Origin of the sequence: Curtobacterium sp. PhB78, from assembly GCF_003751685.1 — a bacterium.
GTDB lineage: Bacteria > Actinomycetota > Actinomycetes > Actinomycetales > Microbacteriaceae > Curtobacterium.
In genome coordinates this window covers 279,023-336,251 of record NZ_RKIA01000001.1, presented here as the reverse complement: position 1 = coordinate 336,251, position 57,229 = coordinate 279,023, and the positions used below count along the sequence as shown (strand labels likewise).

General features: G+C 69.9%; 53 protein-coding genes and 1 pseudogene (2 of these 54 cut by a window edge). 28 read left to right on the top strand and 26 right to left on the bottom strand.

Translation table 11 applies throughout. From position 1 onward, the window contains the following. The 3 genes in view from EDF53_RS01685 to EDF53_RS19120 are tightly spaced (at most 17 nt apart) and all read left to right on the top strand, a layout consistent with a single transcriptional unit that may run on beyond the window. Positions 1–609: the 3' portion of a signal peptidase I gene (locus EDF53_RS01685; RefSeq protein WP_260215166.1), read on the top strand. Its footprint begins 45 nt before the window's first position; the window shows 609 of its 654 coding nt (coding positions 46–654); the start codon falls outside the window, past its left edge; it ends in the stop codon at positions 607–609. 11 nt (positions 610–620) lie between these two features. Then, on the top strand, positions 621–1,148 hold the full coding sequence (locus EDF53_RS01680; protein ID WP_148058247.1) for a hypothetical protein: 528 nt from the start codon (positions 621–623) through the stop codon (positions 1,146–1,148). 17 nt (positions 1,149–1,165) lie between these two features. Further along, entirely contained in the window at positions 1,166–1,306 is a 141-nt protein-coding gene (locus EDF53_RS19120) for a hypothetical protein (protein ID WP_185020900.1), read from the top strand. Here EDF53_RS19120 and EDF53_RS01675 read toward each other — a convergent pair. Continuing rightward, entirely contained in the window at positions 1,300–2,148 is an 849-nt protein-coding gene (locus tag EDF53_RS01675) for an ornithine carbamoyltransferase (protein WP_123291951.1), read from the bottom strand. The genes EDF53_RS19120 and EDF53_RS01675 overlap by 7 nt on opposite strands. Positions 2,149–2,314: 166 nt before the next feature. On the opposite strand from EDF53_RS01675, the gene EDF53_RS01670 reads away from it, so the two are divergent. Next, entirely contained in the window at positions 2,315–2,821 is a 507-nt protein-coding gene (locus tag EDF53_RS01670; RefSeq protein WP_148058246.1) for a hypothetical protein, read from the top strand. Between the two features lie 6 nt (positions 2,822–2,827). Here EDF53_RS01670 and EDF53_RS01665 read toward each other — a convergent pair whose 3' ends face one another. Then, positions 2,828–3,505, bottom strand: a complete 678-nt coding sequence (locus tag EDF53_RS01665; RefSeq protein ID WP_123291949.1) for a DUF402 domain-containing protein — start codon at positions 3,503–3,505, stop codon at positions 2,828–2,830. 76 nt (positions 3,506–3,581) lie between these two features. On the opposite strand from EDF53_RS01665, the pseudogene EDF53_RS19800 reads away from it, so the two are divergent. From EDF53_RS19800 to EDF53_RS01650, 4 genes and pseudogenes are all read left to right on the top strand, one after another. Next, a pseudogene (locus EDF53_RS19800) lies at positions 3,582–3,818 on the top strand (ATP-binding cassette domain-containing protein); the annotation flags it as partial. Between the two features lie 16 nt (positions 3,819–3,834). Then, complete coding sequence (locus EDF53_RS19575) at positions 3,835–4,599, top strand: ATP-binding cassette domain-containing protein (protein ID WP_260215165.1); 765 nt, start codon at positions 3,835–3,837, stop codon at positions 4,597–4,599. Then, the gene (locus tag EDF53_RS01655) at positions 4,589–5,422 is read left to right on the top strand and encodes an ABC-2 family transporter protein (protein WP_123291948.1); all 834 of its coding nucleotides are present in this window, start codon (positions 4,589–4,591) and stop codon (positions 5,420–5,422) included. The genes EDF53_RS19575 and EDF53_RS01655 overlap by 11 nt, the downstream gene beginning before the upstream one ends. After that, entirely contained in the window at positions 5,415–6,263 is an 849-nt protein-coding gene (locus EDF53_RS01650) for an ABC transporter permease (protein ID WP_123291947.1), read from the top strand. The genes EDF53_RS01655 and EDF53_RS01650 overlap by 8 nt, the downstream gene beginning before the upstream one ends. A gap of 56 nt (positions 6,264–6,319) precedes the next feature. Here the strand turns inward: EDF53_RS01650 and EDF53_RS01645 are convergent, their stop codons facing one another. Then, complete coding sequence (locus tag EDF53_RS01645; protein ID WP_131845817.1) at positions 6,320–6,499, bottom strand: hypothetical protein; 180 nt, start codon at positions 6,497–6,499, stop codon at positions 6,320–6,322. A gap of 109 nt (positions 6,500–6,608) precedes the next feature. Beyond that, a complete protein-coding gene (locus EDF53_RS01640; protein WP_185020897.1) occupies positions 6,609–8,657 on the bottom strand; it encodes an acyltransferase family protein in 2,049 nt (682 codons plus the stop codon). A gap of 219 nt (positions 8,658–8,876) precedes the next feature. Between EDF53_RS01640 and EDF53_RS01635 the strand changes: the two genes are divergently transcribed. From EDF53_RS01635 to EDF53_RS01620, 4 genes are read left to right on the top strand one after another with little or no spacing between them, the layout of a single operon-like run. Continuing rightward, complete coding sequence (locus tag EDF53_RS01635) at positions 8,877–9,239, top strand: hypothetical protein (protein WP_123291944.1); 363 nt, start codon at positions 8,877–8,879, stop codon at positions 9,237–9,239. Between the two features lie 38 nt (positions 9,240–9,277). Beyond that, positions 9,278–10,753, top strand: coding sequence for a cryptochrome/photolyase family protein (locus EDF53_RS01630; RefSeq protein ID WP_123291943.1), 1,476 nt, complete (start codon positions 9,278–9,280; stop codon positions 10,751–10,753). A 29-nt stretch (positions 10,754–10,782) separates the two neighbouring features. After that, entirely contained in the window at positions 10,783–12,102 is a 1,320-nt protein-coding gene (locus EDF53_RS01625) for a GNAT family N-acetyltransferase (protein WP_148058245.1), read from the top strand. A 38-nt stretch (positions 12,103–12,140) separates the two neighbouring features. Continuing rightward, positions 12,141–13,118, top strand: coding sequence for a squalene cyclase (locus EDF53_RS01620; protein ID WP_123291941.1), 978 nt, complete (start codon positions 12,141–12,143; stop codon positions 13,116–13,118). A gap of 1 nt (position 13,119) precedes the next feature. Here EDF53_RS01620 and EDF53_RS01615 read toward each other — a convergent pair whose 3' ends face one another. From EDF53_RS01615 to EDF53_RS01565, 11 genes are all read right to left on the bottom strand, one after another. Beyond that, the gene (locus tag EDF53_RS01615; RefSeq protein ID WP_123291940.1) at positions 13,120–14,118 is read right to left on the bottom strand and encodes an ABC transporter permease; all 999 of its coding nucleotides are present in this window, start codon (positions 14,116–14,118) and stop codon (positions 13,120–13,122) included. Next, complete coding sequence (locus tag EDF53_RS01610) at positions 14,115–15,050, bottom strand: ABC transporter permease (protein ID WP_123291939.1); 936 nt, start codon at positions 15,048–15,050, stop codon at positions 14,115–14,117. The genes EDF53_RS01615 and EDF53_RS01610 overlap by 4 nt, the downstream gene beginning before the upstream one ends. Next, on the bottom strand, positions 15,047–16,789 hold the full coding sequence (locus EDF53_RS01605) for an ABC transporter ATP-binding protein (RefSeq protein ID WP_123291938.1): 1,743 nt from the start codon (positions 16,787–16,789) through the stop codon (positions 15,047–15,049). Before EDF53_RS01605 ends, EDF53_RS01610 begins: the two co-directional genes overlap by 4 nt. Then, positions 16,786–18,450, bottom strand: coding sequence for an ABC transporter substrate-binding protein (locus EDF53_RS01600; protein ID WP_185020896.1), 1,665 nt, complete (start codon positions 18,448–18,450; stop codon positions 16,786–16,788). The genes EDF53_RS01605 and EDF53_RS01600 overlap by 4 nt, the downstream gene beginning before the upstream one ends. 217 nt (positions 18,451–18,667) lie before the next feature. Then, positions 18,668–19,579 carry a cation-transporting ATPase gene (locus EDF53_RS01595; RefSeq protein WP_260215162.1) on the bottom strand — a complete coding sequence of 304 codons (912 nt, stop codon included), beginning with the start codon at positions 19,577–19,579 and terminating at the stop codon, positions 18,668–18,670. A gap of 505 nt (positions 19,580–20,084) precedes the next feature. Next, positions 20,085–20,549 carry a DUF2510 domain-containing protein gene (locus EDF53_RS01590; RefSeq protein ID WP_123938488.1) on the bottom strand — a complete coding sequence of 155 codons (465 nt, stop codon included), beginning with the start codon at positions 20,547–20,549 and terminating at the stop codon, positions 20,085–20,087. 88 nt (positions 20,550–20,637) lie between these two features. Then, positions 20,638–21,903 (bottom strand): D-arabinono-1,4-lactone oxidase, encoded by a 1,266-nt coding sequence (locus EDF53_RS01585; protein ID WP_311316828.1) that lies wholly within the window; start codon positions 21,901–21,903, stop codon positions 20,638–20,640. Between the two features lie 26 nt (positions 21,904–21,929). Next, positions 21,930–23,471 (bottom strand): L-arabinose isomerase, encoded by a 1,542-nt coding sequence (gene araA, locus EDF53_RS01580; RefSeq protein WP_123291934.1) that lies wholly within the window; start codon positions 23,469–23,471, stop codon positions 21,930–21,932. After that, on the bottom strand, positions 23,468–24,178 hold the full coding sequence (locus EDF53_RS01575; protein WP_123291933.1) for an L-ribulose-5-phosphate 4-epimerase: 711 nt from the start codon (positions 24,176–24,178) through the stop codon (positions 23,468–23,470). The genes araA and EDF53_RS01575 overlap by 4 nt, the downstream gene beginning before the upstream one ends. Continuing rightward, a complete protein-coding gene (locus tag EDF53_RS01570) occupies positions 24,175–25,863 on the bottom strand; it encodes a xylulokinase (RefSeq protein ID WP_123291932.1) in 1,689 nt (562 codons plus the stop codon). Before EDF53_RS01570 ends, EDF53_RS01575 begins: the two co-directional genes overlap by 4 nt. Before the next feature lie 638 nt (positions 25,864–26,501). Further along, on the bottom strand, positions 26,502–27,515 hold the full coding sequence (locus EDF53_RS01565; protein WP_123291931.1) for a LacI family DNA-binding transcriptional regulator: 1,014 nt from the start codon (positions 27,513–27,515) through the stop codon (positions 26,502–26,504). A 172-nt stretch (positions 27,516–27,687) separates the two neighbouring features. Here EDF53_RS01565 and EDF53_RS01560 point away from each other — a divergent pair, with 172 nt between their 5' ends. From EDF53_RS01560 to EDF53_RS01545, 4 genes are all read left to right on the top strand, one after another. Then, the gene (locus EDF53_RS01560; protein ID WP_123291930.1) at positions 27,688–29,685 is read left to right on the top strand and encodes a glycoside hydrolase family 127 protein; all 1,998 of its coding nucleotides are present in this window, start codon (positions 27,688–27,690) and stop codon (positions 29,683–29,685) included. Between the two features lie 4 nt (positions 29,686–29,689). Further along, positions 29,690–30,997 (top strand): sugar ABC transporter substrate-binding protein, encoded by a 1,308-nt coding sequence (locus EDF53_RS01555; protein WP_123292310.1) that lies wholly within the window; start codon positions 29,690–29,692, stop codon positions 30,995–30,997. A 70-nt stretch (positions 30,998–31,067) separates the two neighbouring features. Then, a complete protein-coding gene (locus tag EDF53_RS01550; RefSeq protein ID WP_123291929.1) occupies positions 31,068–32,045 on the top strand; it encodes a carbohydrate ABC transporter permease in 978 nt (325 codons plus the stop codon). 3 nt (positions 32,046–32,048) lie between these two features. Further along, on the top strand, positions 32,049–33,002 hold the full coding sequence (locus EDF53_RS01545; protein ID WP_123291928.1) for a carbohydrate ABC transporter permease: 954 nt from the start codon (positions 32,049–32,051) through the stop codon (positions 33,000–33,002). A 165-nt stretch (positions 33,003–33,167) separates the two neighbouring features. Here EDF53_RS01545 and EDF53_RS01540 read toward each other — a convergent pair whose 3' ends face one another. Continuing rightward, positions 33,168–34,217, bottom strand: coding sequence for a substrate-binding domain-containing protein (locus EDF53_RS01540; protein WP_123291927.1), 1,050 nt, complete (start codon positions 34,215–34,217; stop codon positions 33,168–33,170). Positions 34,218–34,398: 181 nt separating this feature from the next. Here EDF53_RS01540 and chvE point away from each other — a divergent pair, with 181 nt between their 5' ends. The 3 genes from chvE (at position 34,399) to mmsB (ending at position 38,350) form a co-directional block, all read left to right on the top strand. Beyond that, the gene (gene chvE, locus EDF53_RS01535; RefSeq protein WP_123291926.1) at positions 34,399–35,529 is read left to right on the top strand and encodes a multiple monosaccharide ABC transporter substrate-binding protein; all 1,131 of its coding nucleotides are present in this window, start codon (positions 34,399–34,401) and stop codon (positions 35,527–35,529) included. Positions 35,530–35,631: 102 nt separating this feature from the next. Next, positions 35,632–37,182 carry a multiple monosaccharide ABC transporter ATP-binding protein gene (gene mmsA / locus EDF53_RS01530; protein WP_123291925.1) on the top strand — a complete coding sequence of 517 codons (1,551 nt, stop codon included), beginning with the start codon at positions 35,632–35,634 and terminating at the stop codon, positions 37,180–37,182. Further along, complete coding sequence (gene mmsB, locus EDF53_RS01525) at positions 37,169–38,350, top strand: multiple monosaccharide ABC transporter permease (RefSeq protein WP_111086259.1); 1,182 nt, start codon at positions 37,169–37,171, stop codon at positions 38,348–38,350. Before mmsA ends, mmsB begins: the two co-directional genes overlap by 14 nt. A gap of 78 nt (positions 38,351–38,428) precedes the next feature. Here mmsB and EDF53_RS01520 read toward each other — a convergent pair whose 3' ends face one another. After that, a complete protein-coding gene (locus EDF53_RS01520) occupies positions 38,429–39,766 on the bottom strand; it encodes an alpha-amylase family glycosyl hydrolase (RefSeq protein ID WP_260215158.1) in 1,338 nt (445 codons plus the stop codon). Positions 39,767–39,994: 228 nt separating this feature from the next. Here EDF53_RS01520 and EDF53_RS19570 point away from each other — a divergent pair, with 228 nt between their 5' ends. After that, the gene (locus tag EDF53_RS19570) at positions 39,995–40,246 is read left to right on the top strand and encodes a DUF3253 domain-containing protein (RefSeq protein WP_260215156.1); all 252 of its coding nucleotides are present in this window, start codon (positions 39,995–39,997) and stop codon (positions 40,244–40,246) included. Between the two features lie 11 nt (positions 40,247–40,257). Here EDF53_RS19570 and EDF53_RS01510 read toward each other — a convergent pair whose 3' ends face one another. Together EDF53_RS01510 and EDF53_RS01505 are read right to left on the bottom strand one after the other, a co-directional pair. Further along, positions 40,258–40,656: a hypothetical protein gene (locus tag EDF53_RS01510; protein ID WP_123291923.1), complete on the bottom strand. Its 399-nt coding sequence runs from the start codon at positions 40,654–40,656 to the stop codon at positions 40,258–40,260. Then, a complete protein-coding gene (locus EDF53_RS01505; protein WP_173169219.1) occupies positions 40,656–41,165 on the bottom strand; it encodes a nucleotidyltransferase domain-containing protein in 510 nt (169 codons plus the stop codon). The genes EDF53_RS01510 and EDF53_RS01505 overlap by 1 nt, the downstream gene beginning before the upstream one ends. A gap of 203 nt (positions 41,166–41,368) precedes the next feature. Here EDF53_RS01505 and EDF53_RS01500 point away from each other — a divergent pair, with 203 nt between their 5' ends. Continuing rightward, positions 41,369–42,469, top strand: coding sequence for an SDR family oxidoreductase (locus tag EDF53_RS01500; RefSeq protein ID WP_123291921.1), 1,101 nt, complete (start codon positions 41,369–41,371; stop codon positions 42,467–42,469). Between the two features lie 22 nt (positions 42,470–42,491). Here the strand turns inward: EDF53_RS01500 and EDF53_RS01495 are convergent, their stop codons facing one another. Next, complete coding sequence (locus EDF53_RS01495) at positions 42,492–42,839, bottom strand: DoxX family protein (RefSeq protein ID WP_123291920.1); 348 nt, start codon at positions 42,837–42,839, stop codon at positions 42,492–42,494. 92 nt (positions 42,840–42,931) lie between these two features. Here EDF53_RS01495 and EDF53_RS01490 point away from each other — a divergent pair, with 92 nt between their 5' ends. Genes EDF53_RS01490 through EDF53_RS01480 form a run of 3 tightly spaced genes read left to right on the top strand, consistent with a single transcriptional unit; the run spans position 42,932 to position 44,348 of the window. Further along, entirely contained in the window at positions 42,932–43,570 is a 639-nt protein-coding gene (locus tag EDF53_RS01490) for a TetR/AcrR family transcriptional regulator (RefSeq protein WP_123291919.1), read from the top strand. Positions 43,571–43,587: 17 nt separating this feature from the next. Then, positions 43,588–43,887: a biopolymer transporter Tol gene (locus EDF53_RS01485; RefSeq protein WP_123292308.1), complete on the top strand. Its 300-nt coding sequence runs from the start codon at positions 43,588–43,590 to the stop codon at positions 43,885–43,887. After that, complete coding sequence (locus EDF53_RS01480) at positions 43,884–44,348, top strand: hypothetical protein (protein WP_123291918.1); 465 nt, start codon at positions 43,884–43,886, stop codon at positions 44,346–44,348. The genes EDF53_RS01485 and EDF53_RS01480 overlap by 4 nt, the downstream gene beginning before the upstream one ends. Before the next feature lie 88 nt (positions 44,349–44,436). On the opposite strand, the gene EDF53_RS01475 is transcribed toward EDF53_RS01480, so the two are convergent. The 4 genes from EDF53_RS01475 to EDF53_RS01460 form a co-directional block, all read right to left on the bottom strand. After that, positions 44,437–46,266: a beta-galactosidase family protein gene (locus EDF53_RS01475; RefSeq protein ID WP_123291917.1), complete on the bottom strand. Its 1,830-nt coding sequence runs from the start codon at positions 46,264–46,266 to the stop codon at positions 44,437–44,439. 70 nt (positions 46,267–46,336) lie between these two features. Continuing rightward, positions 46,337–47,671, bottom strand: coding sequence for a sugar ABC transporter substrate-binding protein (locus EDF53_RS01470; protein WP_173169216.1), 1,335 nt, complete (start codon positions 47,669–47,671; stop codon positions 46,337–46,339). Positions 47,672–47,773: 102 nt separating this feature from the next. Next, positions 47,774–48,763, bottom strand: coding sequence for a carbohydrate ABC transporter permease (locus tag EDF53_RS01465; RefSeq protein ID WP_207906668.1), 990 nt, complete (start codon positions 48,761–48,763; stop codon positions 47,774–47,776). Continuing rightward, positions 48,760–49,707, bottom strand: a complete 948-nt coding sequence (locus EDF53_RS01460; RefSeq protein WP_123291915.1) for a carbohydrate ABC transporter permease — start codon at positions 49,705–49,707, stop codon at positions 48,760–48,762. The genes EDF53_RS01465 and EDF53_RS01460 overlap by 4 nt, the downstream gene beginning before the upstream one ends. Before the next feature lie 191 nt (positions 49,708–49,898). Between EDF53_RS01460 and EDF53_RS01455 the strand changes: the two genes are divergently transcribed. Further along, positions 49,899–50,933: a LacI family DNA-binding transcriptional regulator gene (locus EDF53_RS01455; RefSeq protein WP_123292307.1), complete on the top strand. Its 1,035-nt coding sequence runs from the start codon at positions 49,899–49,901 to the stop codon at positions 50,931–50,933. 456 nt (positions 50,934–51,389) lie between these two features. Here EDF53_RS01455 and EDF53_RS01450 read toward each other — a convergent pair whose 3' ends face one another. Continuing rightward, positions 51,390–52,895, bottom strand: coding sequence for an alpha-N-arabinofuranosidase (locus tag EDF53_RS01450; protein WP_123291914.1), 1,506 nt, complete (start codon positions 52,893–52,895; stop codon positions 51,390–51,392). A 308-nt stretch (positions 52,896–53,203) separates the two neighbouring features. On the opposite strand from EDF53_RS01450, the gene EDF53_RS01445 reads away from it, so the two are divergent. The 3 genes from EDF53_RS01445 to EDF53_RS01435 all read left to right on the top strand — a co-directional run bounded on the left by EDF53_RS01445 (position 53,204) and on the right by EDF53_RS01435 (position 56,561). Then, positions 53,204–54,559 (top strand): extracellular solute-binding protein, encoded by a 1,356-nt coding sequence (locus tag EDF53_RS01445; protein WP_111086245.1) that lies wholly within the window; start codon positions 53,204–53,206, stop codon positions 54,557–54,559. Between the two features lie 114 nt (positions 54,560–54,673). Next, positions 54,674–55,645, top strand: a complete 972-nt coding sequence (locus EDF53_RS01440; protein WP_111086244.1) for a carbohydrate ABC transporter permease — start codon at positions 54,674–54,676, stop codon at positions 55,643–55,645. 1 nt (position 55,646) lies between these two features. Further along, the gene (locus tag EDF53_RS01435) at positions 55,647–56,561 is read left to right on the top strand and encodes a carbohydrate ABC transporter permease (RefSeq protein ID WP_123291913.1); all 915 of its coding nucleotides are present in this window, start codon (positions 55,647–55,649) and stop codon (positions 56,559–56,561) included. Positions 56,562–56,738: 177 nt separating this feature from the next. Here the strand turns inward: EDF53_RS01435 and EDF53_RS01430 are convergent, their stop codons facing one another. Further along, on the bottom strand, positions 56,739–57,229 hold the 3' portion of the coding sequence (locus EDF53_RS01430; protein WP_123291912.1) for a siderophore-interacting protein. It continues 349 nt past the right edge of the window; the window shows 491 of its 840 coding nt (coding positions 350–840); its start codon lies off the right edge, out of view — the gene reads right to left on this strand; the stop codon is at positions 56,739–56,741.

Here is a 57,229-nt window from a genome sequence, read left to right as displayed (position 1 = left end):
GGGCGTGCGGTCGTGCACGCCGTCGTCCTCGGTCTCAGCACCGGGCTGCTCCTGCTCGTCGCGGCCCTCGCCGTCGTGCTCATCGTCGTCCCCAAGGCCACCGGGTCGATGCCGCTGACGGTCCTGACCCAGTCGATGGAGCCGACGCTGCCCCCGGGCACCCTGCTCGTCGTCCGCCCGACCGCCGTCGACGACATCGAGGTGGGCGACGTCGTCACCTACCAGATCGTCTCCGGCCAGCCGGCCGTCATCAGCCACCGCGTGACCTCGGTGTCCTCGTCGTCGAACGGCGAACGCACCTTCGTGCTCAAGGGCGACAACAACGCGAAGGCGGACCCGCACCCCGTCACCGCCGCGCAGATCCGGGGCGTCGTCTGGTACAGCATCCCCGAGATCGGAGTCGTCAACCAGCTCGTCAACGGGTCGCGGAGCTGGCTCATCCCGACCGTCGCCGGGGTCCTGCTGGCCTACGGCGGTGTGATGATCACCATCGGGACCGTCACGGCCGCCCGCCGACGACGGTCGACGGCCGAGCACGGGCGACGTGCGACGACCGGTCACGGGCGCCGCAGCGCATCGCACCGGGGCTCGGGGCAGGCCCCGGTCTAGGCTCGGTGGACGTGACCGACGGAGTGCAGCGAGCGCGCAAACTGCTCGACGACGCCGCACGCCGGCTCCGCGCCGCCGGGGTGCCGGACGAAGCGCTCGGCGAGTACGTGCAGCCGAAGGCGGTGCTCGGCATCCGCCGCGAAGCGACCATGCGGCCCCTCGGCCGTGTGTGGCGGGTCGGTGCGCTGCTGATCGGCTCGTCGCTCGAGTCCGGCGGTCGGGTCTGGGCCACCGGGGCGATCACCCGGGTCACCGATCCGGGCCGGGCGCAGTTCCAGTCGGTCTCCGCCGAGGTCCGTCGGGCCTACCGCGCGGCTGCGGCGAAGGGACACTTCACGGCCGGCGACACCGTCAACCACGGCGCCACCGCGATCGCGTTGGACGGGACGCTCGTCGGCTCGACCGGGGTGCTCTTCATCGAGGACGACGTGCCGCTCGTCCGCTGGTCACCGGCCGCGGGTTCCGCCGTCCCGCTCGCCGACTACCTGGCCGATCGCGTCGGATTGCTCGTCGAACCGCCACGGGGTGCGACCGACTGACCCGCTATCGTGACGGCATGGACGGACAGCAGCCGCGCGAACGAAGCAACCCCTGGTGGGCGGTGCTGCTCGTCTTCATGTTCGGGGGCGTGCTGTCGCTGGTCGCCGGCCGGATGCTGCCCTGGCAGGACCAGGATCGCCAGGACCCCGACTACTGACGGCTGGCGGAGCCGCCCGACGGTCCGAGACCGAGGCAGAACGCCATCACTGCTTGCTGCACCGGGAGCAGTGCGGCCTTGAACCCGTGCCCGACGAACGCGGGGTGTTCCACGGCATCGGCGCTGACCTCACGGCCACGCACGAACGGCGGACACGGGTCGAAGCGGGCTCCCGTCGGCGCGAGGTCGAGGAGCGCCGCGGTGATCCGGTACGACTCGAGGGCGTCGGCGTGCGCTCCGGGGCCGTCCGTCAGGATCACGTCCGCCGACCGCACGGCAGTCTCGAGGTCGTCGGTCCATGCAGCGCCCGGCGTTGCGAGGCCGGCCGGGCAGCATTGGACCAGGTCGAGTCGCAGGACTCGAGCAGCTTCCTGCCATGCCCTGGCGATGTTGCCGTCCGCCCCGACGAAGAGGAAGCGGAGCGACGAGATCTCCCCACGCTGCCGCAGTGCGTAGAGGTCGGAGAGGACCTCGCACGGGTGGTTCTCGTCGGTCATGGCGTTCACGACAGGCAGCGCATGCGCGGCAACCAGTCCCTCGATGACGGCGAGGTCACGGTGACGCACCACGATGATGTCGACCCAGTTGACGAGGTACCGGGCGACGTCTGCCAGCGCCTCTGGCTTGTCGAGCGTCGTGTCCGGGAACACGATCGGACCGAGCCCCATCAGCGAAGCACCCTGCTCGAACGTCACCCTGGTTCGCAGACTGGTCGGCGGGAAGAACATGGCTGCCGACCCCGCCGTCACCGGTCCCCGGCCGTGCTGGTACGCGTCAGCAAGCTCGAAGACCGCATGGACGTCGGACGGAGACCAGTCATCGAGCTTGGCGAGAGAACGCATCCCACCACCGTAGGGACTGTCAGAGCGCCTTCCTGGACCGGGACGGCGTCAGCCTCAGACGAACTCGTCGTGAAGGTACGGCTCCGATGCGTCGCACCCCGTCACGAGCACGACGCCAGAACGGGAGGGTGCGGGAGCGGTCGGCGTGCACGACACTGTGATCGACATGATTGCCTCGTCTGTGCACGACCACCTTCGCCGCCGCCGATGGAGCAGCATCATCGGGCTGACGCTCGTGATCGTGGTGTCGCTCACCGCCTGCTCCGGCCGTGCGACGCCGGTTGACGACGTCGAGGTCGCTTCCGCCTGGATGGAGAACGTCCAGGATCGGTGGGCGGACCAGCCCGGCGAACTCGGCGCTGGTGCCGGGACCAACGACGCGTCGAGTCGGCTGTCCCTGGGCGTCGCAGACGGCGGCGAGCGCGCACACGTCCGCGTGTCCGTCGCCTGCCAGGGACACGGAACCATCCGCATGGCCGTCTGGGGCGGTCGCATCGCCGACGGCGCTGACACCGGCAGGGAGCTCGCGGCGCGCTCGGTCCAGTGCGGCCACGACGAAGACCTCTACGTCGTGACCTCGGCCGACTCGATCACCATCGGGCCCACGTCGGGCGACTCGACCGTCAGCTGGTACGCCGCCGCCTACGCCGACCTCGCGGCGCAGACGCACTGAGCGGAGCTAGCGGACGGCATCCCACCCTGCGTGCACCTGCGGGGCAGACCAGTTCGGGTCCGGCACCCACCGCGACCAGTCGGTCTCGAACGGGAACGAACCCGCGTGCACGGCCGCGGTGGCATCCTCGCCGGTGCGTTCGATCATCGCGCGGTCCGCTTCCGTGACCAGGCCCTCGTCCGTGTAGAACGCGAGTTCGTCTTCGTCCTTGTTCCGAATCGACCAGCGGCCCGCATCGTCTCGGGTCGCGATGACGTCGAGGGTCCAGTCCTGGCTGTCGAAGCCGACGGAGGTACGCACCCATGGCAGCTCGAGGTTGACGTACCAGTCCGGCAGCCACTGCGTCCCGTCGTGCCAGCGCCACACCGACCACGCTGCGCCCCTCGGGTGCACGCGGACCACGGTCGCTCCGAACCAGCTGTCCTCGACGTAGGAGCCGTCCCAGTCCGAGGGGAGGACGAGCCGCGCGTTCGGTCCGCTGCCGGTACCGGCCCGGCGACGGACCGCGGACCCGAGCGGACTCGCGACCACCGCGACGTCGTCGTCGTCCACGAGGACTCGACCCGCGACGGCGAAGGCGACGGTCCGACCGTGCGAACCGAGCGTGTGCAGACTGCGGAGGACCACGGATTCACCGGCGCGGAACGGTTCGCTCCGCACGTCGTTCGCAACATCGTCGTGCATCCGGTGATGCTCTCACAGCGGCGTCGGGCGATGTCGGTTCCTCGCCACTGGGGGCTTTCTTCGATACGTTGGACGAATGTCGCTCATCGTCGCCGACAGTCTGGTCAAGGAGTTCTCACGCCCCGTCCGGGTGCAGGGTGCGTTCTCGGGTTTGCGGAACCTGTTCACCACGAAGACGATCACGAACCGGGCCGTTGACGGCGTCTCGCTGTCGATCGAGCCGGGCGAGATCGTGGGCTACCTCGGCCCGAACGGCGCCGGGAAGTCGACGACGATCAAGATGCTGACAGGTGTGCTCGTCCCCACGAGTGGCGAGGTCCGAGGTCCGAGTGAACGGTGTCGTGCCGTGGAAGGACCGTTCGGCGAACGCACGCACCATCGGTGCGGTGTTCGGGCAACGCACGCAGTTGTGGTTCGACCTGCCGCTCCGAGACTCGTTCGACGTCCTCGCGAAGCTCTACGGCGTCGCCCCGTCGGCGTACAGACGCACGCTCGACGAGTTCGTGGACCTGCTCGACCTCGGGTCCTTCATCGACCGGCCGGTCCGGACGCTCTCCCTCGGACAGCGGATGCGTGGGGACCTCGTCGCGGCGATGCTGCACGAGCCGCCGGTGCTGTACCTCGACGAGCCGACCGTCGGGCTCGACGTGGTCGCCAAGGCACGCATCCGCGAATTCGTCCGGGAGCGCAACCGCACCGCTGGCACGACGGTCATGCTGACCACCCACGACATCGGTGACGTGGAGCAGTTGTGCCGTCGTGTGGTGATCATCGACGACGGTCGGATCCTGTTCGACGGTGACATCGACGCGCTCCGCCGGGCGTACCTGCCACACCGAACCCTGCGCGTCGAACTGTCCGGGCCGGAGCCGCGCGATTGGTGGGGTGAGGGCGTCGAGCGAGCAGGGACGCACGAGCACGGTGATGCGCACCTCCTCGACCTCCGGTACGACCCGACCGAGGTGTCCACCTCGACCGCGATCGCCCGGACCACGGCCGCGCTGCCGATCGCGGACCTCACGGTCCACGAGCCGGAACTCGAGGACGTGATCACCGAGATCTACACGGCACGCTCGGTGCGCCGTGTCGGCTGACGTCCTGGAGGCCCGCGACCGGCCCGCCGGCCCGCTCGCGGTCCGCCTCGCGTTGGTCGGGCAAGGGCTGCGCTCCGTCCTTGTCTTCCGCGCCGATGTCCTCGTCGGCACGGTGAGCACGGTGATGCGGGTCGTCCTCGTGATGCTCGTGTGGAACGCGGTCTACGGCGACCGCACCTCGGTGAGCGGCGTCGACCGTGCCGACGCCGTCGGGTACGCGGTCCTCGGCGCCCTGTTCGCCGTCGTGTTCCAGCCGTGGCAGTTCTCGTCGCTGAACCGACGGGTGCGCGACGGCAATGTGGTGTTCGACATCATGCGGCCGGTCGGGCTGATCACGCAGACCGTCGCCGCGCAGCTCGGCAGCTCCCTCGCCAACGTGCCGAAGGCGATCGTCGGGCTCGCCCTGGCGCTGCTGCTCGGAGCGGTTCCCGCTCCGAGCACCTGGTGGCAGACCCTCGTGTTCGTGCTCAGCGCCGTCCTCGGTCTGGTCATCGCGATCCAGTGCAACCTCATCGTCGGGCTGACCGCGTTCTGGACCACCGACGTCGGCGGCGCCTACATGATCTACAGCATGGCGGCGGCGTTCTGCTCAGGCTCGCTCATCCCGCTGTGGTTCATGCCGGACGGCCTCGCCGCGGTGCTCCGTGTGCTGCCGTTCAGTGCGCAGATCTTCACCCCGCTCTCGATCTGGTTCGAGCGGACGCCGGGCTGGAACGTCCTCGGTGAGCTCGCCCTGCAGGCCGGTTGGATCGTCGCGCTCGCGTTCGCCGCCCACCTGGTGTGGTTGCGCGCCCTGCGGAGGACGGTGATCAACGGTGGCTAACATCGGACGCACGGTCGCCCCGGGGACCGCCACCGAGCCTCCCGGCTGGTTCCGCCAGTGGCGGATCCTGCTCGCCGCGGCGTTCCGGCAGTCCCTCATCTACAAGGGCAACCTGATCCTGATGATGGCGGGCAGTGCGGCCCTGCAAGGGACGCAGCTGCTGTTCATCGGCGTCCTGCTCGACCGGTTCGGCGTCATCGCCGGCTGGTCGACGGCGCAGATCGCTTTCCTGTACGGGCTGCGGCTCACTGCACACGGCGTCGGGACGGTGTTCTTCGGACAGCACCTGGCGACCGACATGGTGATCCGCGAGGGCGAGTACGACCGCTTCCTGCTCCGCCCCGTACCACCGCTGATCCAGCTGCTGACCAGGTGGTTCAACCTGGGCACCCTCGGCGACCTGGTGCTCGGGCTCGGGATCCTCGTGGCCGCCATCACGCTCGCGCCGATCGACTGGACGCCCTGGCTGGTCGCACTCACCGTGGCGGCCGCGATCGGTGGCGGTCTGCTCGAGGCCGGGCTGCAGATCGGTCTCGCAGGGCTGTCGTTCCGGCTGGGATCCACCCGTGACCTCAAGGTCAGCGTCGACAACACGCTCACCGACTTCGGGGCCTACCCGCTTCCCGTGTTCGGTCCCGCGGGCGTCTTCGCGCTGACGTTCGCGCTGCCGCTGGCGTTCATCGCGTACCTGCCTGCGACCGTCGTGCTCGGCAAGACCGACGAGCTGCTGGTCCCGACGTGGCTCGCTGACATCGCACCCATGGCCGGGCCGCTGATGCTCGCATTCGGATGGTGGTTCTTCATGCGGCAGTCCCGGCACTACACGAGCCCCGGGGCCTGACGCCCCTTGTAGCCGGGGACGTCCTCCTTCGCTTCGCTCGCTCGCCTGCGAGAGCCTCAGAAGTACATGCGCCCCCGCGCGATGTCGGACTCAGCCTGCCGAAGGGCTTCAGCGACTTCGGGGTCGCTCCCCTCGTACCGCGCCGCCCGAGAGCCGAAGTTGGTGTACCGGTGCATGACGAACCACAGCACGAGGAGCACAGCCAGGACCACGCCGGTTCCGATCCACCACCACATGCGGGCAGCGTAGGTGCGACCGATCGCGGGTGCAACCATTGCGAAGCGCCGTTGACGCTCAGGGGCAAGCCGTCGGCAAGAACGGGGCTTCCTCCGCCGGCGGTTCCGATCAAGATCGCATCGCCGTCAACGCGGCGTCGATCTCGTCGCCGAGGTACGGCGCGAGTGTCGTCGCGAACGTGTTCGTCAGGTGTGTCTGGTCGCGGTAGACGAGTACGCCGCCGATCACGGCGGGGCAGACCGTGTCGGTGCAGTACGAGTCCGTGAGGTCGACGAGACGGGCAGCGCCGTGCACGCGGTCGACGGCCTCCGCGGATCCGTCGAACCGTGCGAGGGCGTCGGCACGCGAAGAGTCGCAGGCTGGGGTGGTCGGTCCCGACATCTGACCGACGCACGCAACGACATCGGGGCGTGCTGCAGGGTTGTCGCGGAGCGCGATGATCGGGATACCGGCTTCGGCGGCGGCGCTCCATCCTGTGACGAGTCCGTCGACGACCGTCTGCTCGTCCGTGCTCCCCTCCGGCACCACGACCGGGCCGTTACCGCTCGAGTGCGTCACGATCACGCCGTCCAGGTCGGGGTGTGACCGGAGGTGGTCCATGGCGTTCTGCTTCCAGCCGGTGCACGCGTTGACCTGGCGTCTGGACCCCGCCTGCTGCTCGGCAGTCGTCAGGTAGCAGCTCTGGTGACCGGCGACGTCGATGCGCCAGTTGCGCTGCTCCGCGATCCGCGCGTAGGCGTCCACCAGCACGTTGTTGTGCGAGTCACCGATCGCGATGAGGTGCTTCGAGTACCCGGTGGTCGGACCGAGGGAACACACTCGGAACGTGCTCGAGTCGTTCGACCAGCAGGCTGATCGGTTGGCGTCGTCGGCGACCGCGTTCGCTGCGGACGGCACGCGGACGTCGGCGAGGGCTGGGTTCACGCACGGGTCGGCCGAAGCGATCTCCGCCGCGGCTCCGAAGCACGCGACGTTGCCGGAGCCGAGGCGCTCCGCCAGCAGCGCTGTCCGGACCTGCTGGACGTGGAGGGCCGTGAGCGAGGTCGCGCCCAGCGCCACCACGACCAGGGTGCTCAGCACCCCGTAGACCGCAACCCGGCGGGGTCGGAGGCGCCGGACGCGCGCGGAGAACCGGAGCGGCTCCTCGACGAGCAGGGTGGTGGCCGCGCCGAGGGTCAGCGCACCGACGACGATCACGACCTTGTCCAGCGTGGTCGCTTCGTGGCGCGTGACGATCGGCAGGAGGACGATCGCGGGCCAGTGCCAGAGGTAGACGGCGTACGAGATCCGACCGGTGAAACGGACAGGGGCGACATGACCGACCAACTCGAGTCCCGAATGCGAACCGAGAAGCACGACCAGCGTCGCGGACACGACCGGCAGCACCGCCGCGATGCCCGGGAACGGCGTCGCAGCGGTGATGGCGAACAGCGAGACGACCAGCCCGCCGGCACCGACCCAGGCAACGATCGCCCGGGTCGTCCGCGTCCCACTCGACCGCGGCACGCCCAGGGGAATCGTCGCGGCGAGTCCGCCGAGTGCGAACTCCCACGCTCGCGTCGCCGTCGAGAAGTAGGCAATCCCGGACGCGGTCCCGGTCTGCACGATGCTCCACGTCAGCGAGAGCACCACGACGACGCCGAGCACGACGCGGGTCACGACGACCGGGTCGGCTTGTGCTCGGCGTGCGCGGTGCGCGAACCACAGGACCCCGAGCAGCAGCAGGGGCAGCGCGATGTAGAACTGCTCCTCGACCGACAGTGACCAGAAATGCTGGAACGGGGACGCGCCGTTGCCCTCGGCGAGGTAGTCCACCGAATCGGCCGCGAGCTGCCAGTTCTGGACGTAGACGGCCGAGGCGATGAGCTCCCGGCCGTACTGCCCCCAGAGCGCGCTCGGCACCCAGAGGAGGACCGCGACCCCAGTGGCGACGAGCGTGAGGAAGGCGCCGGGGAGCAGTCGTTTCGCACGACGAGCCCAGAACCCGGCGAGAGCGATCCGGCCGGTCGCGGAGACCTCGCGGAGCAGGTGCCCGGTGATCAGGAAGCCCGAGATCACGAAGAAGACATCGACACCGATGAAACCGCCGGGAAGCCTCGTCGGCCACAGGTGGTACAGCAGCACGGCGAGGACCGCGAACGCGCGGAGCCCCTGCACGTCCCACCGCGTGCTGTCCGCCGCAATGCCACGGCCTGTACGGCGCCCTCGCCGAGTCCGCGACGCCACGGTGATCCCAGCCATCACGAGGAGTCTACGAGCTCACACCCGCACATCGGGCTCCGCTTGTGGCAGATGCCGCAGAGCGGAACTGTCGCGCGACCGGGCTCGTCCCCATCGCCGACGGAACTGAGCCCCGACAGAACCTAATCTTGTCGGATGCTCTCCCGACGCGACGCCGCCGTTCGACTCGACATCACCCTCGAGATGGCGACCCACCACGGAATCCCCTCGCGTCTCAGCGAAGCCGAACTCGACGCGATCGAACAGGATCCGCCCGCGTGGCTCGTGCAGTCCCGAGCGAACCGCACGGGCGCCAAGAAGGTCTGGGTCCGTCTCGAGTGCGTCGTCTGCGCGTTCGCGGAAGAAGCACGGCCGAAGAAGTGGTGGCCCGAGTGGGACTACCTGATGTGCGACTACCACGAGCCGTACCAGGCGCCGGAACCGACTGCGGGGCTCACCCGGCGTGAGGTCGAGGGCATCGGCAGCCGGTTCATCGCCCTCGTCGACGAACGCCCCTGACTGACAGCTCCACCCCACTCGCTGGGTACGGTCCACCCATGCCCTCCGAACGTCGTCGCCTGGTCCTCCCCGGCCAGTACGGCCCCCTGTTCGACGACGGCGGTCCCGCGCTCGTCGTCGAGGCACGCGAGTTCTTCAACGCTCGCCCCGTCCACCGGGCGAAGGCCCACCTCTGGTTGAGTGCCCTGCGCCACCGCGTCCACGAACTCGGTGACCGTGCCGAGCACGTCCAGGTCGACACCCTCCGCGAGGCGTTGACCGGCCGCGACGACCTCGAGGCGATCGATCCACCGTCCCGTACCCTCCGCGCGCAGATCCGGCACTGGGGCCGGGGCACCGTGATCCTTCCGAGCCGCGGGTTCGTGACCGACGAGGACGAGTTCGCGGAGTGGGCGGCGCAGGGCACGGGTCGGTTCCGCATGGAGGACCACTACGAGCGTGTCCGGCGCCGTGAGGGCTGGCTGCTGCGCGACGGCAAGCCGATCGGTGGGAAGTTCAGCCTCGACGACCAGAACCGTCAGCCGCCGCCGAAGGGCGCGACGATCCTCGGGCTGCCCGAGCCCTGGTGGCCGGACGAGGACGACGTCGACGACCAGGTGCGGCACGACCTGGACCGGTGGGAGCGGGACGGCACCGCCCGGTTCGTCGGCCGGGACGACACCCGGCGGTTCGCGGTGACGGCGGACGAGGCCCAGCGTGCGCTCGACGACTTCGTCGCGGTGCGCCTCGGCGACTTCGGGCCGTTCGAGGACGCCACGTTGACGAACGACTGGACGATGGCGCACTCGCTCCTCAGCGTGCCGATGAACCTCGGGGTGCTCGATCCGCGGCAGGCGATCGACGCCGCCCTCGAAGCGCACCGCACCGAGGCCGCCCCGCTCGCCAGCGTCGAGGGCTTCGTCCGCCAGGTCGCTGGGTGGCGCGACTACGTCTGGCACCTCTACTGGTGGTTCGGCGACGACTACGGCGCATCGGAGAACGCCCTCGGCGCGCACGGACGACTCCCCGACTGGTGGCGGGAACTCGACGCGTCGGAGATCGACGCCGTCTGCGTGCGGACCGCGATCGAGGGCCTGCACGACCACGGCTGGCTGCACCACATCCAGCGCCTCATGGTGCTCGGCAACTGGGCACTGCAGCGCGGCTACGACCCGGTGCACCTGACCGAGTGGTTCACCGACGTGTTCGTCGACGGCACCGACTGGGTGATGCCGGCGAACATCATCGGCATGTCCCAGCACGCCGACGGCGGCATGGTCGCCACGAAGCCGTACACGTCGGGCGGTCGCTACATCGACCGGATGTCGGACCACTGCGGGGGCTGCCGGTTCGACCCGACGAAGCGGGTCGGCGACGACGCGTGCCCGTTCACGGCCGGGTACTGGGCGTTCCTGTCGCGCGTCGAACCGGCGCTCCGCGACAACCACCGGATGGCCCGTCCGCTGCAGCAGATGCGGTCGCTGGCGGACCTCGACGAGGTCGTCGCGCAGGAGGCTCGTCGCACCACGCCGTGACGTCACCCGGTCCCGATAGGGTCGTGAGCGTGAGCAACGAGGCATTCGACGACCGCTACGAGCTGCGCGAGTTCGCGCCCGGGACGGATGACGAGGGGGCACCGAACGCCGAGACCGGATCGTGGATGCAGGCCGTCGGCCTCGGCTTCCACGAAGCCGATCCAGACGCCGAAGGTGCAGCGCGCATGGCGTCCCACTTCATCGCCGACGAGGAGACCTTCCTGGGCGTCTACGTCCGGAAGCCCTTCCCCGGTTCCGTCGACGAGACCTGGCCCGCAGGCACCTTCACGTGGTTCCGCAAGGCGCTGAGCTGGGGCGACGGGTCGTCCGTCGACACGCAGGCCATCTCCGCGGTCACGGTCCGGCCCACCGAGCGTCGCCGCGGCATCCTGCGCCGCATGATGACGCACGCGCTCGAGCGCGGTGTCGCCGAGGGCTACGCCGTGGCGTCGCTGACCGCATCCGAGGGCACGATCTACCGCCGCTTCGGCTTCGGCAGCGCGATCCGCGAGCGCGCGGTGCGCGTGCGTCGCGAACGCGCACTCCCCCTCCTCGCCCCGACGTCGGGCTCGGTGTCCGTCGTCACGCCGCAGTGGCTCGCCGACGGCCCCGGCAAGACGGTCTTCGAGCGCTTCCACACCCGCACGCCCGGCTCGATGGTCCGCAACGCCGGCACCTGGCCGATCGTCTTCGGGCTGCTCGGCAACGACGGCCAGAAGGCGAAGGACGTCCGTGCGGCGGTGCACCGTGCCGACGGCTCCGACGAGGTCGACGGCTACGTCACCTGGCGTGTCAAGGAGGACCGGGGTTCCGACACCGCACTCGAGATCGTCGACCTGGTCTACGCGAACGACCAGGCGTACACGGCGCTGTGGGAGTTCCTGCTGTCGATCGACCTGAACGACGTCGTGAAGTACAACCGCTCGCGGCTCGATGACCCGATCGTCGCGGCCCTCGGCGACAACCGTGCCTACGACGTCGATCACGAAGAGGACCACGTCTGGCTGCGCGTCCTCGACGTGGCCGCGGTGCTCGAGTCGCGGCCGTTCGCCGTCGACGGCTCGCTGACACTCGCGGTCACCGATGCGCTCGGCCACACGACCGGCACGTACCGGCTGGACGTCCAGGAGGCCCGTGGCAGCGTCACCCGCATCGCCGACGACGCCGACGCGGCCGGTTCCGACGTCCAGCTCGACGTGGCAGAGCTCGGTGCCCTGCTCATCGGGTCGGTCTCGCCCGTCACCCTGGCGGCCGCCGGCCTGGTCCGCGCTGCGGACACCGCGTCGATCGAGCTGCTGCGCGCGATGCTCCTGCCCCCTCGGACCCCGCACGGCATCACCTACTTCTGATCCACCGCGCGTGCGCCGCACGGCGTAGCCTCCGCGCCATGAGCGACGACGCGGTGGTCGAGTGGCTGCTCGACTCGGACCCGGCGGTCCGGTGGCAGGTCGAGCGTGACCTGACCGGTGCGCCGCCGTCGGTGTGGCAGCAGACCCGGGCACGGGTCGCGACCGAGGGCCTCGGGGCGGCGATGCTCGCACACCAGGACCCTGACGGGCAGTGGGCCGGCGGCGCGTACTTCCCGGCGGACTTCGACTTCGACGGTCCCGAGGCGGGCGAGCCCGGGCAGCCCTACACGGCGACGACCTGGTCGCTGAACGCCCTGCGCGACTGGGGGCTCGACTCCGCGGTCCTCGGGGACACGGCCGCCCGGCTCGCGACGAACAGCCGCTGGGAGTACGAGGACCTGCCCTACTGGAGCGGCGAGGTCGACTGCTGCATCAACGCCTTCACCCTGGCGAACGGCGCCTGGCTCGGTGCCGACGTCGGGCAGCTGGCGGACTGGTTCCTCGACCACCAGCTCGACGACGGCGGCTGGAACTGCGAGTGGATCGAGGGGTCGACGGTGTCGTCGTTCCACTCGACCCTCAACGTGATCGAGGGGCTCCTGCAGCACGAGCAGCTGACCGGCGGCACCCACCCCCGCGCGGCGGAACTCCGAGCGGCTCGACTCCGCGGCACCGAGTACCTGCTCGAACGACGGCTGCTGTTCCGGAAGCACGACGGCGAGCTCGTCGGGCCGTGGGCGACCCGGTTCGCGTACCCGCTGCGCTGGATCTACTCGGCGCTCCGGGTCACCGACCACCTGCGGGTTGCTGCGCTGCAGGACGGTACCGCGCCGGACGCCCGGGCGGCCGAGGCGATCGAGGTCGTCCGTGCCGCCAGGAACGACGACGGGACGTGGACCCAGGGAACGCGGCCGCCGGGTCGGCAGTGGTTCGAGGTCGACGTCCCCGAGGGCGAGCCGTCGAAGTGGCTCACGCTCCACGGCACCCGCGTGCTGCGCTGGTGGGACGCCACCTGAGCTACGCCCGGCGCCGCACCCGCGGGTCGACGAACGCGTAGACCACGTCGACGATCACGTTCGCCGTGACGATCAACAGCGCCGAGAACAACGTGAAGCCGACGACGACCTGCAGGTCGAGGGTGTGCACGGCGTCGATGAGCAGCGCGCCGAGGCCCTGCATCGAGAACACCTTCTCGGTGATGACCGCACCGCCGAGCAGCGACCCGAGGTCGAGCCCGAACAGCGTCACCACCGGCAGGATCGCGGTGCGCAGTCCGTGCCGCACGACGACCTGGCGCTCGCGCAGGCCCTTGGCCCGAGCGGTCCGGACGAAGTCCTGCGACATCGACTCGAGCATCTCGCCACGGGTCAGGCGCGCGTAGATCGCGGCGCTGATGAACGCGAGCACGCACCACGGCAGGATCAGGTGGGTGAACCACCCGACCGGGTCGTCGGTGAACGCGACGTACCCGCTCGTCGGCAGGACCCCGAGCACGAACCCGAACAGCAGGATGCCGAGCAACCCGATCAGGTACGCCGGCGACGAGACCCCGGCGACCGCGACGGTCATCACGGCCCGGTCGACGAACGTGCCGCGACGGAGCGCCGAGACCGCTCCGCCGAACACCCCGGCGACGAGCCACAGCACGGCGGCGCCGACGGCGATCGACGCGGTGACGGGCAGCCGGGACAGGATCAGGTCGGTGACGCTCTCGTGCAGCTGGAACGAGTACCCGAAGCACGGTGCGGCGCAGGTGATCACGGATGCGCCGCTGCCGAACGTGCGGCCGGTGAAGATCCCCGCCAGGTAGGCGCCGAACTGCGCCAGCCACGGCTTGTCGGTGCCCAGGAACGCCTGCACCTCACGCAGCCGGTCCGGCGTGCAGGGCTTGTCGCAGATCGCCCGCGCGGGGTTCGTCGGCAGCAGCATGAACAGTGCGTAGGTGATCGCGGCGACGACGAGCAGCACGACGGCTGCACCGAGGACTCGGATCGCGATGAAGCGGAAGGTGCTCATCGGCGTGCTCCTCTCGGGTCGAGGGCGTCACGCAGGGCGTCGCCGAGCACGTTGAACGCGAGGGTGATGAGGAACAGTGCCACTCCGGGGAACACGAGGTACATCGGGTCGGTCTGCACCCAACCGACGGCGTCGCCGATGCTGCGGCCCCACGAGGGCGTCGGCGGGGTCACGCCGACCGCCAGGAACGACAGCGCGGCTTCGGCGCCGATCATCGACGGGATCGAGATCGTCGCGTAGACGGTGATCGTCGCCGCCAGGTTCGGCAGCAGCTGGGTGCGGATGACGTGCCACCGGCCAGCGCCCATCGCCGTGGAGGCGACGACGTAGTTCCGACTGACGAGCGACAGTGTCTGGCCGCGGACCACGCGGGCGACGGACGGCCAGCCGAAGAACCCGATGACGAGCACGACCAGGACGGGCTTCGGGAACGACGTCGGCACGATCGCGGTCAGGGCGATCATGAAGACGAGCGACGGGAAGCCGAAGATCACGTCGACCACCCGGGAGAGCACGCGGTCGTACCAGCCGCCGAAGAAGCCGGTGGTGACGCCGACGAGCACCCCGATGACGATCGACAGGAAGGTCGCGGCGAGTCCGATGCCGAGCGACGTCCGGGCACCGTACGTCACGATCGCGAACAGGTCGCGACCCGTCAGCGGCTCGACGCCGAACCAGTGCTCGGCGCTGATCCCCCCGCCGAAGCCCTTCGGCGCCCCGAACGAGTTGAGCGCGTCGATGTCGTACCCGTACGGGTCCTGCCCGGTGACGGCACTGATGAGCGGCGCCGCGACGGCGACCACGAGGAACACGACGATGACGACGGCCGAGGTCACGGCCCATCGGTCCTGCCGGATGCGGCGCACCACGGCGCGGAAGCCGGTGGTGCGTCCGGACGAGGCCACGGGGCGCTCGACGACGTTGGCGGTCACGAGGCCACTCCTTCCCAGGCGCGCCAGGCTTCGCGGCGGGCCGCCTGTCGCACGGGATCGGCGACGGGCGCCGCTGCGAGCAGCATGCGCGTGTAGTCCTGCTGCGGGTCGTCGAGCACGGCGTCCGTGGTCCCTCGCTCGACCACGCGACCGTGGTGCAGGACGACGACCTCGTCAGCGAGCTGCCGGACGACCGCGAGGTCGTGGCTGATGAGGAGCATGCCGAACCCGAACTCGTCCTGCAGCTGCGCGAGCAGGTCGAGCACGGCCGCCTGCACGGTCACGTCGAGTGCCGATGTGGGCTCGTCGGCGATGACGAGCGCCGGACGGAGCGCCAAGGCCCGCGCGACGGCGACGCGCTGGCGCTGCCCGCCGGAGAGCTGGTGCGGGAACCGCTCGGCCCACGACGGGTCGAGCTGCACGGCGGTCAGCAGTTCACGGACGCGTTCCGCACGATCGGCCGCCGAGGCCGTCCCGTGCACGAGCAACGGCTCGGCGGTGCTCCAGCCGATGGTCTGCCGCGGGTTGAGCGACGACGCCGGGTCCTGGAAGACGATGCCGACGCGGCTGCGGAGCTCGCGGAGCCGTCGGCCCCTGGCGGTCCGCAGGTCGCTGCCGTCGACCTCGACCGAGCCCTCGACGACGGGCACCAGGCCCGCCAGCGCACGTCCGATGGTCGACTTGCCGGACCCGGACTCCCCGACCAGCCCGACGGTCTCGCCGGCGCGCAGGTCCAGGTCGATGCCCGACACGGTCGGTCCGCCGCGGCGCGAGTACCGCACGGCGACGTCGCGCAGCTGCGCGACCGGCATCCGGGAGGCGCGACTCGCCTCCGCGAGACTCGCTTCGGTCGGACCGAAACTCGCGTTCGACGACACGGCGTGCGTCCCGGGGGCCGCGTCCTGTCGTCCAGGCCGAGTCTCGGGGTCCGCAGCCGGCGTGGCGGAAGCGGGACGGGCCTCCAGGGATGGCACGGCGGCGAGGAGCTCGCGCGTGTAGTCGGCGGACGGGTGCGCGAAGACCTCGGCGACCGTGCCGTGCTCGACGGGGTCGCCGCGGCGCATCACCAGGAGTTCGTCCGCGACGTCCGCCACCACACCCATGTCGTGCGTGATGAGCAGGACGGCCAAGGAGCGCTCGCGACCGAGTCGGCGGAGCAGGTCGAGGATCCCGGCCTGCACCGTGACGTCCAGCGCGGTCGTCGGCTCGTCGGCGATCAGCGCGACCGGGTCCCCGGCCAGGGCCATCGCGATCATGGCGCGCTGCAACTGCCCGCCGGACAGTTCGTGCGGGTAGGCCTTGCGGATCCGCTCGGGGTCGGTGAGGCCTGCGGCACGCAGCAGCTCGTCGACGCGCGCGGAGACCGCTGCACGGTCGAGGTCCGTCGGGTGCGCCCGGATCGCCTCGGCGACCTGCGTGCCGATGGACAGCACCGGCGTGAACGAGTTCATCGGTTCCTGGAACACGACGCCGATGCCGGCGCCGCGAACGGCACGGAGCGTGTCGTCGGAGGCGCCGACGAGCTCCTCGCCACGGAACCGGACGCTGCCGGAGACCCGCGCCTCGGGCGGCAGCAGGCCGAGCACGCTCATGGCGCTGACGGACTTGCCGGAGCCGGACTCCCCCACGAGGGCGAGCACACGACCGGGGGTCAGGGTGAAGGAGACGTCACGGACGACGGGCTCCGCGTCGCCGAACGCGACGTGGAGCCCCTCGACCTCGAGCAGCGGCGAACTCACTTCGCGAGCGAGACCTTGAGGTAGTTCGGGTACGCCGGGAAGTCCGCGATCTGGAAGTTCTGCACGTTCGAACCGGCCAGGAACGACTGCTTCGCGTAGGTCAGCGGGACGATCGGCGCGTCGGCCATGATCTTCTTGTCCGCTTCGACCCACAGCTTCTGCGCGTCCTGCTGGTCGACGGTGGCGCTGGCCTTCTTGATCAGCGCGTCGACCTCGGGGTTGCTGTACTTCGAGACGTTGTAGCCGCCGCCACCGATCTGCGACGAGTCGTAGAGCGGCTGGATGTTGGCGTTCGCGCTCGGGAAGTCCGGCTGCCAGCTGAACAGCGCCAGGTCGAAGTCGGTGCCGTCGGTCGTCGCGGTGTAGAACGAGTCCGCGTCGAGCGGCTTCAGCGTGACGGTGATGCCGGCGCGCTTGAGGCCGGACTGCAGCGCCTGCGCCTGGGCGAGGTAGGTCGGGTCGTTCTGGGTCGCCAGGGTCAGCTTGAGGTCGGACACGCCCGCGTCCTTGAGGAGCTGCTTCGCCTTCGCGACGTCACCGTTCGCGCCGGGCTTGTACAGGTCGTGGTCCTCGCGGCCCGCGATGCCCGGGGTGATGAGGGTCGTGGCGTACGAACCGGCGAGCGCGCCGCCCGCAGCGATCCGGTACGACTTCTTGTCGACGGCGTACTGCAGGGCCTGACGGACCTTGAGGTCCTTGAGCGATCCCTTCTGGGTGTTGATCGCCATGTAGTTGATCGGGCCGGCCTTCGACGTGGCGAGGCGGTCCTGGGCGGCGGGGTTGCTCCGCACCTGGTTCAGCTCGGCTGCGCCGAGGTAGCTCGCGCCGAAGGAGTCCTTCGCGTCACCGTTGTCGGCGATCAGCGTCTGCGTGACGGTCGACGGATCCTGGCTCTCCTTGAACACGACCTTCGACGGGCCGGCGGTGCGGACGTCGTCGGTCTTCGCGCTCCACTCCTTGTTCCGGACGAGGGTGATCTGCGAGCCCTGGGTGTTCGACTGCACCTGGTACGGCCCGGACGCGACCGGCTTGCTGTCGTACGCACCCGTGTCCGTGCCGTCGCCGTCGGGAACCGGAGCGAACGCCGGCATCGACACGAGCCACGGCCAGTCGCCGTACGCGGCGTTGAGCTTGAAGACGATGGTCGAGTCGTCAGGCGTCTCGATACTGTCGAGGGTCTTGCCGTCGAACGGGCCCTTGTAGTCCTCGCCACCGACCAGGAGCGACTTGTGGTAGCTCAGGCCACCGGTCAGGGTCGGCGCGAACGAGCGCTCGATGCCCCACTTGATGTCCTTCGTGGTGATCGGCGTGCCGTCCTGGAACTTCAGCCCGTCCTTCAGGTGGTACGTCCAGGTCTTGCCGCCGTCGCTCGAGTCGCCGGTGTTCGTCGCCAGGTCCGGCACGACCTTGGCGGCCTTGCCGGGCTCGACGTCCCACGCCGTCAGCCGGCGGAGCACCAGACCCAAGGTGGTGATGTTCAGGTTCTGGCTCGTCGCCGGGTCGAGGTGCACCGCGGTGGCCGTCGTCAGGATGTTGAGCGTGCCGCCCTTGGCCGTGCCGTCACCGTCGTCGGACGAGCTCCCACCCGAGCAGCCGGTCAGGACCAGGGCTGCTGCTGCGGCGACGGCCGCGGTGATCGTCAAGCGGTTCGGGCGTCTCATGACGGTGGTGCTCCTCGTGGGAAGGGTGGTGGCGACCGTGCTGCAGCCGCTGTGGTTGCACGGACCGGGTCGCCGGGCGGCGTCCATCCTGACACCGCGGCGGTCGCCCGTCCGAATCACACGTGCGACAGACGTCGTACGACGAAACAATCCAAGTCCCGTGCGACGTCCGTCTATTCCCGATGGATCTGCACCGAGTCCACCCGAGGGGCGTGGGTCAGCGGTCGAACAGGCCCCCGAGGAAGTCGTTGCCCAGGTTCGAGGCCTGCTCGCCGAGGCCCGACGCCTGCTCGCCGAGGCCGCCGAGGAGCTGCTCGCCCTCGCCCGCGATCCCCTCGAAGCCGCCGCCGAGGTCGGCACCGAGGTCGGCCAGTCCGAGGTCGCCGATGCCCGAGGCGATGCCGTCGAAGTCGACGCCGAGGTTCGCGGCCTCGGCGAGCACGGGCCCGGCTGCGGCGCTCAGCACCGCTCCCCCGGCGACCGCGACACCGATGCCGCCGAGCGCCATCGCGCCGGCGCCGACCGCGGCACCGCCGGCGAAGGCACCACCACGCCCGCGGCCGTTGCCGTTGCCGTTGCTCGAGCCGCCGAGGACGCGGCGGATCAGGCCCGGACGGCGGACCTCGCCGCGGGTCATCGCGCGCGCCATGCCGCCCGCCGAGTCGTCGCGCAGGTGCTCGTGCGGCGGGAGTTCGGAGTTCAGGCGGTTGCGCACCTGCTGCCGCTGCGCCGGGGTGAGGCGGGCGAAGGCGTCGTGGTGGACCTGCTCGAGCTGGTCCGGTGACGAGGTGCGGAGCAGGTAGTCGTACTTCGCGAGTGCGACCTTGTCCGAGTCGGCCGGACCGTGCGGCTGCGGCTGGCCGTACTGCTGCCGGGGTGCCTGCTCGTACTGCTGCCGGGGTGCCTGCCCGTGCTGCTGCTGCTGGCCGTACTGCTGCTGGGGCCGCTGCTGCTGGCTCCGGTCGTCGCCCGTCAGCCGGTCCGCTGCACCGCGGACGACGTCACGCCAGTCGGTCCCGCCAGCGCGCTGCGCTCCGTTGCCGGGCGCACCGTCCCCCTGCCCACGCTTCTGGAGCTGCTTGTCGATGACCTTCGAGGCCATGCCGAGGATGCGGTTGAAGTTCGCCATCCCCCGACCTTTGTGGATGCACATGTGCGCTCCCAGCGACGAACCGGCGGGTCGCCCGCACATCCGGCGGGAAACCGCTGTGAGCAACGACCGGAATGTCACCGGACAGTTCGTCGTAGGCTTGACCCGGTCGCGCCACCGCCGGAGCGCGATCCGGGCGAAAGCACGAAGCCCGGGACTGCGACAACAGTTCCGGGCTTCGATTTGCCTTCCGAGTGGAAAGCCAAGGGATGAACCAACCATCCCGAGTCCAACGCTCGGAACCGATGGTAGCCGAGCACGCTCGGCGACGCATCCCTTGGTCGAAGCTCCTCGTGTCAGCCGGCGACGACACCAGGAGGTCACCGATGTCGAACGACACCGATGATCGGTCCAGGCGTCGGGTGCCCTGGCTGGGGATCGCGAGCTTGCTCGTGACCGTGGTCAGGCTCCTGATCGACCTGTCCCGCAGGGACTGAGGACCCGGGTGTCCCGCATCGCGCTCAACGGTGCGGGACACCTGTCGTCACGCGAGCAGCTGTGCCGCTCGCACGACGAAGGCAGCCGACGCCGCCAGCCCGAGGATGACCGCTGCGAGTGATACTCCGAACCCGGTGATCCGTTGCCCGGTGAGCTGCCCGGCGCGTGCCAGACCGATCGCGCCGAAGACGATCCCCAGGATCCCGGGGATCGCGAACACGTTGACGATGAACCCGAGCAGCGCGAGGACCAGCCCGGCGTACCCGAACGGATTCGCTGCACGGGTCGCCCGGTCCTTGGCGATCCGGGCCTTCCGCCCTCGGAGCGGTTGCTCGGTGACGGCCGCGCGGTACTCCGACGGCGCGGGCGGGCGCGGTGCCGGCTCCCACTGTGGCGCGGGGACAGCTACAGCAGGTTGGGGTGCGAGTGCTCCCCAACGTGCTCCGTCCCACCACCGTGTGCGGTTCGAGTCTTGCGGGTCCGGGTACCACCCGGCGATCGGCAGCGTCACTGTGCTCCCCTCCGTTGCCTCCGAGGAGGCTACGGAGCCGGTGTCGTCACGCGCACGCCCCAGTCGTGGTGCCACGCGGCACGCCCCGTCAGGACAGGACGCGCGCCAGGTACGCGTTGCGGAACCGGCCCGTGGGGTCGACATCGCGGGCGACCGCAGCGAAGTCCGACAGCCGCGGGTACGCCTCGTGCAGCCGCTCGACGCTCACGCCGGACACCTTGCCCCAGTGCGGCCGCGGGTCGAAGGGCGCGAGCGCTTCCTCGATCCGCGTCACCGCGGCCGCCACGGCAGCGGCGTCCCGGCGGAAGGTGAAGTGGATGCCGACCGACTGCCGACCGGACGACGGCGCGAGCCAGGCGGTGTCGGGTGCGATCGTGCGGATCTCGGCGGCGATGAGGATCGGCGCGAACACCGACTCGAGCGGACGGAGGGCCTCGAGCGCGGACACTGCCGACGCTGCCGGGATCAAGTACTCGGCCTGGATCTCGGCACCGGTCGACGGCGTGAACGAGGACCGGAAGTGCGGCAGCCGCTCGGCCCACGGCCCGGGGACGCCGCCCTGCTCGGTGACGCCGGCGGGGTCGTTCTCCCCCGGGTGCACGGGGCCGGTGGCTGGCCGCGCTCCGAGGCCGACGAGGTCGACGGTGGGCGAGGGGTCGTCCACGCGGTGCTTCACCCAGACCTGCCGGGCACCGCGGTCGTCGAACGAGGTGAACATCGACACCGAGTAGGCGTCGGACATGACCTGGTCGAAGTGGGCGGACACCGCGTCCCACGGCAGGTCGAGGTGCACCGTCGTGGCGACCTCGAACGTCGGCTCGATCGCGAGCTCCACCGTGGTGACGACCCCGAGCGCGCCGATGGCCACCCGGTGGGCGTCGAGGGCCCCGTCCGGCGAGGACGCATCGACGTGCTCGATCGCGCCGGAAGCGCGGACGACGTCGAGCCCGACCACCGCCTGCGCGAGCGACGGGTTGCGGACGCCGGAGCCGTGCGTGCCCGTGGCGACGGCCCCGGCCGTGGAGATGTGCGGCAGGGACGCGAGGTTCCCGAGTGCCCAGCCACGGGCCTCCAGACCGGCCGCGACCTGACTGTGCGTCATGCCGGCGGCCACGCGGACCACACGACGCGACGTGTCGATGTCGAGCACCGGTGGCAGGTCCTGCAACGACACCTGCACGGCGTCGGTGTCGGCGATCGTGTTGAAGGAGTGCCGTGAGCCGAGCGCCGTCAGGCGCGGGGTCGACGCGACCAGTTCCTGCAACGCGGCCACCGACGTCGGACGCGCCAGACCGGACGCCCGGTAGGTGACGTTGCCCGCCCAGTTCGTCCGCGTGCGCTGCTCTGCGATCACGTCGCTCATCGTACGGTCCGCGTCCCTCAGAAGCCGCGGTCGAGACGGTGCCACGTCTGCTGGAGACGCAGCTCGTCACGGAAGCCGCGGGCGGTGGTGTGCTCGTCGATGACCAGGAACTCGGTGCCGACCATGGTGGCGAGGTCCTCGACCACCTGCAGACCGACGGCCGTCGTCATCACGGTGTGGTGGGCGGCGCCCGCGGTGAGCCAGGCCTCGGCGGCGACGGGGAACGACGGGCGCGGCTCCCAGACGGCACGGCCGACGGGGAGCTTCGGCAGTGCTTCGGTCGGCGGCACGACGTCGACGACGTTCGCCGTCAAGCGGAAGCCGTCGCGGGTGTCGGAGAGCGCGACCACCACGGCCTCGCCGGAGTCGGCGGTGAAGACCAGGCGGACCGGGTCGTCCTTGCCGCCGATGCCGAGCGGGTGGATCTCCAGCGTCGGCTTCGTGGTGGTGAGCGTGGGCGAGACCTCGAGCATGTGGGCACCGAGGATCTTCTCGGCTCCGGGCGTGAGGTCGTAGGTGTAGTCCTCCATCAGGCTCGCGCCACCGGGCAGTCCGGCGCCGGCGACGTTCATCGCACGGACCAGGACGGCCGTCTTCCAGTCGCCCTCGGCGCCGAAGCCGTAGCCGTCCGCCATCAGGCGCTGGACCGCGAGGCCGGGCAGCTGCTTGAGCGAGCCGAGGTCCTCGAAGTTGGTCGTGAAGGCGGCGGACCCGTTCTGCGCGAGCAGGGTGCGGAGGCCGATCTCGATGGCGGCGCCGTCGCGGAGCGCGCTCCTGCGTTCGCCCCCCTCTTGGAGTTCCGGTACGAGGTCGTAGGACGCGTCGTAGGTGGCGAGCAGCGCGTCGATCTCGTGGTCCGACGCGGCGGACACGGCCGCTGCCAGCTCGTTCACCGCCCAGGTGTTCACCTGCACGCCGAGCTCGATCTCCGCCTCGGTCTTGTCGCCCTCGGTGACGGCGACGTAGCGCATGTTGTCGCCGAAGCGGGTGAGCTTCAGCTCACGGACTGCTGCGGCGCCGGCTGCGGCGCGGGTCCAGTTCGACACGCGCTGCTGCACCCAGGGGTCCGAGACGTGGCCCACCGCGGTGGCGTGCCGGACGCCGAGGCGCGCCAGGGCGTAGCCGAACTCACGGTCGCCGTGCGCTGCCTGGTTGAGGTTCATGAAGTCGAAGTCGATGTCCGCCCACGGCAGCGTGACGTTCGCCTGCGTGTGCAGGTGCAGCAGCGGCTTCGTCAGCGCCTGCAGGCCGCCGATCCACATCTTCGCGGGGCTGAAGGTGTGCATCCAGGTGGTGACGCCGATGACCTTGTCGTCGGCGCTGGCCTCGATCAGGGCGCGCCGGATGCCGTCGGCGTCCTTCAGGACCGGCTTCCAGACCAGCTTGACCGGCAGGGCGCCGGCCAGCTCGGCGTGCACGGCCTTGCTCTGTTCCTCGACCTGGCGCAGCGTCTCCTCGCCGTACAGCCCCTGGGAGCCGGTGAGGAACCAGACCTCGTAGCCGTCGAGAGTGGCCTGGGGGTCGACGGTGGTGTCGTGCGTCGGGGTGTCCTGCGTCATCGCATGGCTCCTTCGGGGTTCTGTCCGTAGACGTTCTGGTAGCGATCGAAGAGTCGATCGATGTCTGCTTGCGCGATCGGGACCACGTCCCCGCCCTGCTTCGCGATGTGCACGGTGCGGGCGACGTCCTCGCACATCACGGCGGCCTTGACGGCGTCCTTCGCGTCCTTGCCGATGGTGAAGACGCCGTGGTTCTGCATGAGGACCGCGCGGGATCGGTGGCCGGTCAGCGTCTCGACGATGCCGTGGCCGATGGAGTCGTCGCCGATGATCGCGAACGGCCCGACGGGGATCGGCCCGCCGAACTCGTCCGCCATCGCGGTGATCACGCACGGGATGGGTTCCGCTCGTGCGGCCCACGCCGTCGCGTACGTCGAGTGGGTGTGCACGACACCGCCGACCTCGGGCATGTTCCGGTACACGTGGGCGTGCGCGGCGGTGTCGGAGGACGGCCCGTGCGCGTTGCCCCAACCGTCGGCCGGCTCGCCGTCGAGGGTGCAGACGACCTGGTTCTCCGGCGTCAGGTCGTCGCTCGAGACGCCGCTCGGCTTGATCACGAACAGGTCGGTGCCGGGCACACGCTCGGAGACGTTGCCGCCGGTCCAGATCACCAGGCCGTAGCGGACGAGTTCGCCGTGCAGGCGGGCGATGCGTTCCCGCGTCCTCGCCACCGCCTGGCGCGTGGTCTCGTCGATCGCGTCCGTCATCGGGTCACTTCCTCTGTCTGGAGGCGCGGGTCGGCGCCGTCGGTCTGCTCGGTCGGGCGCGTGGTCGCGCTGGGGCGGGTCGCCGCCGCCGCCACGTCCTGCACGGGCAGTGCGGCCCGGTAGCGGCCCAGGTAGGTCTGGAAGCCGTCGACGTCGGCCGGCTCGGGCTCGGCCACGTGCACGGCGTCCCCGCCGAACACGGTGTCCGACAGGAAGTCGGCGAGCTGTTGGTCGGTGTGCTCGAGGTAGGCGGCCAGGACGGCGATGCCCCAGGCCCCGCCCTCGCCCGCGGTCTCCTCGAGGGCGATCGGCACCCGCAGAGCCGCGGCGAGCAGTCGCTGCGGGGCACCCGGCGTGCGGAAGAGCCCGCCGTGCGCGGTCATCCGGTCGACGTGCACCTGCTCGCCGTGCAGCACGTCCATGCCGATCGCCAGGGTCGCGAAGGCGCCGTGCACCTCGGAGCGCACCAGGTTGCCGAGCGTGAAGCGAGCGCCGGGGGTGCGGAGCAGCAGGGGCCGGCCGTCCTCGACGTGGGTGACCGGTTCACCGGCCAGGTAGTTGAACGAGAGCAGGCCGCCGGCGTCGGGGTCGGTGCTGTCCGCGATCGATTCGGTGAGCAGTGTCGCGTAGACGGTGTCGACGTCGAGCGGCTGCCCGGCCGCTTCGGCGAACCGTCCGAAGACCTTCGCCCAGCTCGCGATCTCGCTCGCGCCGTTGTTGCAGTGCACCATCGCCACGGCGTCGCCCGCCGGGGTGGTCACGACGTCGAGTTCCTCGTGGGGGGTGCTGAGCGGGTGCTCGAGGACCACCATCGCGAAGATGCTCGTGCCGACGCTGACGTTGCCGGTGCGGGGTGCGACGGCGTTCGTCGCGACCATGCCGGTGCCGGCGTCACCCTCGGGCGGGCAGAGCGGCGCGCCCGGTTCGAGCGTGCCGGTGGGGTCGAGCCACGCGGCGCCCTCGGGGGTCAGCTCACCGGCTTCGGCACCGGCGACGAGGACCTCGGGCAGCAGGGACCGCAGGTCCGGCACGCCGATCAGGTCCTGCGCGGTGGCGAGCATGGCATGGTCGAAGTCCTTCGCGCCCGGGTCTCCAGGGCCGCTGTCGACGGGACCGCCCTCGATCGGGAACACACCAGAGGCATCCCCGACGCCGAGCACGTTGCGTCCGGTGAGTCGTCGGTGCACGTAGCCCGCGAGCGTCGTGATGCCCGCGACCTCGGCCACGTGCGGTTCCTCGTCGAGGACCGCCTGGTACAGGTGTGCGATCGACCAGCGGAGTGGCACGTTGAAGGCCAGTGCCTCACTGAGCTGTTCGGCTGCGGGCCCGGTCGAGGTGTTCCGCCAGGTCCGGAACGGCACGAGCAGGTCACCCGCGGCGTCGAACGCCAGGTAGCCGTGCATCATCGCGCTCACGCCGACCGCGCGGAACGTGGTCGGACGCACGCCGAACTGCGCTTCGACGTCGGCGACGAGCGCGGCGTACGCGGCCCGGAGGCCGGTCTCGACGGCGTCGAGCGAGTAGGTCCAGCGGCCGTCGACGAACTCGTTCTCCCACTCGTGGGAGCCGGCGGCGATGGGCACGAGGTCCTCGTCCACCAGGCATGCCTTGATGCGGGTGGAGCCGAGCTCGATCCCGAGTGTCGTGCGGCCGTTCGCGACCTGCTGGGTGGGGTCGTCGCCCATGCGTTCCTCCAGAACTCCGTCGTCCTCCGTGAGCGCTCACATCCTGGCACGTGAGCGCTCACTCTCGCAACGTCCGGGCGCGCCGCCGGTCTCGCCCGCCCCACCAGTCGAGACACCCCGCTCAGTTCTCCCGGCCGGTCACAAACTGTCGTCCGGAGCAACTACAGCCGACCATTCCTGACCGGTCGACGTCCTACGCACGACAGGTCGTGACCGTGCGACGAACGAGGGCGACGACGACGTGCGATCCATCGGCGCCCCACACCCGCGCACGTCCCGACCACCCACCGCCCCACACTCGCGCGTGTCCTGACCACCCGCTGCCCTGTACCCACGCGTGTCCTGACCACCCACTGCCCTGCACCCGCGCATGCCGGCTCGCCGGACCGTGTCACCCCGAACGGCCGCGCCCGGTGCGGTCACGACACCCCGTTGCCTCGCCGCGGCGCGGTCACGAACTGTCAGCTGGAGGCACCCCGGGCGCCGGTTCGTGACCACTTGGGCATGGAGGACGGGGTGTCGTGACCGCTCAGTGCAGACCGCAACGCGAACCGCAACGCGAACCGGAACCGGACCCGGCACCGGAACCGGAACCGGCACCGGCATCGGCACCGGCATCGGCGCGACGGACGACCGCCCTACGCGCCGGCGGTGCTCTCGCGGATGACGAGGGCCGGGGTGACCGTCGCCGAGGCCGCCGCACCGCCGTCGATCAGACCGAGCAACGCCTGCCCGGCCACGCGCCCGAGCTCCTCGAGCCGCAGGTCCACCGTCGTCAGCGGCGGCCTCGAGGCGAGCGCCATCACGTCCCAGTCGTCGTACCCGGTGACGGCGACGTCCTCGGGGATGGACCGCCCGAGCTCCCGCAGCCGATCGCACACGCCGCGGGCGATCTGATCGCTGCCGCACACGATCGCGTCGACGTCGGGCGACTGCCGCGCGAGCACGTCGACGGCCTGGCGCCCCCACCGCTCCGACCACTCGCCGAACAGCGGCGGCGTGACCAGTCGTGACCCGAGCACGGAGGCCGCTCCCGCCACCCGGCGTTCGGCGGAACGATGCCGCGCGGGCCCGGTGACGACGGCGACCCGCTGCCGCCCGAGCGTCAGCACGTGCGAGGCGACGAGCGCGGACCCGGCGGAGTCGTCGAGGGTGATCGACACGTCGTCGGCCGAGGTCGACGGCGTGAACGCGTACACGACCGGGATCGCCACGTCGATCGGCGGTCGCGGGTCGGCGGAGCGTCCGGTCACGATGATCCCGTCGACGCCGCGGGCTGCGAGGGAGCGGAGGTAGTGGGCCTCGCGGACGTGGTCGTCGCGGGTGTCGCAGAGCAGGACCGCCATCTGCCCGGCGGACAGGGCGTCCTCGGCACCGAGGAGCACGGGGATCGAGAACCGACCGAAGGAGTCGGTGGTGATCATGCCGACCGTGTAGGTCCGACCGGAGGACAGCGCACGGGCCCGGGCGTCGCCGACGAACCCGAGCTTCTCGGCGGCGTCCTTGACCCGTGCCCGGGTGGAGTCGCGGAGCTGTCCGGTGCCGTTGAGCGCCTTCGACGCCGTGCCGATCGACACCCCGGCGAGCGCGGCGACGTCGGTGATCCGGACGGGCTGCGTGCTGCGGTCGGCACCGGTGCGCTCGAGGGTCACGGCAAGTTCCTTTCCGGATCGCGGGACGTGACGATGAGCATACGCAGAAAACCCACCACTCCTCTTGCGTGGCGAAGACCAGTGTCGTAACGTCCACCGCAGAAACCGTTTTCCGGAACGCTGCACGAACGGCGGCACCGGGACGGTCCCAGTCACATCGCAAGGAGGCGACATGACCACCACGCTCGCGACCGACAGCCGTGCGCACACCGCGACCCCGGTCCTCCCGACCGCCGACGCGCACCTCACGCTCCGGCCCCTGCCGACGGGCGACGCCCGGATCACCGGCGGGTTCTGGGCACTCCGGCAGGAGCGCAACGGCCGTGACGCGGTCCGCGGCGGGTACGCCTTGCTCGAGACCGCCGGCAACTTCCGGAACCTGCGCATCGCCGCCGGGCTCGAGGAGGGCGAGGCCACCGGCCCGATCTTCATGGACTCGGACGTGACGAAGTGGCTCGAGGCGGTGGCGTGGGAGTACGGCCGCGCCCCGTCCGAGGACCTGCTCGAACTGCAGCGCGAGGTCACCGCCCTGTACGCCCAGGCGCAGGCCGACGACGGCTACCTCGACTCCGTGCAGCAGATCCGTGGGAAGGGTGAGCGGTACACGGACCTCAAGTGGAGCCACGAGATGTACTGCGCCGGCCACCTGTACCAGGCGGCCGTGGCGCAGCACCGCGCGACGGGCGACACCGGCCTGCTCGAGGTCGCGATCAAGAACGCCGACCACCTGGTCCGCACGTTCGGCGACGGCACCGCCCCGGACGGCACGCCGAAGACCCGCGACGTCGACGGCCACCCCGTCGTCGAGATGGGCCTCGTCGAGCTGTACCGCGAGACCGGCAACCGTGAGTACCTCGATCTGGCGCACTGGTTCGTCGACGCCCGCGGCACCGGCATCATCGAGCGCGCCGGCGGTGAGCCGACGTACTTCTCCGACCGGGTGCCGAGCCGGCAGGCCACGACCGTCGAGGGCCACGCCGTCCGCGCCGTGTACCTGGCAGCGGGTGCCGTCGACGTCGCGATCGAGACCGGCGACACCGAGCTGCTGGCCGCGAGCGAGCGGCAGTTCGCGGACATGATGGCGACGAAGGCGTTCATCACCGGCGGCCTCGGGGCGCGCTGGGACTGGGAGGCGTTCGGCGACCCCTACGAGCTGCCGACCGACCGTGGCTACGCCGAGACCTGCGCGGCCATCGGCGGTGTGCAGTGGGCGTGGCGCCTGCTGCTCGCCACCGGCAAGCCGGTCTACGCCGACGCGATCGAGCGCCTGCTCTACAACGCGTTCCTGGCCGGCGTGAGCCTGGCGGGCACCGAGTACTTCTACGTTAACCCCCTGCAGCAGCGGGACCACGCGCACCAGGACGAGAACCGCTCCCCCGCTCACGGGCGCCGAGGCTGGTTCGACTGCGCCTGCTGCCCGCCCAACATCATGCGCACGTTCGCGAGCCTGGACGGCTACCTGGCGACCGCGACCGACGGCGGCCTGCAGATCCACCAGTACGCGACCGCGGACCTCGGGCCGGTGTCGGTCGAGACCGGGTACCCGCACGACGGCCGCGTGGTCGTCACGGTCACCGAGGACGGCCCGCTCGCCCTCGGCCTGCGGATCCCGGTCTGGTCGGACACGACGACGGTGCAGGGACCCGACGGTGCCGCGCACCCTGAGCCGGGCACGCTGCACGTCGTCGACCGGCACTGGACGGCCGGGGACACGGTCGAGCTCGTCTTCGACACGACGCCGCACCGGTACGTGGCCGACACCCGCATCGACGCCGCCCGCGGTCAGGTCGCCATCGAGCGTGGCCCCCTCGTGTACGCGGTGGAGCAGGCGGACCAGCAGGGCTTCACGGTCGACGACCTGACGGTCGACGCGGTCGCCCCGATCACCGAGGAACGTCGCGACGACCTGCTCGACGGCATCGTCACGCTGCGCGTGCCCGGACACGCCCCTGCCGGACACGAGCAGGCATCGTGGCCGTACCAGCGGCTGGACGCGAGCCGGTCTGGAGGAGCGGATCACGCCGTGGACGCGACCAGCGTCGACGACGCGGCCGGCTCGCAGGGCGCCACCACGGGCCTCCCGTCGGTCACCGCGACCGCGGTTCCCTACTACGCCTGGGCGAACCGGGGCGCGGCGCCGATGCGCGTGTGGCTCCCGCTGGCGCGGTGACGTGATGGACCGCAGAGCGTTCCTGGTCGGCGGTGTCGCCGCTGGCGCAGCACTCGCCCTGGCAGGGTGCTCCGGCACCCTGCCGAAGGTCGACGCGAAGGTGGCGAGCTTCGGGAAGGACGCGACCGGCACCGTGCACGTCTGGTGCCGGTCCGCGACCCAGGCAGGGCTGACGTCGGCCGTGGCCGGGTTCAACAAGGCGAACCCGAAGCTGCAGGTCGAGCTGACCCCGGTGCCGGACGGTCAGTACGTGACGAAGCTCGCGACGGCCATCCGCGGTGGTGAACCGCCGGACGTCGTGGACATCGACGACATCAACTCGCAGCTGTTCATCTTCCGCGAGGCGTTCGCCGACCTGACCGACGTCGTCAAGGGCCTCGACTACTTCGACGCGATCTCACCGGGCCACCTGCGGCTGCTCGAGTACCGCGACCGGTACTACGGGCTGCCCTACCTGGCGGACAACTCGCAGCTGTTCGTCAACACCGAGCTGTTCGACCGGGCCGGCCTCGACGTCGAGGAGTCGACGAAGGACCTCTCCACGCTGCTCGACGCGGCGAAGGCCATCCGGAAGCTCGACGACGACGTCTACGGGTGGTCGATCTCCGGCAACGCCGCCGGCATCATCGGCTTCGTCACCCAGCCGCACGTCTGGGCAACGGGTGTCGACATGATGTCCGGCGAGGTCGGCTCCCAGACGGCGAACATCACCGGCAACGAGGCGCTGGAGCGGATGCTCGAGTTCTACCGACAGCTCTGGAAGGACGGCGCGCTGTCGAAGGCGACCTACTCGGACGCCGGCACCACGTGGGGCGCGGACTTCCGGGCCGGCAAGGTCGGGATCTTCCCGACCTCGTACGGCGCCACCGTGCCCGCGGCCACCAAGGCGATGCGGGCGAAGATGCAAACGGTGCTCATCCCGTCGTGGGACGGCCAGCGGTCGTTCTTCGACGGCGGCGACAACATGTGCATCCCGAACGGGGCAGCGAACCCGTCCGGCGGCTGGGCGTTCATGCAGTACGCGAACGGCCTGCAGCAACAGCAGGCCCTGCCCGACGGCGGGTACTTCCCCACCCGCTCCGACGCCGCGACGCCCGAGTACCGGAAGCGGTTCCCGTTGGCGTTCGGCCCGCTCGACGCCATCGACAAGGGCTACGCGCCCCAGACCCTGGCGTACAACCTGCTCAACAACCAGCCGTCGTCACCGTACTTCGCGATGTTCCGCGAGGCCGTGTTCGGCTCGGGCACCGCTGCCGCGATGAAGACGGCGCAGGCGGACTACACCCGCATCCTCGACCAGGTCCAGGCCTGACCGTCGCTCGCTCGCCTGTTCGTTCGTTCGCTCGCTCGTTCGCTCGCTCGTTGCACAGAGAGGTGCAGACATGACCACCATCTCCAACCGACGGACCGGCGCCGGCCGCCCGACCGTCGGCCGCGGCGCCGGCCGCCCGGGCCGCTCGGGCCGCCCGGGCCGCCCGGGTCCGTCCCGCGGGTCGCTCACACACCCGCCGCGCGCCGGCGCCGTGCTCGTCACCCCGGCGATCGTCTTCGTCGCGGTGTTCGTCCTCGCCCCGCTCGTGTTCGCGCTCTACATCTCGTTCACGAACTGGCCCCTGATCGGTCCGTACCGGTTCATCGGGCTGCAGAACTACCTGACGCTGTTCCAGGACCCGACGTTCGTGCACGCCATCGGGTACACGCTGCTGTACACCGCGATCGTGACGGTGCCGATCCTGGTGCTCGGCTACTTCCTGGCGGTGCTCATCCGGGCACGGCGACGGGGCAGCACCCTGCTGCGGACGGTGTTCTTCCTGCCGTACGTCGTCGGCCTGACCACGCTCTCGTTCATGCTCGTGCTCGAGGCGCAGCCGAACTCCGGAGCCGTCAACATGGTGCTCCGCTGGCTCGGCATCACCGACGGCAGCACCGCCTGGCTCGTCAACGGCCCCCTCGCCACGTTGCTCATCTGCGTGCTCGTGGTCTGGGCGGTGTCCGGCCTGACGATGGTGCTGCTGATGTCGGCCATGCAGGGCATCCCCGACGAGGTGTACGAGTCGGCGCAGCTCGAGGGCGCGTCCTGGTGGCAGACCGAACGGCTCATCACCCTGCCGATGATCCGGTCGACCATCGCCCTCAGCGCCATCATCTCGGTGATCGGCTCGCTGCTCGCGTTCAACCAGTTCTACATCCTGACCCAGGGCGGGCCGGGGACCGAGACCACGACGATCGTCAACGCGATCTACAACCGTGGCTTCGTCAACCTGCAGCTCGGCGCCGCGACCGCCGAGTCGATCGCCCTGGTCGTCGTCATCGCCGCCGTCACGGTGTTCCAGTTCTGGGCACTGCGAGAGAAGGACTGAGCCATGAGCACCACGACCTCCCGTGCCGGACTCGCGGCGCCGGACCTGTCCACACGCACGCTGACCACCACCGGCGACGGACGCCGTCGACGCCACCACCAGGGCAGCGTCCGGCACCCCCGCGACACCGCCGTCAAGCGCACCCTGTACGTGATCGCCGGCGTCGGGTCGGTGCTCGTCTTCGGCGTCCCGCTGCTGTGGTCGATCCTGCGGGCGTTCCAGTCCGAGGCCGTCATCACGCAGGCCGCCGACCCCGCGACCTTCTTCCAGCTCGGCTGGCAGAACTTCGCCGCCGTCTTCAGTTCGTCGTCGCACCTGCTGACCGGCGTGTTCAACTCGTTGATCGTGTCGATCGCCACGGCGGTGCTGACCGCGGTGATCGCCACGATGGCCGGGTACGGGTTCGCCCGCTTCCGGTTCCGCGGGTCGGGCATCGTGTTCGGTCTGGTGCTGCTGACGATGATGGTGCCGTTCCAGGCGATCCTCACCCCGCTGTACCTCGAGATGAACGCCATGAAACTCACGAACTCGCTGCTCGGGCTCGTGCTGTTCTACACGACGGTGAACCTGCCGTTCGGGGTGTTCGTGATGCGGAACGCGTTCGAGTCGATCCCGACCGAGCTCGAGGACTCGGCGTTCGTCGACGGTGCCTCACGCTTCCGGGTCGTCGTGTCGGTGCTCCGCCCGCTCCTGCTGCCCGGTGCGGCCACCGCTGCGCTGTACGCGTTCCTGGCGTCGTGGACGGAGTTCCTCGGAGCGCTGACGTTCCTGACGAAGGACTCGCTCTACACGCTGCCGGTGGCGCTGCTCAACCTGCAGACCGGGGCGTACGGGCAGGTGTCGTACGGCAACCTCGTCGCCGGGTCGGTGGTGGCGATGATCCCGTGCATCGCGCTCTACGTCGGGCTGCAGCGGTTCTACGTCGCAGGCCTGTCGTCGGGCGCGCTGAAGGGCTGACGGTCGGGTCAGCCCGGCCGGTGCGAGGAAGGCACGGCCCCGCACCGTGCGAGGGTCCGCTCCGGTGCGAGGTTCCGTACTCCGTGCCAGGCCCGGTGGCTCGCACGGAGCACGGAACCTCGCACCGTTCGACACCACCCCTCGCACCGTGCGAGGTCCGCCGAGCTAGGCGCTGCGGCGCACCACGAGCTCGGGCGCCAGCAGCGTCTCGTCGCGCGGCTCGCCCTCGACCAGGGCCCGCACGGTGTCGAGCACCCGCTCCCCCATCGCCCGGAAGTCCTGCCGCACGGTGGTCAGCGGCGGCGTGAAGTGCGCGGCCTCGGGCACGTCGTCGAACCCGACCACCGCGATGTCGTCGGGCACGCGCAGGCCCTCGTCGGCGAAGGCGTGGAGCACCCCGAGCGCCATCTGGTCGTTGCCGGCGAACACCGCGTCGACGGCCGTCACGTCGATGTGCCGCGCGGCCGCGAACCCGCTCCCCGGGGTCCAGTCGCCGTCGAGCACGACGGGCTCGAGGCCGGCGTCCTGCATGATCCGGACGTACGTGGCGCGACGCACCTCGGACTCCTGCGAGACGGGCGGGCCGGCGATGTGCACGATCCGCCGGTACCCGCGCCCGAACAGGTGTTCCATCACGAGCGACGTCCCGGCGGCCTGGTCGATCGCGACCGCGGCGACGGTCGACGCCGCCGGGGTCCGCACGGCGTCGCGCTGCACGGCGTTCGACACGACGACCGGCACGGTGACCGGCACGGTGAGCGACCCGAGGGCGTCGAGCACCCGGTTGTCCGCGGCGACGAGCACGATCGCGGCGACGTCCTGCGCGAGCAGCGTCGTGAGTGCACCGGACAGGTCGGACGGCGTCGGGTCCTCGGGCAGAGTGGAGAGCAGCACGTGGTACCCGGCCGACCGGGCCGCGCGTTCGAAGCCGATCGCGGTGCTCGACGGACCGTACAGCGCGTCGCCAGCGGTGATGATGCCGAGCGCGCGGCTCCGCCCCCCGGCGAGTGCTCGGGCGGCGGCGCGGGGTCGGTAGCCGAGGTCGTGGACGGCGTCGGTGACCTGCGTGCGGAAGGCGTCGCGGACCGTCGGGTCGCCGTTGATCACGCGCGAGACGGTCTGGTGGGAGACGCCCGCGCGCTCGGCGACGTCGAAGATCGTCGGAGCCTTCCGGCGTTTGCCGCCCGTGCCCCCTGGGGCGGTCGTGGTCGTCACGAGGCCAACCGTACCGCGCAGTCCGGCCCGCGCGGCAAGATCGCGAAACGGTCAGGTCGAGTTGACACCCCGTTACGAAAGCCCCAGTATGTGAGCGCTCACACGAGCACATCCCTCGGGGCACAGCAGCCCCGGCACCTGAGCGCGTCGAGGACGACGCGAGAGGAACAGAGGTACTTCGATGACGAAGCGCAGGATCATCGCGGGCGTTGCAGCCCTCGGCATCGCGATCGCACTCGCCGGCTGCTCGGCCGGTGGCCGCGCGTCCACCGACGGCGGCGGCAGCAGCAGTGACAACAAGGGCGCCCTCGTCGGCGTCGCCATGCCGACCAAGGTCTCGGAACGCTGGATCAAGGACGGCGACGCCGTCAAGAGCGACCTCGAGAAGGCCGGTTACAAGGTCGACCTCGAGTACGGCGACAACAAGGTCCAGCAGCAGGCCCAGCAGGTCAGCAACATGATCACGAAGGGCGCGAAGGTCCTCATCATCGCGTCGATCGACGGCGGAGCCCTCTCCGACCAGCTCGACGCCGCCGCCAAGGCCGGCATCAAGGTGATCTCCTACGACCGTCTGCTGACGGGCAACAAGAACGTCGACTACTACGTGTCGTTCGACAACGAGAAGGTCGGCGTCGACCAGGCGACGAGCCTGCTCACCGGCCTCGGCGTCCTCGACGACAAGGGCGAGAAGACCGGCGAGAAGGGCCCGTTCAACATCGAGGTCTTCGCCGGCTCGCTCGACGACAACAACGCCAGCTTCTTCTTCAACGGCGCCATGAAGACCCTCAAGCCGTACCTCGAGGACGGCACGCTGAAGATCCAGTCCGGTCAGGACCAGCTCTCGCAGGCCGCCACGCAGCAGTGGGACCCGGCGACCGCCAAGGCCCGCATGCAGAACCTCGTCGCGAAGTCGTACTCGGGCGGCACCACGCTCGACGGCGTGCTCTCGCCGTACGACGGCATCTCGATCGGCATCATCTCGGCGCTGCAGGGTGCCGGCTACGGCACCAGCGACCGTCCGCTGCCGATCGTGACGGGCCAGGACGCCGAGGCGGCCTCGGTCAAGTCGATCATCGCCGGTCAGCAGTACTCGACCATCTACAAGGACACCCGCAAGCTCGCCAAGCAGTCGGTCACCATGGCCGAGGACCTGCTCACCGGTGACAAGCCCGAGGTCAACGACACGAAGAGCTACGACAACAAGGTCAAGGTCGTCCCGACCTTCCTGTTCCAGCCGACGGTCGTCACCAAGGACAACTACAAGGAAGTCCTCATCGACTCCGGCTACTACACCGAAGCCGACCTGAAGTAGTCGCAACCCACCTGTCGGACAGGAGGCACGGGTCGACCCCGCCCCGTGCCTCCCGTTCGCCCCATCCGCGCGCCACGGCGCGCACCACGGAAGGCGGTCGACGTGACGGACACGATCCTCGAGATGCGTGACATCACCAAGACGTTCCCCGGCGTGAAGGCCCTGCAGGGCGTCTCGATCGAGGTCGAGCGTGGACAGGTCCACGCCATCTGCGGCGAGAACGGCGCCGGCAAGTCGACCCTCATGAAGGTGTTGTCGGGCGTCTACCCGCACGGCTCCTTCGAGGGCGAGATCCTGCTCGACGGGTCGCCCGTCGCGTTCCACGACATCAACAGCTCCGAAGCCGCTGGCGTCGTCATCATCCACCAGGAGCTCGCGCTGAGCCCGTTCCTGTCGATCGCCGAGAACATCTTCCTCGGCAACGAGCGGTCCAAGGGCGGCTTCATCGACTGGAACAAGACGAACCTGGCAGCCGCCGAGCTCCTGCAGCGCGTCGGCCTCAAGGACAACCCGGTCACGAAGATCGTGGACATCGGCGTCGGCAAGCAGCAGCTCGTCGAGATCGCGAAGGCACTGTCGAAGAAGGTCAAGCTCCTCATCCTCGACGAGCCCACCGCCGCCCTGAACGACGACGACTCCGCGCACCTGCTCGAGCTCATCCGCTCGCTGCAGGCCGAGGGCATGACGGCGATCATCATCAGCCACAAGCTCAACGAGATCAAGGCGATCGCCGACAAGGTCACGATCATCCGCGACGGCAAGACCATCGAGACGCTCGACATGCACGCCGACGACGTCTCCGAGGACCGCATCATCCGCGGGATGGTCGGCCGCGACCTGTCGAACCGGTACCCCGAGCACGAGCCGAAGATCGGCGAGGAACTCCTGCGGATCGAGGACTGGACGGTCCACCACCCGCTCGACGGGTCGCGCGAGATCATCCACCAGGTCGACCTGAACGTGCGCGCCGGCGAGATCGTCGGCATCGCCGGACTCATGGGCGCCGGGCGGACCGAACTCGCGATGAGCGTGTTCGGCCGGTCGTACGGATCCGGCATCAGCGGCACCGTCTACAAGCGCGGCGAACCGATCAAGACCCACACGGTGTCGCAGGCGATCGACCACGGCATCGCGTACGTCACCGAGGACCGCAAGCGCTACGGCCTGAACCTGATCGACGACATCAAACGGAACATCTCCGGGTCGGCGCTCGGCAAGCTCGCCAGCTGGGGCTTCGTGAACGCGTCCGAGGAGACCACGGTCGCCGGGCAGTTCCTGAAGAACCTCAACATCAAGGCACCGAACGTCGACGTCATCACGGGCAAGCTCTCCGGCGGCAACCAGCAGAAGGTCGTCCTGTCGAAGTGGATGTACACCGATCCGGACGTGCTCATCCTCGACGAGCCCACCCGCGGCATCGACGTCGGTGCGAAGTACGAGATCTACACGATCATCAACAGCCTCGCGGACCAGGGCAAGGGGGTCATCGTGATCTCCTCGGAGCTCCCGGAGCTCCTCGGCATCTGCGACCGCATCTACACACTCTCCGAGGGCACCATCACCGCCGATGTGCCCCGCTCCGAGGCCACCCCAGAGGTCCTCATGCAGTACATGACCCAGGAACGGGAGACCCCTGTCAATGAACGCGCTTAAGTCCGCCGCCGGCTACCTCACCGGGCAGCTCCGACAGATCGGCCTGTTCATCGCGCTGATCGTCATCGTCGTCTTCTTCCAGGTGACGACCAACGGCATCACCCTGGCCCCGATCAACGTCTCGAACCTGATCGTCCAGAACAGCTACATCCTCATCCTCGCCATCGGCATGGTGATGGTCATCATCGCCGGGCACATCGACCTGTCCGTCGGGTCGGTCGTCGCCTTCACCGGCGCCATGGCCGGCGTGATGATCACGCAGTGGCACATCCCGTGGCCGATCGCCGTCGTGCTCTGCCTGGTCGTCGGTGCGCTCGTCGGCGCCTGGCAGGGGTTCTGGATCGCCTACTTCGGGATCCCGGCGTTCATCGTCACCCTGGCCGGCATGCTCGCCTTCCGCGGTGCGGCGCAGATCGTGCTGCACAACCAGCAGATCTCGCCGTTCCCGGACGGGTTCCGTGCCCTCGGGTCCGGCTTCCTGCCGTCGTTCGGCACCACCGGGTACGAGCCGCTCACGATGATCCTCGGCTTCGCCGCCGCGGCGGTCATGGCCGTCACGGCGTTCCGCGGCCGGGCCACCCGCCGCAAGTACCAGCTCGAGAGCGAACCGTTCGCCTGGTTCATCGTGAAGCTCGTCTTCGGCGTCGTGCTGGTCGTCTACGTGGCCCTGCTGCTCGCGAGCTACAACGGCACCCCGATCGTGCTCGTCATCCTCGGCGCACTCGTGGTGATCTACTCGGTCATCATGCGGAGCGCGGTGTTCGGCCGCCACGTCTACGCCATCGGCGGCAACGCCCTGGCCGCGCAGCTGTCCGGCGTGAAGACCAAGCGCGTCACGTTCATGCTGTTCGTCAACATGGGAGTCATCTCGGCCCTGGCCGGCGTGGTCTTCACCGGTCAGCTCAACCTGGCGGCACCCGGTGCGGGCAACGGCTTCGAACTCGACGCCATCGCCGCGGTGTTCATCGGTGGCGCAGCGGTCACCGGCGGCATCGGCACGGTGCCCGGCGCCATCGTCGGTGGTCTCATCATCGGGCTGCTCAACAACGGCATGTCGATCCTCGGCGTCGGCACCGAGTACCAGTCGCTCATCAAGGGCTTGGTCCTGCTCGCCGCCGTCGCGTTCGACGTGTTCAACAAGCGTCGGGCGGCTGCCGCGCGCAAGTAGGGGCGGCCTTCCGGGGTCACCTCCGCGAAAGCGACAGAGTGCTGCGGAACATCCGCGCACTTCTGTCGCTTTCGTGCGTCAGCGGGACAGGACGGCCCACCCCCTGGCCGGGAGGCGCAGGGTTCCGTCCCCGAGATCCGCGCCGCCCGCCTCCACCTGCGTCGCATCCGCCGCGGGCACCTCGACGGGATCGGCCGACAGGTTCAGGGCGGTCACCACGGCCGCGTCCGACGTCGCGGTCCGCAGGACGACCGCCGTGTTCGTCAAGTGCACCACGTCGGTGTGCGCCCGGTGCAACCACGGGTTGCGGCGGCGCAGGGCGATCAGGGCCTCGTACGCGTGCGTCAGATCGCCCGCTGCGGGTGGTGTGTCCGGGAACTCCGGTCGGACCGCGTCGTCGCCACCCTCGCGTTCCTCCTTCACCCCGGTCCAGCCGTACTCGTCGCCCGCGTAGACGATCGGGGTGCCGGCGACGGTGAACAACACCGCGGCCGCGTGCCCGGCGAACTGCTCCCCCACGGCGCTCGCGATGCGGGTGACGTCGTGGTTGCCGATGAAGGTCGTCGGGGCGAACGTCTCGAGCAGGGCGTCGTGCCGCTCGATCGCGTGCGCCAGCTCGTGGCCGTTGCCGTCCGCGATGCCGTGCCAGATGCCCTGCCACAGTTCGTACTGCGTCAACGAGTCCATGGTCGACTCCCGCGCGATCGCCGCCGCGTCGCCGTGGATCACCTCACCGCTGAACCACGCGTCCGGGAACCGCTCGCGCACCCGCGGCAGCACCCTCGCCCAGAACGCCGGTGGCACCGCGTACGCAGCATCGAGGCGCCAGCCGTCGATCCCGCGCTCCAGCCAGTGCGTCATCACCTGGACGACGAGGTCCTCGGTCGCTCGGCTGTCGTGGTCCAGCGCCACGAGGATGTCGTGTCCCTCGAACAACCCGACGGGAACCGGCTGCCCCGGCGTCCACCCCGACCAGTCGATCGCGAACAGGTCAGCGGCCGCCGCGTCCGGTCCCTCTTCTCCGAGCGCCCGGAACGCCGGGTGTTCACGACCGACGTGGTTGAAGACACCGTCGAGCAGGACCCGGATCCCCCGCTCGTGCGCCGCGGACACCAGGCGGTCGAAGTCGGCGTCGTCGCCGAGCCGGGGGTCGATCCGGAAGTGGTCCACGGTGTCGTAGCCATGGGTGGAGCTCGCGAACACCGGCCCGAGCACCAGGCCGTTCAGGCCGAGGTCCACCACGTGGTCGAGCCAGGGTTCGATGCGGCCGAGACGGTGCTCGACCGCGCGCTCCTCGACCGGCACCCCCGGGCGGACGTCCGCCCCGACGAACCCGAGCGGGTACACGTGCCACCACATGACGTGCGGGACCCACGCGGGCTCGGGCGGACGGATCGGTGCGGTGTCGGTGCTCACCGCTCCGATGCTGCCAGCCGGACCTGAGCCGGGTGCGCCGGTGCTGGGAACGGACAGGGGCGGCGGGACGAGGATGTGGGCATGGGACGTGCGATCAGGACGGAAGCGGACGCTGCGGCGGCGGAGTCGGCACAGGCCGATCGGACCTGTGCGTCGTGCGGCCGTCGGATGCCGTCGACGGCGGCACCCGAAACCAAGTGGTGTTCCCGCGCCTGCCGTCGCCACGGAGTGGACCGGACTGACCTCGCACTCGAACAGCGCATCGACGAGCTGCTCGCCGCACGGGCACGCACCTCGAGCATCTGCCAGTCCGAGGTCGCTCGGTCGCTCGAACCGGACGACTGGCGCCCGCTCATGGAACCCGCCCGTCGAGCAGCCCAGCGCATGATGGCGCGCGGCGAGGTCGAGATCACCCAGGGCGGCTCCGTCGTGGACCCGTCGACCGCGAAGGGCCCGATCCGCATCCGCCGCCCGCGGTGAGCCGCAGGCCCTCAGAGGCGCTCGTGCAGCGTGCGAACGAGCCGTTCGAGCGCCGTGACGAGTGCACGGGTCTTCTCCTGGGTCACTCGTGACGACGAGTACTGGAAGTGGGTCTTCTCGTCGGTCAGACGCTTGAAGTGCAACCCCGGCCGGGTGTCCGGGGCGCAGGCTTCGTCGAGCAGCCGCCGCGCCGCCGCGTGGTCGTCGCCGATGTGGTGGTACCCGAGCACGGCGCCACAGATCGCATCGGATGCTGCGATGCCTCCCAGTACGGCATTCGCGCCGGCGGTCTTCCAGTCAGCGTGGCTGGCCGACTCGGCGTACATCTGCGCGACTTCGAAGTAGGACGCCGCTTCGTCCCGTCGCATCTCGACGGCACGCCGATCGACCGCCCGCACTCGGCCGGCCATCAGATGAGTGTCCTGATCTCCTCGCCGAAGACAGTCCGGGCCTCGTCACGCCACGAGCCGACCAGCGGATCCCCCTCGGCAACGAATCGGCGGAGGTCTGCACGGGTGACATCGAAGACCTGACACTCGTTCCCGGTCCATCGCCGGACCAGATCACCGAGGCGGACCACCACTTCGGTGTCGACGGCATCGGCGAACACGACGAGCAGATCGAGATCGGATGCCGGAGTGGCGGTGCCGCGAGCGACGGAGCCGAAGATCGACACCGAGAGCACCCCCGCGCCCGCAGACTCGACGAACGCTGCTATCCGGCGCTCGAGTTCGTCACCAGCATCGAGGCCGAGTTCGACCGCTGGCCAGAGCAGGTGCTCACGGTTCACCCGGTACGCCGAGTGCTGGAGGCCACGATCCACGCAGACGAGGCCCGCTTGCTCCAGTTTGTCGAGCGCCCGCTTGATGCCGGTGTGCTGTGCGGCGCCGGCGACTCGCGCCACCTGGCGGCCGGTCATGCCGGAATCGGTCCGGGCGAGCACTCGGAGTGCGTCTGCCTGGGTGGTACCGAGGAGTGTGGCGAGTGGTTTCACGAGTTGCATGCTGGCCTCCGGAAGCAGTGTACCGATTTTGAGTCCACGTGGGGCGGATTTGTGTACACCACCCGGTCGTCGCCCGCGGTGAGGGAACACGTGTCGTCCAACCTCGGTTGGGGATGGGGATGACTGCAACCGGATCGACCGAACCGACCCCCGTCCAGCCCCGAGCCCTCGTCGTGGGAGCGAGCGGCATCACCGGCTCCGCCCTGGTGAGCCACCTGCTCGACCTCGGCTGGGACGTGACCGCACTGTCCCGCCGACCGCTCCCCCAGCAGGACGTCCGGACGGCCGCCGCGGACCTCCGCGATCCCGACAGCCTCGGCGCCGCGCTGGCCGACGAGCGTCCCACGCACGTGTTCTTCACCGCGTGGCAGCGCCAGGAGACCGAAGCCGAGAACATCCGCGTGAACGGCGGCATGGTCCGCGACCTGCTCGCCGCACTCGCGCACGCTCCACTGGCGCACGTCGCACTGGTGACCGGCCTGAAGCACTACCTCGGCCCGTTCGAGGCCTACGCCGCGGGCGAGATGCCGGACACGCCCTTCCACGAGGAAGAACCCCGCCTGGACACCCCGAACTTCTACTACGCGCAGGAGGACGAGCTGTTCGCCGCCGCCGAGCGCCAGGGCTTCACGTGGTCGGTGCACCGCTCGCACACCGTGATCGGACACGCCGTCGGCAACGCCATGAACATGGGCCTGACGATCGCGGTGCAGGCCACCCTGGCGAAGGAGCTCGACCTGGACTTCGTGTTCCCGGGCAGCGAGGCGCAGTGGAACGGCCTGACCGACATGACCGAGGCGGGGATCCTCGCCGAGCAGATGGTGTGGGCAGCGACCGCACCCGAGGGTGCCGACGAGGCCTTCAACATCGTGAACGGTGACGTCTTCCGGTGGCGCTGGATGTGGCCGCGGCTCGCTGCGCACCTCGGCGTCGACCCGGCGCGGGTGGTCGGGTACCAGGACGAGCCGCGACCGCTCGAGCAGCAGATGGCGCCGTACGAGTCGGAGTGGGCCAGCATCGCCGAGCGACACGGTCTGGCAGAGGCGGACATCACGCGGCTCGCCTCGTGGTGGCACACCGACGCCGACCTCGGTCGCGCGATGGAGGTCGTCACCGACATGGGGAAGAGTCGCGAGGCCGGGTTCACGGCCTTCCGCCGGACCGAACGCGCGTTCGCCGACCTGTTCGCGCGCTACCGGGCCGACCGACTCATCCCCTGAGCCGTCGGCCCGGGACAGCGGGCTACAGCGCGAGCAGGAGCACCACGAGCGTCGCGACCGACAGCACCAGCAGGACGACGGCGCCCTGCAGGTCCTTGTCGTGCGCTCGGAGGTGCGCCACCACGGCGCCGACGAAGTAGACCACCGCGCCGATGGCCGCGGCGATGGCGAGCGGCACCCACCAGATGCCGATGACGAGTCCGGCGGCAGCGGCGACCTCGAGCACCCCGAGGACGGTCATCTGCGAGGGAGTGACGTGGACGGCCTGCATCGAGGCGACGATCTTCGGGTTGCGCACGAGTTTCATGACGCCCGAGCCGAGCAGGGCCACGGCGAGGACGAGGGACAGGACGACGGCTGCGATGTGCACGGGGAACTCCGGGTGGCGAAACGGATGGTTGTCCCCGTTTCAAACCGGGGACTGCTCCCCGTATTCCCGGCCACGCGATCTAGGCTCGGTGCATGACCCGCCGAGACGTCGCCCGGAACCGTCAGGCGCTCGTCAACGCGGCCCGGTCCGCGTTCACCGACCACGGCCTCCAGGCTGCACTGGAACCGATCGCGGTCGCAGCGGGACTCGGCAACGCGACCCTGTACCGGCACTTCCCGACCCGAGCGGCGCTGTGGGAAGCCGTCCTGGTCGAGCCGATGCACGAGGTGCTCGACCTCGTCGAGCACTGCCGCGAGTTGTCCGCCTCGGACCCGTGGGAGGGCTTCGCGACCTTCGTCCGCGAGACGGCGGCGATCGAGGCGCGCCGCACCGGGTTCAGCGAACTCATGACCACCGACTACCGCGACGCTCCGGAACTCCTCCGGCTCCGCATCGCCGTGCAGGACGGGATCGACGCCCTCTTCACAGCCGGGCAGGCGGCCGCGGTCCTCCGCGCCGACGCCACGCTGGCCGACGTCGCACTCCTGCAGCTGTCGATCGCGGAGACGATCCGCACGTTCGGCCGGGTCGCGCCCGAGGCGTACCGACGCTGGGTGGACCTGGTGCTCGACGGGTTCCGGGCGGCAGACGTCCCGCGCGGCACGCTGGCCGGACGCCCCCTGCGCGGTGACCAGGTCCGACGAGCCCTGGCGGAGCGCCACCAGGCATGACCTGGCACGCTCGGACCATGACCGCCGCCGAGGACGACCATTACTTCGTGGTGAACGGCCGACGCTGGCGCCGGACCGACCCCGCGCTGCCGGACGACGTCGCGGCGGCGCTCCGGAGCCACCTCGGTCGTGGGCGGAACGCCGTCAAGCAGGCCAAGCATGCCGGTGACGACGAGGCACTGGCTGCGGCTCGGCACCGGAACGGCCTCGCGAAGCACGGGCTGGGCGAGCGCGGGCCGGAGTGGTGGACGCGTCCCGAGGCCGATCGGATCGCCGACGCCGAGCAGGCACTCGCCGATCTGGACGCCCTGCCGTGACGACGATCCGTCCGCCGCGCCTGGACCGCATCCTGAACCTCATCGTGTTCGGCCCGGTGATGATCGGGACAGGAGTCGCACTTGCGAGCGTGGCCTTCGTGCCCGGAGCATCGGCGCGGGTGTTCGTCTTCGTCCTCGGTGTCGCCTTCATCGCCGGCGGGACCTGGGCCACGGCCAGGCTCCGACGCGTCGCCGTGTACCTGTCCGACGAAACCCTCCGGTACTCCGGCTTCTTGTCGTCGTGGACCGCACCGCGTGCGGGCGTCACCGCGGTGCTCGACGACGCGTACGTCGAGTGGCGCGATGATCGCGGGGTCGGCCACCGACGGCAGATCTGGCTGCTGACCCGGGCTTGGGCGGACGACGGCACGAAGTTCGCCCCGCTCTGGCGCTGGCGACACGAGGCGCTCCTCGAGGTGCGGGCGTGGGCAGCGACTCACGAAGTCCGAAACGTCCCATGACGCCCGCGGTAGAAAGCGGAATCGGGCGTACCTGGTCGGAAGTTCCGACCAGGTACGCCCGTTTCGACCAGGTACGCGGCGAGCCGCGTCAGCCCTCGGTGTGGCCCAAGGACGGCTCGAGGAGCAGGTGCGCCGTGCGGGATGCCGACGCGTGCAGCTCGAGGACGACGAGGTCGTTCCGGCCTGAGCGCAGGACCGGGCCGGGGACCGCCAGGGTCTGCTGCGGGCCGCGCGACCAGTACCGACCGAGGCAGAACCCGTTCACCCAGGCGACACCCTTGCGGAAGCCGTCGAGCGCAAGGTAGCGGTCGTCCACCGCGTCGAGGTCGAACGACCCTGCGGCGAAGGTCGGTCCGGCGAGCGCCTCGCCGTCGGTCGGCTCCACGGCGGACAGCGCATCGAGGGCGGACGGTGCGATCGGGTCGAGCGCCAACGGTGCCGCGGTCCAGCGCGACAGCGGGACACCGTCGACGGTGACCCCGCCGATCAGGCCCTTCGGCTCGCCGATGCGGATGCCGTAGTCGACCCGCCCCTGGTCCTCGACGAGCAGTTCGAGCGTCCCGGTCACCGGCGGCAGGGCGATCGCACGGTCGTGGTGCTCGCGCTCCAGGACGCCCACGACCACACCGTCGACGGAGACGATCGCGCGGTCGCGGACCTCTTCCCCGATGGTCAGCACTCCGCCGGTCGGCAGGTCGACCTCGGCGCGGTACAGGACGAAGCCGCTGGCCGCACCGAGGGCGTCGAACGTCGGCGGCTCGTCGTGCGCCGACCACGTCGTGAGCGTGGGCAGCAGGGAGCGGAGCGACGCGACGCGGTCGAGGCGGACGGCGACGTCCGTGGCGGGGGCGACCCGGGCCTCCAGGCCGACTCCGTCCGCCGCATCGGACGCGAGTCGACCCGACCCACCCGGCTCCATGGACGCCGGCAGCGGCGGGACGGGCGCGTAGCGCTCGATGACCGCGCGGAAGGCGTGGAACTTCGAGGTGGGCCGACCAGCCTCGTCGAGCGGGGCGTCGTAGTCGTACGACGTCGCGATCGGACGGTAGACGCCCTTGTCGTTCGCGCCGTTGGTGAAGCCGAAGTTCGTGCCACCGTGGAACATGTAGATGTTGACCGAGCCACCGGCGGCCAGCAGGACGTCGAGGTCCGCAGCGCTGTCCGCGGCCGAGGTGGTGTGGTGGTGCTCGCCCCAGCTGTCGAACCAGCCGTCCCAGAACTCGGAGCACATCAGGGGGCCGGTGGGCTGGGCCTGCCGCAGGCGTTCGAGGCGCGCGGCGGACCGCGAGCCGAACGAGCCGGTCTTGTGCAGCGACGGCAGCGAACCGTCCTCGAGCATCGTGCCCATCGGCTGGTCGACGCTCGTGAACGGGACGGTCAGCCCGATCGCCCGGTGCATCTGCTCGAGCTTCTGCAGGTACACGGGGTCGGAGCCGTACGCGCCGTACTCGTTCTCGACCTGCACCAGGACGATGGGTCCGCCGTTGTCGATCTGCCGCGGGACCAGCACCGGCGCCAACGCCTGCAAGTACGAGGAAACTGCTGCGAGGAACCCCGGCTCGTCGCGGCGGACCCCGACGGTGCCGTCGGCGAAGAGCCAGTACGGCAAGCCGCCGTTGGCCCACTCCGCGCAGATGTAGGGGCCGGGGCGGACGATGGCGTGCATCCCCTCGGCGGCGACCAGGTCGAGGAACCGGCCGAGGTCGAGCCCGCCCGATAGGTCGAAGACGTCGGGCGACGGCGCGTGCGCGTTCCAGGCGACGTAGGTCTCGATGGTGTTGAGGCCCATCAGCTTCGCCTTGCGGATCCGGTCGGCCCACAGGTCGGGGTGCACGCGGAAGTAGTGGATCGCACCGGACAGCACGCGGTGCGGCTCGCCGTCGAGCAGGAAGTCGGTGTCGCCGATGGCGAATCGCATGAGATGACTCTTTCAGACAGCGGGGTCGTGCGGACGATGTCCGCACGACCCCGGGGAGTTGGTGCCGGTGCTACTTGGTCGAGACCGTGAAGCCCTGGTCCTTGCCGTACTTGGCGAGGGCCTTCTGCCAGGCCTCGAGGCCGGCGTCGAGCGAGGTGCCGTTCTCGTACGCCTGACCGACGGTGTCGGCGTAGACGCTGTTCGCGTACACCTGGTACGGCAGGTAGGTGAAGTCGTTGTCCGAGGACTTCGACGCGTCGACGAGCACCTTGTTGATCTGCTGCCCACCGAAGTAGGACGGCTTCTCGTCGAGGAAGGCCGACGAGTCGAGGTCAGCGGTCGTCGAGGGGAACCCACCGGACTTCATGAAGACGCCGGTCGACTCCTTCGACGAGTTCAGCCACTTCAGGAAGCCCGCGGCGAGGGCCGGGTTCTTCGACTGCTTCATGACGACCTCGGCGCTGCCGCCGTTGTTCGCGGTCTGGGCGGTGCCACCGTCGTAGGTCGGCATCGGGGCGACGCGCCAGTCACCCGAGGCCTGGGCGACGCCGGACTCCAGGTTGCCGGGCATCCAGGCGCCGGTGATCATCGTGGCGATCTCACCGTTGCCGAGCTGCTTGTACCAGTCGTCGGTCCAGCCGACGGTCTTCGACAGCAGGCCCTGCTCGACGAGCTCGTTCCAGGTGCTCGTCCACTTCTTCGAGCCTTCGTCCTGCAGGTTGATGGTCACCTTGTCACCGTCGGTGGTGAACGGGGTGCCGCCGGCCTGGGCGATCATGCTCGTGGTGAACCCGGCGTCGCCGGAGTCGGCCGCGATGTAGGCGTTCGGGTCGGCCTCGTGCAGCTTCTTCGCGGCGGCGACGTACTCGTCCCAGGTCTTCGGCACGGCGATGTCGTGCTTGTCAAAGACCGTCTTGTTGTAGAACAGCGCCATGGGGCCGGAGTCCTGCGGCAGGCCGTAGACCTTGTCGTCGATCGACACCGAGCTCCAGGTGCTCTTCGCGAACTTGTCCTCGAGCGAGTCGAAGCCGTAGCCGGACAGGTCGAGCAGCGAGTCGGACAGGGCGAACTGCGGCAGCGCGAAGTACTCGACCTGGGCGACGTCGGGGGCGCCCGAGCCGGCCTTCACGGTGTTCTGCAGCTTGGTGTACTGGTCGGCGCCGGTGCCGGCGTTGACGAGCTTGACCTTCACCTTGGGGTACTGCTTCTCGAACGCGGCGACCTGGGCCTTGGCGGAGGGGGTCCACGACCAGTAGGTCAGGGTGCCACCGTCCTTCAGTGCCTTGGTGATGTCGTCGGACGAGCCACCGGACGACGAGCCGCCGGTCGCGCAGGCGGCGAGGGCGATCGTGGCGGTGACGCCGATGGCGAGGGCGCTGAGCCCGCGCCGGAGACGCTTGTTCATGGGGGTGCCTTTCACTTCTTCGTGGAGAGGGGGGGGTAGGGCTGCTGTGTTCCGGACCGGAGGGCGCGTGGCGAGGTCGCCACGGGCCTCCCGTCCGACGGATCAGGCCTTGACGGACCCGGCTGCGAGGCCGGACTGCCAGAAGCGCTGGAGGAAGAGGAACGCGACCACGATCGGGATGATCGTGAGGAGCGATCCCGTGACGACGAGGTTGTAGATCGGCTGCGCGCCGGACCCGGTGGCCTGGGCGTTCCACTGGTTCAGTCCGACCGTCAGGGGGTACCACTTCGGGTCGCTCAGCATGATGAGCGGCAGGAAGTAGTTGTTCCAGGTGGCGACGACCGCGAAGAGCAGGACGGTGACGACACCGGGAGCGAGCAGGCGGAGCGCGATGGTGAAGAAGATCCGGAACTCGCCGGCGCCGTCCATGCGGGCGGCCTCAAGGAGTTCGGCGGGGATCGCGTCGACCGCGTAGGTCCAGATCAGGTACATGCCGAACGGGCTGATGAGCGACGGCAGGATGATCGACCACGGGGTGTTGGTCAGGCCGACCTGCGAGAAGAGCAGGAAGGTCGGGACCGCCAGGGCCGTGCCGGGGACCGCGATGGCACCGAGCACGATGGCGAACACTGCGCGGCGTCCGGGGAACTGGAACTTCGCCATGCCGTAGCCGGCGACGGTCGCGAGCAGGGTGGCGCCACCGGCACCGACGACCACGTAGAGCAACGTGTTGCCGAACCACTGCAGGAAGATGCCGTCGTTGTACGTGACGGTGTCGACGATGTTCTGCCAGAGGTTGAAGTCCCCGCCGAACCAGAGCCCGAACGTGGAGAGCAGCGACGCCTGCGTCTTCGTGCTGTTCACGAGCAGGTAGAACAGCGGCGCGAACGAGTAGACGACGAAGACGACCATGACCGCGGTCAGCAGGCCGGAACGCTTCGGCTTGCGTCCGTCGACGTGCTGCTCGGCCTTCCGCTCGGCCTTCCGGGAGGCCCGGGTCGAGCGGGTGCGCGGGTCGCGCTGCGTCGTGGTCGCCTCCGTGACCGTGGCCGGTCCGGCGGCGCCGGTCGCGGGGTGCTGGATGGTGCTCATCGGTTCTCCTGGCGGGTTCCGCGGACCTGGACGACGTAGGCGATCACCGCGGTGATCACGCCCATCACGATCGCGACGGTGGCGGAGTAGTTGAACTGCTGGCCGCTGAAGGACAGCGAGTAGGCGTACATGTTCGGGGTGAAGGCGCTGCCGATGACGTTCGGGGCCAGGGTCTTCAGCAGGTTCGGCTCGTTGAAGAGCTGGAAGCTGCCGATGATCGAGAAGATGGTGGCGATGACCATCGGGCCGCGCAGGGCCGGGAGCTTGATCGAGAAGACCGTGCGCAGGGGGCCGGCGCCGTCGAGCTCGGCGGCCTCGTACAGCTCACCGGGGACGGTGCGCAGGGCGGCGTAGAAGATCAGCATGTTGTAGCCGAGGAACTCCCACGTGACCACGTTGCCGATGGAGGTCAGCACCCAGCTGGGGCTGAACGGCTGCAGCAGGTCGATGCCGAACGCGTCGTTCGCCGCACCGGTCAGGCCGAACTGGTTGCCGTAGATGAAGCCCCAGATCAGGGCCGCGACGACACCGGGGACGGCGTAGGGCAGGAACACCGCGATGCGGAAGAACGACGTGCCCCAGAGCCGTGCGCTGTCGAGCGCGAGGGCGGCCACGAGTGCGAGCCCGAGCATGATCGGGACCTGGACGACCAGGAAGATCGCGACCCGACCGAAGCCGGACCAGAACTTGGCGTCCTGGAAGAGCTGGACGTAGTTGGCGAACCAGACGAACTGGTTGCCGCCGATGAGCTGGTCGCGGAACAGGCTGAGCCAGAGGGCGTAGCCGATCGGGACGATGAGCATGGCGATCAGGACGACCACGAAGGGGCCGACGAACAGCCAGCCGGTGTAGCGCCCCCGCGCCTTGGTCCGGCGACCTGCCGGGCGGGGGGCTGCCGGCTGCGCTGCGGCTGCCTCGCCGGGCCGCGCTGCGAGCGTGCTCATGTGACTCCTTCGTCTGCTGCGTTCGGGTGTCCGGTGTCTCGGCCGCGACCCGGGCCCGGTGACGGGCGCTCTGGCGGTCGCAGATGTTGACGTCAACATCGAACGTCAGGACGATAGCATGGCAACGTCAACATGCGCTAGCGTCCGGGAACGCAGACTGCGTGATCCCGCAACGGAAGGAGCTCGAGCCGATGACGACCGAGTCCCCCGCCGGCACCCGCCGCTCCCCCTCGATGGCCGCCGTCGCCGACGCCGCCGGGGTCTCGATGCAGACCGTCTCGCGCGTCGCCCGCGGGTTCGACAACGTCAGCCCGGACACCCGCGACCGCGTGCAGCGCGCGATGGACACCCTGGGCTACCGGCCCAACCGTGCCGCACGGGCCTTGCGATCGGGGCGCTTCCGCACCATCGGCGTGATCATGTTCACGCTCGCGTCCTTCGGCAACATGCGCACGCTCGAGGCGATCGCCGACGCCGCCGGTGCAGCGGACTTCACGATCACGTTGCTGCCGATGGCCTCGCGCACCGAAGAAGGCGTGCGCTCCGCGTTCTCCCGCCTGCACGAACAGGCCGTGGACGGCGTCGTGATCATCATCGAGTCGCACATCATCGACACGGCCGAGGTGGTACTGCCCGACGGCGTGCCCATGGTCATCATCGACTCCACCGGCAGCACCGACCACCCGGCGATCGACACCGACCAGACCGACGGCGCGCGCCAGGCCACCCAGCACCTGCTCGACCTCGGCCACGAGACCGTCTGGCACGTCGCCGGACCGACCTCGTCGTACTCCGCCGCACGCCGGTTGGCCGCGTGGCAGGACACCCTCGAGCGCGCCGGTCGGCTCGTCCCGCCGGTGTTCCACGGCGGCTGGAGCACCGACTCCGGCTACCGCGCCGGCCTGACCATCGCCGCACGCCCGGACATCACCGCCGTCTTCGCCGCCAACGACCAGACCGCGCTCGGGGTGCTCCGCGCCGCGCACGAGTTCGGGCGGTCCGTGCCGTCGTCGCTCAGCGTGGTGGGGTTCGACGACTCCCCCGAGTCCGACTCGTTCTGGCCGCCGCTCACCACCGTGCACCAGTCCTTCGACGAGGTCGGGCGCCGAGCCGTCGCGAACCTGCTCGCCCAGATCGACGGCGAGTCCGTGTCCTCCGCCCCCGACCTGGTGCCCGTGCGCCTGGTGGAGCGGGCGAGCACCGCGCCGCCGCCCGCCGCGCGCTGACGCCACCGGGCTCGGGCGCCGGATCGCGGCCCCGGTTCGCGAAAGCGACACTGTGCCGCCAACCTTCCGCGGAGAACTGTCGCTCTCGCGGACCTGACGGCGCAGCGGGCCGCACATCTGTCGCTTTCGCGACCAACAGGCGGACGGGAGGCGCGGTGCCAGCCCGCCACGGGCCTCCCGTCCGCCGCCCGGGGCACACCCGCGAAAGCGACAGTGTGCCGCCAACCATTTGCGGAGAACTGTCGCTTTCACGGACCGGACGCCGCAGCATGCCGGGAGACTGTCGCTTTCGCGGACCGGACCGGACCGGACCGGACCGAAACGCGACACGCGACACGCGACACGCGACACGTGCCTTGCCCGCACCCGCGCGGGAACGAGCAGAGGACGTCGGGCGCGAGCGCCCGACGTCCTCTGTGCTCACTCGACGCCCGCCGCAGCGAACGCCGAGGCGTCTCAGCCGATCGACACGGCGGTCCAGGACACGGGCGGCAGCTCGATCGTGATGGTGTCACCGTCGCGGCTGACCGTCTCGTTCGTGCGGAGCCCGACGCGCTCGGTGGACGAGAGGTCGTTCACGGCGTGGATGTCGTCGTCCCAGACGCCCTCGGCACGGACGTCGCCCGAGGCCGCCAGGCCCGCGAGGTCGATCGTGATGGTGGTCGACTCGGACGGGTGGCGGTTGATCAGGAAGACCGCTGCCTTGCCGTCCTCGGTCACGGTGGCGGCCGAGTCCACGACCGGCACCTCGCCGTACTTGCCGCCGTCGACGGTGTCACCCGAGGCCTTGACCTGCAGCGACGTACCGTTCGCCAGGCGCGACGTCAGCGAGAACGGGAAGAACGTCGTCTGGCGCCAGGCCGGGCCGCCGGGCTCGGTCATGATCGGGCCGATGACGTTGACGAGCTGCGCGAGCGAGGCCGAGGCGACGCGGTCCGCGTGGCGGAGCAGCGAGATGAGCAGTCCACCCACGACGACGGCGTCGGCGACGGTGTAGACGTCCTCGAGCAGGCGTGGGGCGACCGGCCAGTCCTGCGGCCCGAAGGTCTTCTGCTGCTCGTTCCACTTCGTGATCGACCAGACGTTCCACTCGTCGAACGAGATGTCGATGCGCTTGTCGGACTTCTTCTGCGCCTGCACGTGGTCGGCAGCGGTGGTGACCGTCTTGATGAAGTGGTCCATGTTGACGCCGGCGGCGAGGAACGACGGCAGGTCGTTGTCCTCTTCGTAGTAGGCGTGCGCGGAGATGTAGTCCACGTCGTCGTAGGTGTGCTCGAGGACGGTGCGCTCCCACTCGCCGAACGTCGGCATCGACGCTCCGGACGAACCGCAGGCGACCAGCTCGAGGTCGGGCTGGATCTGGCGCATGGCCTTCGCGGTCATGGCGGCGAGCTTGCCGTAGTCCTCGGCGTTCTTGTGGCCGAGCTGCCACGGGCCGTCCATCTCGTTGCCGAGGCACCACATCTTGATGGCGAAGGGCTCCTGGCGGCCGTTGGACTTGCGGTACTCGGACAGTGCGGTGCCGGCGTCGATGTTCGCGTACTCGAGCAGCTCGATCGCCTCGGCGGTGCCGCGCGTGCCGAGGTTCACGGCGAGCATGAGCTCCGAACCGACCTGGTCGAGCCAGTGCTGGAACTCGTGCAGGCCGACCTCGTTGGTCTCGGTCGAGTGCCAGGCCAGGTCGAGGCGCTTCGGGCGCTGCTCGACGGGGCCGACGCCGTCCTCCCACTTGTAGCCGGAGACGAAGTTGCCGCCGGGGTAGCGGATGGCGGAGACGCCGAGTTCCTTGACGAGCTCGACGACGTCCTTCCGGAAGCCGTGCTCGTCAGCGGTCTCGTGCGCGGGCTCGTGGATGCCGTCGTAGACGTGGCGGCCGAGGTGCTCGACGAACCCGCCGAACAGGCGACGTCGCACCGGCCCCACGGTGAACGCGGCGTCGAGGACGAGGTGTGTGCGGGGCATGGATCTCCTTCGATCGTGCGAGAGCGGGTACTGCGGGTCGTGCGGTGCGCGTGCTCGGTCCGGCGCCAGGGGTAGCGAAGCGGACCGTCACGAAAGTGAGCGCTCACCTGACTGAAACGCTACCGGGTTCCACGGCGACGCGAAAGGGGTGGCGGATGATCTTCGCGAGCGCTAATGTGAGCGCTCACGGAGCACCGACCCACGGCTCTCGTGCACGGAGCAGCAGTGTTCCGCGAACGGAGCAGCGATGCTCCGGCGGGAGCACCGACCCTGCTCCCGAGCCCGGCCCATCCCGATGGAGTGATGCCATGCCGAACCGCCCAGCAACACCCGCGTCGCGCCTCTCGCGCCGCGGCTTCCTCGCCGCAGGAGCGGCCGCCGCGACGGTGCTGCCGCTCGCCGCGTGCTCGAGCCCGATCGCAGCCGGCCTGGCCGGCAGTGCGCTCAACCCCGAGACGCTCGTCTTCTGGAACCTCTTCGGCGGCGGTGACGGCCTCCGCATGCAGGCGATGGAGGACGGCTACGCGAAGCAGCACGGCGGATCGAGCTCGCTGCAGGCCACCACGTTCGCCTGGGGCAACCCGTACTACTCGAAGCTGACACTGGCCACCGTCGGGAACAAGCCGCCGGACGTCGCGGTCGCCCACCTGACCCGCGCGAAGCCACTGTGGGACGGCGACCTGCTCGACCCGATCACGTCCGAGGACCTGGCGAGCGTCGGCCTCAGTGCCGCCGACTTCAACCAGAAGGCGTGGACGGCGCAGAAGACCGACGGCAACAACATCGCCATCCCGCTCGACACCCACCCCTTCGTGCTCTTCTACAACGTTGACGTGTGCAAGAAGGCGGGCCTGCTCGACAGCGACGGCAACCTCAAGGACCTGTCCGGCATGGACACGTTCGAGAGCGCCCTCGCCGCGGTCGCGAAGGTCACCGGCGGCACCGCGCTCAACGTCGCCAACGTCGTGCCGGAGACCGCCACCCCGTGGCGCTTCTTCTGGACGATGTACAACCAGATCAACGACGCGACACCCTTCATCAGCGACGGCGGCGCGAAGCTCACCGTCAACGAGGATGCCTACAACGAGGTCACCAGCCGCACCCAGAAGTGGGTCAAGCAGGGCTGGATGAACAAGGCGCTCGACTACGCCACGGCGCAGTCCCTGATGTTCGACGGCAAGGCCGGCTTCTTCATGCAGGGCGAGTGGGAGATCAGCACGGCGCAGTCCATCAAGGGACTGAAGTTCGGCATGGCCCCGATCCCCCAGCTCTACGACAAGCCCGCGACGCAGGCGGACTCGCACACCTTCGTGCTGCCGAAGAAGGACCGGACGCCGGAGCAGCGCAAGCAGCACATGCTCTTCATCAAGCAGATGCTCGAGCAGAGCCTGACCTGGGCCGAGGGTGGGCACGTCCCCGCCTACATCCCGACCTTCGACAGCAGCGCCTACAAGGAGCTCAAGCCACAGTCGAACTACGCGGCCGCAGCCGAGACCGCCGTGTTCGACGACCCCGCCTGGTACGGCGGCTCCGGCTCGACCTTCGAGGGCACCGTCGGCGCCCAGCTGGCACTCGTGCAGCAGGGCAGCTCGTCGCCCGCACAGGCGCTCAGTGCCATCAAGTCGCAGCTCGCGACCTACCTGAACACCCCGAGCCCGCTGTGACCGGGCACACGACCGCCCGGCTCGTACGCTCCGGGCACACGACCGCCCGGCTCGTACGCTCCGGGCACACGACCCACGCGATCGCCGTGAACACCGCGCGAAAGGCACGATGACGTGACCACAGCACCTGTCCTCGACCGGCCCACGGACGCGGCCACCGCGTCGCGTCCGCGCCGGAACCGCACCTACGGCACCAGCCTCACTCGCGGCCAGGGCCGCAGCGGCTGGCTCTTCCTCGCCCCGTTCGGCCTGTTCTACGCGGCCTTCCTGCTCGGCCCGACGGTCTGGATGATCGTCTCGAGCTTCTTCAACACCTCGACCGTCCGCACGGGGCTCGGCAGCTTCGCCGGGTTCGCGAACTACGCCGAGATGCTCGGACGCTCCGACTTCTGGTCGTCGCTCTGGCACACGCTGCAGTTCACGCTGTACACGACGCCGCCGCTCGTCATCCTGGCGTTCGTCTTCGCCGTGCTGACGAACCGGATGAACCGTGGCCAGTGGTTCTTCCGACTGGCATTCTTCCTGCCCTTCATCCTGCCGTCGGCGACGATCTCGCTCATCTGGGTGTTCATCTTCACGCCGGCGACCGGCCTGTGGGCGAGCATGCAGTCGGCGATCGGCCTCACCCCGGGCTCCGGCATGCTGTCCAGCCCGAACACCGCGATGATCGGTGTCGCGATCGCCACCGTCTGGTGGACCCTCGGCTTCAACTTCGTGCTCTACCTGGCCGGCCTGCAGGAGATCCCGCGCGAACTGTACGAGGCGGCCGCCGTCGACGGTGCGTCGAACTGGCAGCAGATCAAGTCGATCACGCTGCCGCTGCTCGGCCGCACCACGACGCTGGTCATCCTGTTGCAGATCATCGCGAGCCTGAAGATCTTCGACCAGGTGTACCTGATGACGAACGGCGGACCGGGCATCTCCACCCAGGTCTCGCTGCAGCTCATCACGGGCGTCGGCTTCACCGACAACCGACTCGGTGCCGCCTCGGCAGCGTCGGTGCTCCTGTTCATCGTGATCGTCGCGATCGCGGTCATCCGGCAGCTCGTCGAGCGCGCTGCCGCCAAGCGAGAGATCGGGGCCTGACATGACCGCCACCGAGAGCATCACCACCGGCCGCGCCAAGCTCCGCACCGGCGTCTCGGCCGCCGCTCCCGCGAACGCCGCCAAGATCGGCGTCTCCGGCAAGGGCTTCAACCTGGTCGCCGGGATCATCCTGATCGTCTTCGCGGTCATCTGGCTCATCCCCAGCCTGTTCGCCCTGAAGACGTCGCTGTCCGACAACGGCGTCGCCGCCCTCGGCGCGAACTCGATCCTGTCGAACTGGAACCCGACGCTGCACTCCTACGCGGCACTGTTCCAGGCCGGCGACATCTGGAACTGGTACCTCGCCAGCGCCATCACGAGCGTGATCACGGCCGTCCTGACGGTCATGTTCGCCTCGATGGCGGCGTTCGCGCTGTCCCGCCTGGTGTTCCGCGGTCGGAACATCGCGTTCCTGCTCATCATCCTCGGGATCATGATCCCGACGCAGGTCCTGATCATCCCGATCTTCCAGGAGCTCAACGCCGTCGGCCTGCTGAACACCTACTGGTCGGTCATCTTCCCGCAGGTGCCCGCCGTGATCGCGGTGTTCATCTTCAAGCAGTTCTTCGACGGGATCCCGAAGGAGCTGGAGGAAGCGGCTCGCATCGACGGTGCCAACATCTGGAAGATCTACTGGTCGGTCATCCTGCCGCTGTCGCGTCCGGTGATCGCCGCGGTGACGATCCTGACCTTCGTCGGTGTCTGGAACAACCTGCTGCTGCCGCTGTTCGTGCTGTCGAACCCGGACCTCATGACGATCCCGGTCGGGCTCGCCACGGTCCAGGGCAGCTTCGGTCAGCGCTACGCGGACATCCAGGCCGGAGCGATCCTGGCGGCGTTGCCGCTGATCATCCTCTACCTGATCTTCCAGCGGCAGATCGTGGAGGGCGTGACGGGTTCCGGCCTCAAGGGCTGACGCAACCCCACGACGGACGGGAGGCCCGGTGCCAGCTGGCACCGGGCCTCCCGTCCGTCGTGTTGGTCGCGTTCCGGGCGTACCTGGCGGAAACGGGCGTACCTGGTGAGAAGTTCCGTGACGGTACGCCCGGAAGCACCAGGCATCGCACGCGTCATGGGAAGGAACGGGCACCGCTCAGGCGGAGACGGACTCCTTGGCCTCGTGCTTCCAGAAGCCCGAGAACGTGATGCGCGCCTTCGGCAGACCCGCACGGTGCAGGTGCCGGCGGCCCTCGGTGGCGAGGGTCGACTCGCCGACCACGAAGGCGTACCCGCGGTCGTCGACGGGCACGTGCCGCTGCAGTTCGGCGAGCGCGGCGCGGCCCGGGACGGCGTGGTGGTCGACCTCGTCGCGGACGATCCACGTGACCGCGACCCCGGCCGGTGCGTCGATCTCGCGGACGTCGCGGGCGGTGGGGACCTCTTGGATGATGCGTCCGACGGCGTTCCGGGGCAGCGATGCGGCGATGCCGAGCACGCCGGGCAGGCCGGTCTCCTCGGCCGCGATCACGATCTCGCTGGTGTCGTCCGGGCAGTCGAAGATGCAGCCCTGGTCGAGCATCGCCAGCTGGTCGCCTGGGCGGGCGCCGCAGGCCCAGATCGCGGCACGGCCCTCGGGCTCGCCGT

Coding starts and splice junctions, on each gene's coding strand:
- EDF53_RS19120 (WP_185020900.1), top strand. CDS start 1,166: ATGGACGGACAGCAGCCGCGCGAACGAAGCAACCCCTGGTGGGCGGTG.
- EDF53_RS01675 (WP_123291951.1), bottom strand. CDS start 2,148: ATGCGTTCTCTCGCCAAGCTCGATGACTGGTCTCCGTCCGACGTCCAT.
- EDF53_RS01670 (WP_148058246.1), top strand. CDS start 2,315: ATGATTGCCTCGTCTGTGCACGACCACCTTCGCCGCCGCCGATGGAGC.
- EDF53_RS01665 (WP_123291949.1), bottom strand. CDS start 3,505: ATGCACGACGATGTTGCGAACGACGTGCGGAGCGAACCGTTCCGCGCC.
- EDF53_RS01645 (WP_131845817.1), bottom strand. CDS start 6,499: ATGTGGTGGTGGATCGGAACCGGCGTGGTCCTGGCTGTGCTCCTCGTG.
- EDF53_RS01635 (WP_123291944.1), top strand. CDS start 8,877: ATGCTCTCCCGACGCGACGCCGCCGTTCGACTCGACATCACCCTCGAG.
- EDF53_RS01630 (WP_123291943.1), top strand. CDS start 9,278: ATGCCCTCCGAACGTCGTCGCCTGGTCCTCCCCGGCCAGTACGGCCCC.
- EDF53_RS01620 (WP_123291941.1), top strand. CDS start 12,141: ATGAGCGACGACGCGGTGGTCGAGTGGCTGCTCGACTCGGACCCGGCG.
- EDF53_RS01615 (WP_123291940.1), bottom strand. CDS start 14,118: ATGAGCACCTTCCGCTTCATCGCGATCCGAGTCCTCGGTGCAGCCGTC.
- EDF53_RS01600 (WP_185020896.1), bottom strand. CDS start 18,450: ATGAGACGCCCGAACCGCTTGACGATCACCGCGGCCGTCGCCGCAGCA.
- EDF53_RS01595 (WP_260215162.1), bottom strand. CDS start 19,579: ATGGCGAACTTCAACCGCATCCTCGGCATGGCCTCGAAGGTCATCGAC.
- araA (WP_123291934.1), bottom strand. CDS start 23,471: ATGACGCAGGACACCCCGACGCACGACACCACCGTCGACCCCCAGGCC.
- EDF53_RS01575 (WP_123291933.1), bottom strand. CDS start 24,178: ATGACGGACGCGATCGACGAGACCACGCGCCAGGCGGTGGCGAGGACG.
- EDF53_RS01570 (WP_123291932.1), bottom strand. CDS start 25,863: ATGGGCGACGACCCCACCCAGCAGGTCGCGAACGGCCGCACGACACTC.
- EDF53_RS01560 (WP_123291930.1), top strand. CDS start 27,688: ATGACCACCACGCTCGCGACCGACAGCCGTGCGCACACCGCGACCCCG.
- EDF53_RS01555 (WP_123292310.1), top strand. CDS start 29,690: ATGGACCGCAGAGCGTTCCTGGTCGGCGGTGTCGCCGCTGGCGCAGCA.
- EDF53_RS01550 (WP_123291929.1), top strand. CDS start 31,068: ATGACCACCATCTCCAACCGACGGACCGGCGCCGGCCGCCCGACCGTC.
- EDF53_RS01545 (WP_123291928.1), top strand. CDS start 32,049: ATGAGCACCACGACCTCCCGTGCCGGACTCGCGGCGCCGGACCTGTCC.
- chvE (WP_123291926.1), top strand. CDS start 34,399: ATGACGAAGCGCAGGATCATCGCGGGCGTTGCAGCCCTCGGCATCGCG.
- mmsB (WP_111086259.1), top strand. CDS start 37,169: ATGAACGCGCTTAAGTCCGCCGCCGGCTACCTCACCGGGCAGCTCCGA.
- EDF53_RS01510 (WP_123291923.1), bottom strand. CDS start 40,656: ATGGCCGGCCGAGTGCGGGCGGTCGATCGGCGTGCCGTCGAGATGCGA.
- EDF53_RS01505 (WP_173169219.1), bottom strand. CDS start 41,165: ATGACCGGCCGCCAGGTGGCGCGAGTCGCCGGCGCCGCACAGCACACC.
- EDF53_RS01500 (WP_123291921.1), top strand. CDS start 41,369: ATGACTGCAACCGGATCGACCGAACCGACCCCCGTCCAGCCCCGAGCC.
- EDF53_RS01490 (WP_123291919.1), top strand. CDS start 42,932: ATGACCCGCCGAGACGTCGCCCGGAACCGTCAGGCGCTCGTCAACGCG.
- EDF53_RS01485 (WP_123292308.1), top strand. CDS start 43,588: ATGACCGCCGCCGAGGACGACCATTACTTCGTGGTGAACGGCCGACGC.
- EDF53_RS01475 (WP_123291917.1), bottom strand. CDS start 46,266: ATGCGATTCGCCATCGGCGACACCGACTTCCTGCTCGACGGCGAGCCG.
- EDF53_RS01470 (WP_173169216.1), bottom strand. CDS start 47,671: ATGAACAAGCGTCTCCGGCGCGGGCTCAGCGCCCTCGCCATCGGCGTC.
- EDF53_RS01465 (WP_207906668.1), bottom strand. CDS start 48,763: ATGAGCACCATCCAGCACCCCGCGACCGGCGCCGCCGGACCGGCCACG.
- EDF53_RS01460 (WP_123291915.1), bottom strand. CDS start 49,707: ATGAGCACGCTCGCAGCGCGGCCCGGCGAGGCAGCCGCAGCGCAGCCG.
- EDF53_RS01455 (WP_123292307.1), top strand. CDS start 49,899: ATGACGACCGAGTCCCCCGCCGGCACCCGCCGCTCCCCCTCGATGGCC.
- EDF53_RS01450 (WP_123291914.1), bottom strand. CDS start 52,895: ATGCCCCGCACACACCTCGTCCTCGACGCCGCGTTCACCGTGGGGCCG.
- EDF53_RS01445 (WP_111086245.1), top strand. CDS start 53,204: ATGCCGAACCGCCCAGCAACACCCGCGTCGCGCCTCTCGCGCCGCGGC.
- EDF53_RS01435 (WP_123291913.1), top strand. CDS start 55,647: ATGACCGCCACCGAGAGCATCACCACCGGCCGCGCCAAGCTCCGCACC.